Raw genomic sequence first — 57,671 nt, forward strand, 5'->3', positions numbered from 1 at the left:
ATCAGTGGTCATTTTGGCTTTGGGCTTTATAAAGCTGGTTCCATTAATAAAATGTTCATTAAGAGTGATTTTCCGCGGCCTTTACACTACATTACGTTGCTTCGTGAACCTGTGGATCGCATTATTTCACTTTATTATGATATACAGCGTAGGTTTCCCGACCACCCTGCTGTTAGAAACAAGGACCTAAAAGAATTTGTAGAGACAAAAAATGCATTTTATGAACCCAATCTACAAACATTGTTTATAACCGGTGGTATTCTAGACTTCAAACTTGCAACAGAACGTATCACCAATGACTTTAAAGTGGTTGGAATCACGGAATTATTTAATGAATCAGTTTTTCTAATGAAAAAAGAGTTAGGATGGGATAAAATCACCAGCCTTCATCAAATTTCGGAACGATCCATGACGTATTTCCACACCACCAAACTCAACAATAATCCTAAACGTCAAAAACGAGATCAAATTTCCAGAGATTTAATCGAATTTATTGAAAGAAGCAATTCGCTAGATATTCAACTGTATCAGTTTGCCAAGGAATATTTGATTCAGAGGATTAATTCCTTAGATTTAAAAACCAAAGAAGAGATGGATTCGTTTTTGGGGAACAGTTAACTCAAGTCGGCGGCCAATATAGTTGATGGTCAAATCCGAACCGCTACTGTCCGTTTGTTGTGAATAAGCACTTTGTTTTCGCAGAAACAGGTGCTTATTTGTACATAGGAACGGATTGCCGATATTTTGATACCGCTTAAACTTTTAGCAAATTATAGCGAAGGGGTTACGGGTGATCTACTACCATGATTTTCAAATAAATTTGTTACGCAGCCTTGGGAAGAAGAATTTGTTCCCAAACTTAGACTATTGTCCGAATTGCCGGGCGAAAAACGGTTTACTGCGCCATGGTTTCTATGAGCGAAATGCGATTGAAGACGACATGATCGTGCGAATCCCGATTTGCCGCTTGTTGTGTCCCGACTGCGGGAAGACGATTTTTTTATTCTGCCGATGTTTCTTCCGCCAATTGCGAGGGTTTATGAGAAACGGGCGTACGGTAAGCAACGGAAATAGAACTGTTCTTTTGGGAAGCGGGCGAACGAGCGCGGGCGAACGAGCACTTTTGCCAAGGGAGCCAAAAGAAAAGGCCATAAAGATGCTGCAGATGATCCAAGCTTTTGGGAAAGCAACCTACATCAAAGGGTGGTGGCATCATCGCGTTAATAGCTTTATGGCAGCACCATTTTACCATGGTAGCGAAAACCGAATAACGTTTCCACATCCTTATTTCCTCGTCCCCGTCCCATTCGATAGGTTATGATTATTCATAACGGTTAGCCGGCTTAGCCTACTGATCACAAGGAGGCGATATAACCGATGGATGAAGGAATCAGAGAGAAAATTGCGTTGTTTCGTTACGGTATGATTGCACCGCTGTTAAACGGCAGGTGGATCGAAAGGCTTATTTGGCGGAGGTGTCGTCCAAAAAGCATGACGTACCTGTTTATGGGGAGAAAACCTAAGCGATTTGCAGAACCGGAGCTGCTGGCAAAAGCGTTCCTCCACTGCGAGGATCGGAAGTGGACAAGGCCGGTTGTTTCAGCTTCCATGGCAAGAAATACGAAGTGGTCCTCTTCATTGGGCGAACGGTTCAAGTCGTGTACGACCCGGCGGACATTACGGAAGTAACGATTGAGTATGAAGGGTATGCCCGTGGAAAGCCCGTGAATTGGTGATTGGGGAACGTATCTGCCGGCTGTGGCCCAGATGATTCGGTAATGATGCCTATATTATAGGAAATCAAGAAGTATACAAGATGTTGAATCCCGTTTTGATACACATTTCGAGAGTATGAAAATCCGCTCCGATCAGCTGGAGGTTACATCAGACCCTAAGAAGCCTTCCTTTTTCGAAAATATATACGATCCGGGAAACGGCTGACACTTATGACGAAAGGGGCTGTCTATAATAGAATGATATGCTCCCCTTACGGTAGACAGGTTAAATAATAAAACCTGCTATCGTAAGGGGAGCTTTTTCATGGCTAAAAGCAATCAATATAGTGCACTAGAGAAATTCGCTATCTTACAGGAGCTTGAAACGGGTCGTAGTCGACTTATAGATGTTGCACAGAAATATGGCATTAGCAAAACGACACTGGTCAAATGGAGACATCAATATCAATTGGATGGCTCAGAGGGTTTAGAGCCCCGAAAATTCCATAAAAGCTATCCAGAAGAGCTTAAATTACAAGCTGTCATGGATTACCTCTCAGGGAATGGCTCACAGTACGAAATTATCGATAAATATAAGATCGCCAGCCGAACACAACTCCAAAACGGATTACCAATTATAATGGTCATAGCAGCTTAAAGTCTCGTGAATCTGGAGGAACAAGGGCTATGACAAAAGGACGGTCTACAGATTGGAAAGAACGGATTGATATTGTCTTATATTGCTTATCCCAAAATCGTAATTATCAAGCTACATCGGAGAAGTATCAAGTTTCATACCAACAAGTTTACCAGTGGTTAAGAAGTATAAAGCTGGCGGTCAAGATGCTCTATAAGATGGTCGAGGGGAGTATGAAATTGAGCGGCTTAGAGCGGAGAATGCTTTCCTAAAAAAGTTACAGGAACTCGAAAGGAGAGGATATTAAGCCGGGTTAGGCATGAAAGGCGCTATCTTGCGATTCAGTCCGTACACCAGGAACAGCATTGTTGTATTCGCCTGCTTTGCCACATTGCCGGCGTGTCACATTCTGGCTACTATAAGTGGTTGAATCGCAAAGAGAGCGTTCACGAGCAGGGAAATCTGCAACTTACACAGGCTATGATTGTGTTATACGAGCAAGTGGACGGAATTTATGGCTATCGTCAGCTAACCCTGAATCTAAGAAAGCGCTTACCGGCGGCTTTGCTCATGCCTAAACGTTGGAACAATTTTTGCACAAAATCGCGGAACACGGATTCCAGAAAAGCGGGATCCATCTCGCGCCATTTCCGGGAGAGTTGGGATGTGCTGATGGTCGTCAAATTGATCGTTTCTTGTAGTTTCCCGTTCTGCTTCACATTTAAGCTAATGTCGGTGTACGACTGAATCTGCATCAATTGAGCGAAAACGAAAAGTTTAGCTGTGGTTACACTATCCAGTTTCTTCACGTACTTGTCCAGATCCAACTGTTCAATCTGTTCTAGCATCAATTTCGGATTTAACGGAATCAGGTATTCCGTTAACGTGGATTTTATGGTATTCTTGTCCATGCGATCTTGTTATTAGTGATTTGGACAGGACTACCTGTTCCCCTAATAATAAGGTTTTTTTATGGACAAAACCGACTTAAATATCACATCTTTAGCACAATTTACATCATGGTTTTCATGCAAAACTGCTTGACAAATTGAAATTATGTTTATCAAAGCTACTGATTATTTCTAAATAAAGTTACAATTTTTTTTTGCTTACCCAATGCATAATTAAAAGCAAAAATATTCTTAACATCATTTAGAACAATATTGAGATTTAACAGCGCATATTAACGGAACGGGTTCAAAACAATATATAGTTGCTGATGGTTCAATTTTCGCCAAGGGAATAGACATCAAACCAATATTTGCACCTGCATCAAGAACTTTGCTTCCTGGCGTTATAATAGAATTTAGATAATTCAACTCTTGAGACTTCGAATACTATTCCTTGTCTTAAAGTATGACTAGTTACTATATCTTCTTAATGTGTGTAAAACAGAAAAAATAATTCATTAAATACTATATTTGCTAAAAAAAGGATTCAATTAACTACATCTCATTACTATATGAGGATTATCTACCTTCCGTGCAAAACTGAAAACATAAAGTTCCATCTTCGATAAGACAAATTCGATCCCCTTCAATTCTATTCATCCCATCAATTACTGCCGTCACATCGGGCACAAACATATTTCCGTAGTCGTGCCAACAAATAATGCCTCCCCCTTTTCTTATCACTTGTCGTGCTAAATGTGTATCAAACAAAACACCCTCAGAAGAATGATCGCCGTCAATGAATATTAAATCAGCTACAGGGAGAGCTTCTGGGGATATATCCCTTGAACCATTTGGTCTTAAAATCAGCTCTACTCTTGTGTCATTCTTAATGCATTCTCCTGCTATTTGAGGTACTTCCGATTGTTGAATAGCTAATGGAGTTTGAGAACCGGGCGTTAAATCTATTCCTATATATCTTTCAATCCATGGACTATTGTCTAGAATAATTTTTGCCGTCTCTCCTCTTTGAATGCCGATTTCGATTACTGTTTTAGGGTGAAACTTCCGAGAGAATGCAACTAATGGCTCTACATCTTGCTGAGTGAAAAAAGGCCGTTCTCCAACGAATACACCGCTGCCGAAAATTTTAAAAAAAGTTTCTCTGTCGATTCTGCTCATAATAAATCCCCCCTTCGATGAGCATTCATATTAAACTATGCGGCACAGAGAGCAAATGAAACTATAATTTAGTCCAATTTTTTGGGCAATGTTGGGAAACACAACCTCTAAAGTCATGCATAAATTATTTTGTATGAGTATTGCTTCTTAAAGAGAACAGATAGAAAGAAGGGAATGGGATCATGCGTATTTTATATGTGTCGGTACATGAGGTATTAGAGTATGATGAGTTGAAAATGTTTACTGAATTAGGATACGAATGTTTTTCTCATGGTGCATATTGCCGTCCGCATTTAGGAAGTCGACTCCGCCCGCCTATTCCTGAAATGCCTTATGACCCGCATTTCGCGAGTTTGGTTGACCAATCCCCCAAAGATGATCTGCATCCAGATTTGATCAAAGATAAAGACATAATAATCATTATGCATACGCCCTCAATCGTTATTAATAACTGGGAGAAGATAAAGCATAAACGGGTAATTTGGCGGTCCATCGGTCAATCAGTCGCTGGGGTTGAACAAGTCCTCCAGCCTTACCGTAATCAAGGTTTGGAAATCGTGCGTTATTCGCCTAGAGAAAGAATGATCCCCGGTTACATTGGAGAAGATGCGGTGATCCGGTTTTACAAAGATCCAACAGAATATAATGGATGGATTGGAAACAAGAGTCAAATCATGGCTTTAAATCAGTCAATGAGAGAACGAGCGATCGATTGCAATTACGATGTTTTTCAAAAAACATGCAGCGGATATCCATTTAAACTGTTTGGCCGAGGGAACGAGGGGGTGCCCGAAAGCTCAGGGGAATTAACCTATGAACAATTAAAGCAAGAGTTGAGAGAAAATCGCGTCTTTTTTTATACCGGCACTCAGGTCACGAGTTATACACTTGGATTTATTGAGGCATTTATGACCGGTATTCCCATTGTTTCCATAGGGGAAAAGCTAGGCAATCATGAGTTTTATAAACAGCAGACATTTGAAATTCAGGAGATTATTGAAAACGGCAAGGAAGGATTCGTTTCCGACGATATTCTAGAGTTAAAAATATATTTGCATAATTTATTGTTAGACCATGGACTTGCCAAAACAATCAGTGAAAATGCAAGAAATAAAGCGATTCAATTATTCGGAAAAGATAACATAAAACAACAATGGAACAACTATCTAAGTAAGGGGAGATAGAAATCATGGTTTTACCTTCAGGTATATTGTGGGCAGGACCTGTACGCGATATCGGGGGGTATGGCAATGCATCGCGAAATTATATCAGAGCATTGCAACTTACCGGACTTCCTTTAAACGTTATTGATATTGGAGATGCAGATCAAGAACTTGGAGAAGATGATTTTCGCTTGATTTCCAATGCCCTAAATTCTAATGTTCCGTTGGGCGATACCCCGGTTTTACTCATTCATGGACAGCCCGAATATTTTGACAGAATAAAGAAGGGCAATTTTATAAAAAAAATTGGAGTAACAGTATTTGAAACAGACCGGATTCCTCAACATTGGGCAAATTTATGCAATACGATGGATGAGATATGGGTGTTTACCCATTTCAACTATGAGACATTTACCAAATATGGTGTCCAGCCTTCAAAAGTAAAAATTCTGAATCATACCATCGATTATGCGCAGTATGATAAAACTTTCCCTCCATATCCTTTTCCTCCGGAAGTAAAGTCCTTTAAATTTTTATACACCTTGGCATTTGATTACCGGAAAGGATTGGATTTACTCATACCTAGCTTTTGTGAAGAGTTTTCAATTACGGAAGATGTCAGTCTCATATTGAAGATTTATGTCCCTAACTGGACAAAAGAAGATAATGTTCTCGATGTGATCTCATCATATATTCCGGACAAAATTAACAACCCCCACATCCATTTCATTATGGGAAAAATCCCCCGCGAAAGTCTTTTATCGTTATATTCGAGCTGCACCTGTTATGTTTCTACAGAAAGGGCGTTGGGCTGGGGAATGCCGCAGATGGAAATGATGGCCATGGGCAAACCGGTTATTTCCGTAAATTGGGGCGGTTCTACTGAATTTATGAATGAAAGCAATTCCTTTCTAATGGAACCGGAAAAGAAATTGGAACCGGTTCATGATGAGCTGCAAAAGACCAGACCCGAACTCTATTTAGGGCATAAATGGGCAAAAGTAACCAAACAAACTGTAAAGAAAACCATGCGTGAAGCATTTGAAAATCACAAAAAGAGAGAAGAAATTGCTTTAAAGGCAAAACTGGATATAAAAAACGGATTCTCGTTAGAAAGTATCGCCAAACAATTCAAAGAATTGTTACACTTTACAATAGAAACTATTGTTATTATGATAAGCAATCTTCTTCACTTACCCAATAACCTTGATTTCTCCATTCAAGTCTATAGGAACCTTCTAGGGCGGGAACCTGATGAACAGGGTCTGCAATCCATTTTATTAGCTCTTAAGCGAGGAATAAGCCGGTTATATATCATTACACAAATTCTTAATTCAGAGGAATATCGTTTGATCTTATCCGAGAGCCACTCGGATCTAACCCCCGAAATGATTTTACTTGAAATAAAAGGATATATTGACCTTGCTCCGAATAGCTGGACACCGAGAAACCCTCTATAATAAAAAGTGGATGGATTTACGATTGGTAAACTGGACCCTTAGTCAAGGGCACTTTTAAAAAAGAGTGCTAGGCCACACTTAAGAGATGATTCCTGTACTGAACAGGAGTCATCTTTTTTAGTCCCCACTGATATTTGTGATTGTGTTTATAAACCCTTTCGAATTCCGCTGCTCCTTGGTAGTCGTCATGAATCATCGCATGCTTGATGCCACCGGCAGCATATTTGCCGTATTAACAAATTTTGGTGTACAGAGCGTTCCATGCTTTCCAAAAAACGAATACAGTAAAAATGGGTTTCCTTCTACGCAAGGAGGTAAGATCAAAGTGTGCCTTTCACTTTTGGCTATTGGCACGATATTTTTAGATTGTAAAGGTTTTGCCAAGCAAAACTATTAATGTGCTACAAATAATCCCGGAAACCTCCGGTTTGTGCATGGCAGCATAGGCAGGAATGTAGCGGAATTGATTCAACAGCGATGGAAAAAGACATTGCACCAAGACTCCGGAGATCAAGGGTGTACATCCAACATCTCATAAAGACTAATAGTCGGGGAATGGGCATATAGATGGCCATCCTGGATAAGGAGCTTGCCGGTTCCATTTCCCAAATGCCGGATCTTGCTCTCCTTAGGAGTTCATCGAACGGTATGGGAAAGAATGTTCAAGTCCAGCACTCATTTTGTCCTTTAACTTGATTTGAATGTCCCCATTGCCAGATTTTACTCAAAAGAGCATCGATCAAAAAATACATGCCCTGATTCAATTCGTTGACAAGCGGGAATGAGATCGATGGTGATCACGATGGGGGGAAATGGTTCAATTTATTACGACACCAGCACGAAAGAATCGGGCTATCAACCTTTCTTTCCAGCTAAGCTGTCAATTCCAGCGGCACAGGGGGATGCATTCTTTTCGGGTAAGGTCATGGGGCTAGCAAAGGGATTATCTATTAAAGAAGCGGTCATTAGGGGTACGAAAGTAGCGGGCTGGACCATAGAATCTACGAAAACCACCTAACTTGAACTGCATCAGAAGATAAAACATGACGACTTTTTCAAGCGAATAATTTCAAACAAAGAAGGCTCTTCCGAATAGGGAGCCTTCTTTCCCTGCTATTATCTTTTTTGATCGCTAATATATTACGACTGCTAACGCCAATAATTTAATAAATCTTCGAACGGAATTTCCGTTCTCAAGGTTCCTCGAACGTATCCTCCCCTATGAGACCGCTACCGATTTGAACCTCTATCAGTGTAAGCTCTTTTAAAGCCATTATACTGTGTTTCGTATTTTCCGGAATCTGCAGACAATCACCCGATTGAACCCGATGAAGTCTACCCTCCAAAATGGCCATCCCTGTACCTGACTGAATACACCATATTTCCTTTCTGCTCCGGTGGTAATGGGTCCGAATATGCTCACCAGCATGTATGACTATCTTCTTAATTAAGGTATCGTTTTCTTTCTCCCGTCTGGAGAAATCCAATATCCGATACCAGCCCCAACGAAGTTCCTCATACATCGGAATATCCTTGAAGAGCTCTGCCATATCTTTTATGCGGGGGCTTGCCGCTTTGTCAGACACCAGGATCCCGTCGGAGCTGACCGCCACGATGATGTTGGAAAGACCTAACAGTATGACGGGTATATCCAATTCATTTACGACATGGCTATTCGTGGAATCCGTGCTGACAATGCCCTTACCGGTCACTGGATTATTCATCTCTTCAGTCAGCGTATTCCAGGTGCCAAGATCCTTCCATTCCCTCTCGTAAACAATGACTTTCATTTGCTTGGCTTTTTCCAGGACTTCATAATCAAAGCTGGTTTTGGAGAGCGTATCATATTCTTTGGCGAGTTCAGGGTACGTGACAGGAAATCCTTTTTCACGCAGCAGGCCTAATAGGAATTGAAGCTTAAATGCGAAAATGCCGCAGTTCCAAAGCGCTCCGGATTCGATCAGATGCTCTGCCACCATTTGGTTAGGTTTTTCGATGAAGCTTTTTATAGGAATGGCCGTGTCAGAGGAATCACTTGAACGGCTGGCTGGTACGATGTACCCGTATTTTTCCGAAGGATACGTCGGTCTGGAGCCGATTAGAGCTACTTGGACATCCGAATGCTGCAGAACGTCTTCCAGCTCCTTTACTTTATCGTAAAATGCGTTCTCTACAAACGGATCCACCGGCAGGACACAGACTGCCTCATCCTCAGGTACATTCGCTTCGGAAAACAAGTATGCGGATACGAGGGCGACAGCCGGGAACGTATCCCTTCTCTCCGGTTCGATGATAAGCGGGATAGAATCCCCCAACTGGCTTCGGATGAGCTCCTCCTGGGATCCGTTCGTGGCAATGTACGTGGAGCCCGCCAATCCCGCCTCCTGCAATTGCCGCCAAACCCTTTGAACCATCGACTCAAGCTCGCCTTTTTCGTCTTTTAACACTTTTAGGAACTGTTTGGTTCTGGAACCATTGGAGAATGGCCACAGACGCTGTCCTGAGCCTCCGGACAGTAATACGATTTTCATCCAGATCTTCCCTTTCCGGCCTCTTGAATGTCATACATGACCATCTCTTTCACCAAAGCCTTCAGATCATATTTCGGCTCCCATTCAAGCACCCTTTTCGCTTTCGCGGGATCCCCCAATAATAAATCCACCTCTGAGGGACGATAATACCCCGGATCGACACGAACGACCTCTTGACCGATCGGAAGCTGGTAATCCGGATGATGGCAAGCTATGATGGAGCCTCGTTCTTCCGTCTTTTCCCCTGTAAATTCCAGCTCGATGCCGACCTCGGCAAAAGCCATACTTACGAACTCCCTTACTTTCGTCGTCACTCCGGTGGCGATCACATAATCATCCGGTTTTTCTTGCTGCAGGATTAACCACATAGCTTCTACATAATCTTTGGCATGCCCCCAATCTCTTTGAGCGTCAAGATTGCCTAAATACAACTTATCCTGCAGACCTAGCGCGATTCGCGCTATGGCTTTCGTGATTTTTCTCGAAACGAAAGTTTCACCCCGAAGCGGGCTTTCGTGATTGAAGAGTATGCCGTTTGAAGCGAACATTCCGTAGGCTTCCCTATAATTTACAGTGATCCAATACGCATAAAGTTTGGCAACGGCATAAGGACTGCGGGGGTAAAACGGAGTTTTCTCGCTCTGCGGAACTTCTTGAACCAAACCGTACAGCTCGGACGTCGACGCTTGATAAATCTTCGTCTTCTTTGTTAATCCTAGAATTCTTAAGGTTTCCAATATTCGCAGCGTTCCAATTCCGTCCGCGTTAGCCGTATATTCAGGCGTATCGAAGCTAACATGTACGTGACTCATTGCGGCCAGATTGTAGATTTCATCCGGTTGAATCTTCCCGATGATGCGGACAAGGCTCATCGAATCCGTGAGGTCACCGTAATGCAGGAAAAGCTTCTGGTCATGCAGGCTTGACTCCTCCACCAGATGATCGATTCGATTCGTATTGTGAAGAGAGGATCTTCGTTGCAAACCATGAACCGTATAACCTTTATTTAATAGCAATTCGGTCAGGTAGGCGCCGTCTTGTCCCGTAACCCCTGTAATAAGTGCCACTCTCATGCATGCTGACTCCTTTCAAGAAATTTCAACCATGTAACATAGTACGTTCGTGAGAGTCATCGGCATGGACGAATACTAGTGGATCATTCCCCATTTTTATAGATAGCAGAGACGAGCTTTTCAAAATGGTTTTTAAACTCTTTCGCGCCAGTAGTTCAATAGATCGGACAATGTTTGATCGAAAGGTATTTCCGGCCTCCAACCGGTTTGCGCATGAAGCTTGGAATAATCCCCCAGCCATATTTCCACATCGGAGGGACGTAAGCGAGCCGGATCTTCCTTAATTTCAATCTCTACTGTGCTTAAGGCAAGCAATTTGTCGAGCATTTCCTTTATTGACCATGACGTTCCTGAAGCGATATTATAGCATTCCCCCGGCTCTCCTTTCTCCAAAACAAGCCAGTATGCGCGAACAACATCTCGCACATCCGTGAAGTCCCTCTGGGCCTGAAGGTTTCCGACAGAAACAACCGGAGGTTGTTTACCTTTTTCAATCTGAGCAATTTGTTTGGCAAAGTTGGAGGTAACAAAGTGTTCCCCTCTTCTCGGTCCGGAATGATTGAAAGCCCGCGTGCGAATAACATTTAATCCGTAACTTTGGTGATATTGATATCCCAAATAATCCTGAGCCACTTTACTGACTGCATAAGGACTTAATGGACGTAATGGATTCGTTTCTTTAATTGGAATCTCATGCGGCTCCAGACGGCCGTATACCTCACTGGAGCATGCAATTTGAATCTTGCAATCGATACCGCACCGTCTTACGGCTTCAAAAATATTCAGTTGACAGTTGATGTTATTTTGAATCGTATCAATAGGCGAGTTCCATGAAGTGGGAACAAAACTTTGAGCGGCTAGATGAAAAATAAGGTCCGGCTTTACACGCTCAATTAAAGTCCTTACGGAAAAAGAATCTCTTAGTTCACAGTCATACAAATGAATGTCCTTTAATAAATGACGAATATGATCCATACGGCTCCTTTGACGAACCGTGCCGATGACCTCGACGTTTTTGGCAAGCAGAAACTCCGTCATATGACTTCCGGCAAATCCGGTGATCCCTGTGAGTAAAGCTTTCATTTCTTTCCTCCTCGTTTTCATGAATGCCGTCGGAATTGCCGGCAGGTCTCTTGATCGTTATTCATTCACGCAGCAATAGTCTAATCATTTCATCGTATGCATTTACGGAGCTACGGGTTGTTCATCAACCCATAGTTTCCTAAAACAAAAAAATACGGGCTATCCCGAGGCCACTGAAGAAGTCCCATTTTATCTATGAATCCCTAAAGCCAAGTTCCCGGCGAAGAATACAAGCGATGTGCTGAAAGACGAAATCGCCTACTGCCAGAAACTCATCAAGGTGCTTGAAGTAGAAGGTGGTGTTTGTACACTGCCCAAGTTAAAGAATCGCTTAATCTGCTCAAGAAACTGTCGCAGATGACCTTGAACAGCTTAGGATCTCGGAAGATCAGGATGCAAGGATCGAATAAAACAACATTGGATATAGCAGGAGCCCACAAGAAAAAGTAAAGGAACGTTACAAGATTGAAGCGAAGAATAGCGAGCAGAAACACAGGCACGGGTACGATGTAGCGTCAACCTTGGGTCTTGTTGGCATGGAGATACAAGAGGCGATGGCGATCTTCACGGTAAATTTAAAGAGGATACTGAAACTGATGAAGTAAGAACATATTGAAGCAAGCTTGTTATAAAGACGAAAAGACGACCACATTTCCACAAATATGGAAAGTGGTCGTCATTTGATTTGTTCCTTTAGCTCCGTTAAAAAAAGCTAATTTCTTCAGTGGCCTCGTTATCACTCAGGTCTTTTTCAGACCTTATGGGACAGCCCCTAGTTAGTTAACTTTACGACTGAACTTGCAAACGGTTCTTAAGTCGGTAATATATTCGTCATACAACTCGACAATGTATTGCAAGGCTGCAGGACTAATAGTGCCACCGGTCGTATAGTTAACTACTTCGAAGGATGCTACGAAGAAGTACGTTGGAAGAGCAAAATATAATGTTTCAGGCGATGCGGGAGCGTTATCGTTCCATACATACGCAGGATTGGGAGCACCCACAGAAGGATAAAACAGCAGTTCGGGCCAAGAAGACCCGACTCTCCCAATATCAAGTACTACTCCCCTTGTTGCGGAAGGGGTTCCAGTGATCGCCCCTGCTGTTGCATCTCCTCTACTCGAAGTAGAGAACCAAGTGTCGGTCGGATCACTTACCACAGTTGCTATTTTGGTAATCGGCATAGAAACTTGTACCTCTGTCAATAGAGTAGACACATAGAATCGAGAAAATTACACAGCAGGACGGTACACACGTTCGTATTGATTGGGCGTGAAATATCCGATGGAAGAATGGATCCTCTTTCTATTATAGAAGCATGTGATATATTCAAAAATGCACTTTCGAGCTTGCTCACGCGTCTTGAATTTATCCAAGTAGATGAGCTCCTTTTTCAGGACACTATGGAACGATTCGATGCAAGCATTATCGTAGCAATTCCCTTTTCGGCTCATACTACCTTTCATGCCATACTTTTTTAGCCTTGCTTGATAGTCATGAGAAGCATATTGGCTGCCTCGGTCAGAATGGTGTAAAACTTCACCGCGTGGTCGTTGCTGATTGTAAGCTGGTCTAGTGCTTGTTTGACCAGTTCTTATTTGTCATCAAGCCCACGATCTTACGGCTGTATAGGTCCATGACGTTTGCTAAATAGAGCCATCCTTTATCAGTGGCAACATAGGTGATAACTGTCACCCAGGCTTGATTTGGTTTCTCCACGTTAAACTGCCGATTTAACACATTCTCATGAACCGTGAGATTGTGCTTAGAGTTGATCGTAGCTTTATATTTCTTCACTGTACCAATGCATTCATAATGCTGCCACCGTCTTTTCTGATACCGTCGTGCCTTGTTTGCGTAATACCTTAGCGATTTGAGGGCTTCCGAACAATCGACGCGAGTCCAAGAAAATACGTCGTACGCGGTGAACCAGCTTCTTACTCCATTTCTCTCGTTTACTTGCCTTACGTTTAGTCCAATTGTAGTATCCGCTTCTGGAAACATGGAATGTAGCACACATCTTCGCGATACCGCACACGAAGCGATGATCGTTCGTCATGTCGATCATCTCGAATTTAGATATTATTATTATTCTTTCTCATTCTCGGTTCTCCATGTCTACTTTTCTGTCTAACAGCAACTTCACTCTCCTAATCTATTGTTATGAATCACTTTTTTTTGATTCAATTCATAATATTAAATTTACATGGGCGATTGCACATAGACTCTAGTATTTTTAAAGAATAGCAATTCAATAGTGATTTTAGTAGAGTCGCAACCCGAAAAGGGATTGAGCAGAATTGCCGCCCTGCTCAATCCCTTTTCATCCTATTCCTTTATAGCACAGATTGTTTGATAACCTATTTAATAAACGCATCCCGTTTGTTGTCTTTCACCGTTATGATTGCCAAGCCATTGTTAGAATGGGCGCGGTGTAATGAAAGAGGGAATGGGGTTTCTTTCAAAAAGTCCTCAATCGCCGTCAATACTCCGTTCCTATGACCATTTTCGTGAATGGCATGATGCGCAGTCGGGTTGAATCCCCCATGAGTCACTAAATGACTAACTCCATAAACGATACCTTTTTGAGCATAAAGCTTTCTAAACTATGTTGGTATAAGGGAAGGATTATGATACAAGTCACGCCGACCATAAGGCCACTCGGTATCGTGCAAAAATACAAGTGGAAATGCATCTGTTCTCTGCGCGAATTTCTCCACCTCTTTCAATTCATGATAAACGCTGTACCAATTATGGTCGCCGTCGATCAACACTGCATCTGGCTTCTACGTAATCTTTGGCGTGCCCCCAGTCTCTTTGAGCGTCAAGATTACCTAAATACACCTTATCCTGCAGTCCGAGAGCGATTCGCGCTACGGCTTTCGTGATTTTTCTCGAAACGAACGTTCCCCCCCCGTAACGGGCTTTCGTGATTGAAAAGAATGCCGTTCGAAGCGAATAATCCATAAGCTTCCCGATAGTTGACCGTAATCCAATATGCATAAAGCTTGGCAACGGCGTAGGGGCTGCGCGGGTAAAACGGGGTTTTCTCCGTCTGCGGAATTTCCTGCAAAATACCGTACAGCTCGGAAGTCGACGCTTGGTAAATCTTCGTCTTCTGAGTCAGTCCAAGAATTCGTACGGCCTCCAATATCCGAAGCGTTCCGATTCCGCCTGCGTTAGCCGTATATTCCGGCGTATCGAAGCTGACATGTACATGACTCATCGCGGCCAGATTATAGATTTCATCCGGTTGAATCTTCCCGATGAGGCGGACCAGGTTCATCGAATCCGTGAGGTCGCCGTAATGCAGGAAAAGCTTCCGATCCTGCAGGTCGGGATCCTCCACTAGATGATCGATCCGATTCGTATTGTGCAGAGAGGATCTTCGTTGCAAACCATGAACCGCATAACCTTTAAAAGCAATTCGGACAGGTAAGAGCCGTCTTATCCTGTGTTCAAAAGAGTCATTGGCATGGACGAATAGTAACCGGAATCTCCCCATTTTATGAGAAAACAAGGATTGGTCCACAAAAAAACGACAGCTGAATTCGTCGAATCAGCTTCTCTGTTAAATAAGAAGGATCGACCGGGAGAGCTTCCGCTTGCCCGATCGATCCTTACTTTTTTTTGTGAGGGGACAAAACTTACAAGTTATGGTGTTATTGAAAAATCGGAGTAAATATCTGCGATAAAGGCGAGTCCGGCTGGATTGTTGCCGGCATCAGGTTGGATATAGTTGGCGACAGTAAAAGAAAAGATTAATCTTACACTTGTAGGAACAGAAATAAGTCCAAGAGAGACAGGAATGGTGTAATAACGGACTCTTTGCCAGCTGAAAGGCGGGGGCTCCATTGTAAAAACATTCATAGGTCCGTCAAGCAAATCCACATCCAGTCCGGTAGGTTGAGGCACCAAAAATACACCCACATCATTCACAACTTGAATTCTGGATAAATGGGCATTATCGGCAAAAACGGCTAATGAAATGAGAAAATTGTTAATGATGCCGACGGATAACGGAATGACAACTGATTGAGCAGCGAAACCGCGGCTTTCGCCGGAAAGAGGAGAAGCTTGACTCCAGATGATTTGTGGGTCTGGTGTACCGGCGAAAGCGGTATTATTATCATTCGTATACTTGACGATCTCAGGCCAAGGCCCGCTATTCCCGACATTGACGACATTCGGCGGAGTGCCTGCCAACAAGTTGCTCACTGCCGTTGCTCTGTCGATAGCGGTTACCGTAGTCGTTGTACTGCTTACGACTCGTTGAATTGAAACAATAGGCATGTTCTAATTCACTCCTTTTATTTGATTTGTTGTCCTCTCACACTATACTATATTCTGGTAATTATAGAATTGAATAGTTATTCGAGCCGCTTACTTTGTGGAATTTCTTGGAAACTGATAGGTTCTTTGAAACTATTAAGAAAAGAAAAAAGAAGCTCCCGAACAATCGAGAGTTCCTGACACCTGTTTCTATAAAATCCCTTCAATGTTTTCCTCAAATTTCGAGTTCATACAGGGATGATGGATGTGGGAAGCCATTGTAGAGTAGCATAGTCGTAGTAATATGCTCCATTTTTGTAATGAGATAGATGCGGTTCATAAAAATGCGGGATATATTTTTTATTAGCGTGGGTAGTAAAATGAACAGAGTTCAACTTCATGAACTGGCCGTTGTCACTTCTTTTGCACTTTAATACGCCATTAATCAGGTATATTTTTTTCTTGTTATCAAGAGTTTCGAATCCGGGGGAGGAGAAATAGGGCAAGTAAAAATATATGCTTCTGTCAAATAAAGAATCTCCGAAAACCCCTTGAGTTGCATCGGTTCTATTCAAATATTTTTCATAATACAGCTTTTGAGTAACCATATCAGATATAGCCAACATTCCATGAAAATGTCCCGTTTCTTTGGTGTAGTATTTAAGATATTCAAACAAAGAGTCCTCTTTGAAATGAATTAGAGTAACCATGCAAAGTTCTTCCAATTCTTGCAATGTGATAAAAGTCGTCCAGGTCCATTCTCCAGAAAATCTTTTATATTCTGTAAGGTTCAGGTCAACATATAACATGACGTCAGTATCAAGCACCCAACATTCGGTAATATGATGTGCCCTCATGTAATCCCTTAAGATAAACCACCGCTGGAAGCAAAAACGATTATAGAAATATTCGTTAGGGGTCATGTGTTTATAAACCCTTTCGAATTCCGCTGCTCCTTGGTAGTAGTTATGAATCATCGCATGCTTGATGCCATCGGTAGCATATTTGCTGTTATTATGGTTTCCAATCAATATGACGTCAGATGCGGGACTCGCCATCTTGGCCTGCTTTAATACATGTTCTAAATAATAATCATCGCTCCAATGGAAAAATAAGATAGGGATGGGCACTACCGATTCCTCCAGTCATTTACCAATTCAAATCGGGGAATAACCCACTCCATTATAGCCCTGATTGTTGGATAACATGTTTAATAAACGCATCACGTTTCTCGTCTGTCAGTGATATGATCGCCAAGCCGTTGTTAGAATGGGCGCGGTGTAATGAAAGCGGGAATGTTGATTCCCTCAAAAAGTCCTCAATAGCCGTCATTACTCCGTTCCTAGGGCCGTTTTCGTGAATGGCATGAAACGAAGTTGAGTTGAATCCGTGATCCACCAACTGACTAACTCCTTGAACGATCCCTTTTTGAGCATAAGGCTGTCTAAAATGTATTGGGATAATGGAAGGATTATGGTACAAATCACGCCGACCATATGGCCACTCCGTATCGTGCAAAAATATAAGTGGAAATGCGCCTGTTCTTTGCGCGAATTTCTCCACCTCTTTCAATTCATGGTAAACGGTATACCAGTTATGGTCACCGTCAATCAAAATCGCATCATACCATTGGAGCCTGGGCAATACGTCCAAACTATATTCCCGGAGCAAAATCATGTGTTGCCGCAGCGTTTCTCCCCATTGCGACTCATGGAATGCAGGGAATGGATCTATGACGATAACAACCGCATTATTTTGGTGTGCATAATGTAACAATTTAACTGTATTTTCTCCATAGAGCGCTCCGATCTCTACCAAAGTTTTCGGTTGCTCTTGCTGTAGAATCGGACCTACAATTTTTTCCCAAAATCTTTGCATTTGATTTCCTCCCCGATCATAACTCTAATCTACCAGAGACATGTAACTCTTTATCTCTTTATAAGGATGTGGGAATCCATTGACAGGACGTATAATCGAAATAATATGAGCCATAATTGTAAGGGGACAGATTCGGACCGTAAAAATGCGGAATATATTTTTTATTGACAGATTGAGTGAAATGTATCGTAATCGCTTTGATGAATTGGCCATTGTCGCTTCTTCTGCACATTAAATTACCGTTAATCAGGTATATTTTTTTCTTGTTATCCAGTGTTTCGACCCCGGGGTGGGCTGAGAATAATTCGTTATCAAAGAAAGAATCCTCGAATACCCCGTACATTCGGTCTCTTAACAAATAGTTATCGTAATAAAGCGTTTGGGTGACCATATCGGATATGGCGTAGCCTTCATGTGTTCTGGAGTATGCGTCTTTTTGTTTAGTAAAGTATTTGAGGTATTCAAACAAATTGTCTTCTTGGAAGTGAATATGTGTGACCGTGCAGAGTTCTTCCAATTCTTTCAATGTTATATAGGTCGTCCAGGTCCATTCTCCGGAAAAACATTTATATTTAGGATTACTAAGATCGGTATATAACATGATATCTGTATCAAGTACCCAACATTCTGTAAAATGATGTGTCTTCATAAAATCCCTTAAAACAAACCAACGCTGAAAACAAAAACGGTTATAAACATATTCGTTAGGGGTTAAATGTTTATAGACTCGCTCGAATTCGGCCGCTCCATGATAGTAGTTATGCATCTGCACATGATGGATGCCATCGCCGCAATATTTATTGTTAATATCAGTTCCAATTAAAATGACATCGGATGCCGGACTCGAGATTTTGGCTTGCCGCAACGTATAAGCTAAGTAATCGTTATCGGTCCAATGTAAAAACATGATAGGGATTGACAAGATTTGATCCTCCATTCTTAGACTAGTAATCGGATCCAGTTAGCGATCCCGTTAGAGGTTTATCTGTGAATGCGTATAATGTCGTGCTCCAGGTGGAATTGCAACGATGCGTCATAGCTTCTTACAAGAGCTCTCAGCTCATCCAGTGTCGGATAATCATTCTGGCCGGTAAACATGCGCGCATCATCGATCAGAATGACATGCTCCTTAACGGGATGCTGGAAAATGTGGTGCAGCTCCTGCCGGATCGGAGTCTCCAATGCTCCCCTCGCTGTCTTCACATACCCTCCCGACCAGTGTCCGTCAAGCCAAAACAAACAGGGGTGCTTGATGTTGGCCAATATGCCCGGAAGCACCTCACCGCTATCGCCAAATACAATGGAAATGTGAGGCTCCGTAGAAAACTTCTTCCTGACGAGTTCATACAGAGAAGGTTCCAATTCCACAGAAATAATGCTTTGAAATGAATCCTTAACCGCGCTAATCATATCCCCCAGGAAAGTTCCTGTCTCAATGAGTGTTGGTAGAGAGTATTGCTTACCGTATGATCTTACCGTGAATTGTTTTACAACATCCGGAGGAGGGACCGGTTTCCCCTGCATCTCCCACTTGATCCATTCCAGTTCACTCATTTCTTTCCCCCCTCTTCTTTCATCTCTTTCACACGATTATTTATTTTTCTCCTTTAAATACCACTCAATCGTTCTTTTAATGCCCGTCTCCAGATCGGTGCTTGCTTCAAAGCCAAATCTTTCTTTGGCTCTGGACGTGTCCAATTTTCGCCGAGGTTGGCCGTCGGGTTTGCTTTGGTCCCATACGATTTCGCCTTCGTAACCCGTCAGCTTCTTGATCATTTCAGCCAAATCTCTGATCGTATATTCCTGGCCTGACCCAATGTTCACCGGCTCGGAACTATCATACTGTTCCGTCGCTTTGACGATCGCCTCTGCGGCGTCTTCGGCATAAATAAACTCCCTTGTTACATTGCCGCTTCCCCAAAGTGTGATATTCGGACTGCCCTGCTCCTTCGCTTCAAGACACTTTCGTATGATGGCCGGAATGACGTGAGACGTCTCCAGATCGAAATTGTCCCATGGACCATACAAGTTGACAGGAAGCAAAAAGATTGAATTAAAGTCATATTGCTCACGATAAGCCTGGGATTGAACGAGCATCATCTTTTTGGCTAAACCGTAAGGGGCATTGGTTTCCTCCGGATAGCCCTCCCAAATATCGCTCTCTTTGAAAGGTACAGGGGTGAATTTTGGGTAAGAGCAAATGGTGCCGATCGCTACAAATTTCTCTACCCCGAAGCATCTGGAATGCTCCATCAGCTGAGCTCCCATGATCAAGTTGTCATAAAAAAATTTTCCCGGATTTTTCTGGTTAGCTCCGATTCCTCCTACGACGGCAGCCAAATGGATGATAATATCGGGACGAAAAGTCTCCAGCACCCGTAAGATATCTTGTTCCTTTCTAAGATCGAAAGCTGCGCTTCTCGGTACAAATAATTGACTTACACCTGTTGATTGAAGCCTGTTCACCACATGGCGGCCCAAAAATCCCGAGCCGCCCGTTACAACAATCCGCTTATTTGATAATTCCATATTCCCGTTTGTCAGTCCTTTCAATCGATGGATTCACCGCCTAACTCCGTATTGCCGGAACCAATTTCCGACCTCCATCGGATTCGTCATTAAAATCTGGTATAATTTTTGCTCGGCGGCGGAATAAGCAACTACGTCATGAATGACACTGCTTAAAACGCGCCTGTCGGCATTTATTTTTGCTTTCCTCGGGACCAGCCTGGTTGACGATACGAGCTCGATAATGTTGTTACTTCTGTGCGTTTTAAAGGGGAGATCAATGACGAATGGGCCCTTCTTGAAAGATAGCCTCTTTACTTTTCTCCCATTGATGTATACCGTGATACGAAGTCGTTTAGATAGTTTTTTCATTAGATTCGGTATCATATGGCTTCCCTGAATCCGAACTCTCATGTTTGGATTTCCCTCGGAAGAAACCACATTGATTCGAAATCGGGGAGGTACCCAATGATCATAATACCTGTTCATTTCCGTAATTGTAGGCAGAGGACCTAAAATGTTATGGGCCTTAATTTGTTCGAACAACCATTTCATTGATTGCGGTCCATTCACCCGCAGGAATTCTCTTACCCAGCTTCCAGACACGGCGCCGTAATGCTTTAAGCTCGTAAGGACGATTTCGGGCAGCCCAATATCGCCCCAATGAGCGATGGTTTTGCATTCATCATGCAGGCGAGAAGTCGCAAGCACGTCATCAATATAGCCAAGTGGATGGTTTTTGGAGACTCGGATCCACAGATCATAGTCCATGCAAAATTTCAGGCTTTCGTCGACACCGTTCATGCTCCGAAAGACGTCCGCCCTGATAAACGCGGCAGGCTGGCATATGAAGCACGTCTCAAATAATCGCTCTTTTTTATACGGTTCAACAGCATATGGCCGAAGTACAACGTTATTTTCATCCGTATAATATGCTTTGCCGTAAACCATGCCAAACTGAGGATTGGCACGAAACATTTCTACCGCTTTACGGATCGCTCCGGGTAAATACGTGTCATCCGAATTAAGCCAGCCGATAATCTGTCCGTTAGCCATATGAAGTCCTTTATTCAACGCATGGGACTGGCCGTTATCGGGCTCCGAAATATAACGAAAACGATCTCCCAAATGCCCATAGCTCTGTAAAATCTCCAATGTGCCGTCTGACGATCCGCCATCAACCACGATATATTCTATATTGGGATAATCCTGTGACAGGACGCTTTCGATGGTTTGCCTGATATATCTAGCCTGATTAAATGAAGGAGTGATTACGCTGACTAATGGAAACTCTTCAGGACCCATTGTGATATCCTCCCGGAATAGATTTAGATCTGTGCTAGAATAGAAGCAGATCTTAACTTACTATATGTTTTGAATGGAGACGTAGATATAAACATATTCATCAACTTGAAGAAATTGGACATTCATCCTTGGGCAATTCGGACCGGTTGATTCGTGATGTCCTGGATCAACATAGCTGTTGCAAAGTCCGGACTTAAGTATTGCGTGGCATACTGAATCTGTCTGTTTCTAATCTCTGACCATCTGGAGCCGTTCTGATACAAATCAATAATTTCCGCCGCATATTGCTCAGGTGAGTCCGTGATAATGACAATTTCTCCAGCATTCATAATGCCTTCCGCACCTATGGAAGTAGTAATAACCGGGACTCCATGGGCAGTCGCTTCGATGATCTTTCCCTTGACCCCCGCTCCGAATCGAATGGGAGCGACAACAATTCTGGAGGAACTGTAATAACTGAGCAGCTCGTCATCGGATATAAATCCGGTCACGTTAAGATCTTCGCTTTTCAAATTCAGAATTCCCTGCGGTGGGTTTGATCCGATAATATGGAACTTCACATCGGGCAGGGATTTCTTAACAATCGGGAATATACTGTGTACAAACCATAGCACTCCGTCCAAATTCGGCAGATGGGAAAAACCACCGACAAAGGTAATATCTCTTCTGTCATCAAAGCCCATATTACCTCCCAATGGGAATGGTTGGTCGTAAAAATATGTCGGAATCACGACCACCCGTTTGTCCGGCATTTCAGCAGCAAGAATCGATCTCTCATATTCACTGACCGTATAGATGACATCACTTTTTGCGAAAATCTTAAATTCCTGAGCTTTGATTTGCTCCGCAAAGGCAAGAGTTTCCGGGTTCCGGTCAATTTCGTATTTTCTAAGCTCTCTAAGGTAATGGAAATCGACGCCGTTATAAATGACCTTTGCTTTCGTAAATTTACGCACCGCCTCCATGTAACGTCCCGCAATATACGGTCTAAGCAAATAGACATAGTCGATATTTCTGCCATTTTTCCTGAGCCAGGAAAGAACCTGATCATGATTATATTTCTTGCTCAGCACCACGATTCCGAGCTGTTCCAAGTCAGAAGTATACGGTTGGGGACTACTATAATTCGCGCCTATAAATTTAACTCGCAGCCCCATTCTTACAAATAGTTTCAAATACTGGTATATATTTCTCGATCCGGTATCCTGATCGTAAAGAGGTACGGAGTGATCTATTACCAGAATTGTGCGGTTCCTTATCCTTAGGAGTACCCTGCTCTTTTTGTGTTTATTTCTCCGGCCACGGGTCAAGCGTTTGCGTGCCAAAGAATTTCTTTTTAGTCTCAATTTCCTTTTTTTTCGTGAACGTATCAGATTGAATTTCTTAGGGCGAGATTTCCTTTTCCTTTTAGTTAACGTTTTTATTCTTGAGACCTTTCTTTTGGACACCAAAGACCTGGTAAGGTTCATCCGAACTTTATCTTTCTTTTGATTCAATAGACGCCCCCCTCTAATACTGATTTATAATTTTGCGAATTAGGATAGGTGAACTGATAACTTAATCTTATGCATTCGCGGAGTAGAGGTTTGTTCATTAACCTATAATTCGGAGAATAGGCATGATTATTCGCTTTAAGGCTTGTATCATAGAGTGACATGCCGTTACTCATCTGTATCTGAATCCGTATCATATATTAAATTTATTCGAAGGGGCTGACACATGCTTAATAATGAAATGTACAGAAGGCTTATGGAACCTGAGGTATTTCATCAAACTCGTATGGCTATCTTACGAAACTATGGTATTACTGTTTTTATAGACGGTGGAGCAAATAAGGGACAATTTGCACAAAATATAAGACTTTCCGGATACAATGGAAGAATCATCTCGTTTGAGCCTGCCTCTGCCGAATTTGTCCAATTGGCTCAGTTGGCTGCTCCGGATCCGCTTTGGGATTGCCATAAGATTGCTCTTGGAGCCGCGGAGGGGTACGTCAATATCAACCTTGCCGGGAATTCCTACAGCAGTTCACTCCTCCCTATGCTTGACCAACATTTAATTAGTGCGCCAGATTCGAAATATATAGGAGTGGAAACGGTAAGAATTGGATGTCTGGATAACGATTGCTCCGAACTTCTGCCAGAAACTGACCGGGTTTATCTGAAATTGGATCTTCAGGGGTATGAAATGGAAGCACTTAAGGGAGCGAACAACATTCTGAAAATGACATCGGCGATTGAAATGGAACTGGCTCTTGTACCACTGTACTCCGGTCAAACTCTTTTCACTGAAATGATTAATTTTTTGGCGCAATTCGGGTTTCAATTGCATTATTGTGAAATCAATTTCACCGATTCCGTGACAGGAAAAATACTTGAGTTAAACGGGATCTTTTTACAATAATTTGACAGAATGCAGTTAATGCAGTTAATGAAGCACAAAACCAAAGGCATATCTTCGATCTGTTCATGAACGCAAATATGCCTCTGATATATAAAGCTTAGCAGCACCTGACACCTTCCAATGTGATAGCCGCTTTACCAGCCTGATCGGTAGCTTTCCGCTCACCCTTTGCTCCATGGGGATTGTCCAGAATTCGCTAATTACCAGTAAGCCCGTATCCTTTTTGTTTTACCCCGTTTTACCCCACACAGGATGGGGATACCGGGAATGGATTAAATTAATTAATCTTGCCGTTTTGTTACATCGCCAGAATGGGACAACCCATTACTGTTACTTTGTCATGCGCATTATTCACAACTGAATAACAGGATGCGTTCGGATGCGGGAGACCGCATTGTTGGCGGACGCTTCTTTACAACTCAGGCCTGCCATTAGAACAATGGGGTCGACAAGCTTTTCTCAGGAGATCTCTTCCCCTCCTTGCGGACCGAGAGGTCCTGCTTTATAAACCTGTTACCTGTGACCCATCACTCATGTTCTACTTGGGGAATAGCACCCCCCATTGTCGGGCGCTTAAGGATGTGTGCTGATGAGGCTGAAGTCGGTGGTTTCCACGGGCACCCATGTCTGAGATTCGCTTGATTATTCTGCAACAGGAGGTGATTCTATGTCATCAATGCTGATTGGTACAGACGTAAGCTTACGCTCCCACCATGTACAGTTCATGGATGGAGTAAGAAGATCGCTGGCTTCCTTTGCGGTCTCTAACGATCAAACCGGGCGGATACCCTGATTCATAAGATGTAGGATACAGTGAGCAATTAGAGGTTAGACCATCTTCACATCGACTTTTCTATTGGGACCCTGCTTCATCGAGATGAAAGACTTGAACCTCGCACTAATGATCGCCTGCTAGCGGTGGATATGGATAGTGACATAAAGCACTTTGACATCCATACGGTCAGCAGCGGGTGCGAATTCCGGATCAGCTCGTTTAAGCGATCAGCTGTACGCTTCCATCCTGAAGTCCTTGGGCGAACCCAATGTTGAACCCTTCGTTATACCCCTGATTAAATCCGGCATTGTACGCCCTGTTTCTGACGGATACTCTCCGGTGTCTGCGGCCTTTTCTCCGGGCCAACTTCCGTTTTTTTACGCGGACAATCGATTTTTTTCGACCGGCGCGTTTTTTAGGACGAGCCATAATTTTACCTCCTTTGATCATTCAATTATCCAAAGACGACCTGCAACATTTGCGCCAGACGCTTCGGATACGTATGCTCCCGCAGCGTACGGTGCAATGCCCGAAGTGCAATTGCCTGCCGTTCGTCTTCGTGATGAAGATAGTACTCGATCTTTTCGATCATCTCCTGCGGCGAAGAATATGTCACGATCTCCTCTCCTGGCGTATAGAAGCGACCGAGATCCTCCCGAATATCGGTCAATTGCATCGTGCCGCACGCTGCAATTTCAAACACGCGGGGATTCGGCGACAGCGCGGGAATTTGTCTGCTGTTACTGTTTAACGTGATGTCATCATGTGCCCGGTGGAGATTGAGGGCAATAAGCGAAGCGTTGTACATCACGTTCGACTCTTCGGGCACCAGCCAGCGGTTCAGATCGATATTATTAGCTAATATTCGGTATTTTTTTAACCTTTTCCACCAAAAACCGCTAATATAGGTGTTTTTGCCCGCCAAATACGGGGCAACCTGGTCAAACAATTTCACCCGGTTCCAAAAAGCATTACCGAGAAAGCATACATCCCGCCGCCGGGAGAAATCGACGTGTAATGGGCGAAATATCCTGACATCAGCCGCAAAAGGCAGGTAATGCACTTGAGTACAACCGAGTTGGCGATAAAATTCCAGACAGCTTAATTCCAACGTGAAGATGTAATCGTAGTGGGGAACAATGGCAGCCGTAATGTCTGTATAGTACGGATCATCGGTCAACCAGATAGCTGTGCGGATTCCGGCTTCACGAATACGATCAATTTGGGCTACATCCATTGTGTGGCCTTCCAAGACGAGTACCAGATCCGGTTGCGCTGCAATAGCGAATTCGGCAAGATCGGGCTGCATGGGTACTCCAGGTTTCCAATTAAAGATTTCCACTTCTCGAACAATAGCACGTAATCCATCGATGATCGCATTGTCGATCGCTGTGTATGGAAGGACATAGCCTTTGGCGACATAGAGCACTTTGATATTCCAGTTTCGGTCAGGGAGCGGTGATATATTCCGGATGATAGCCTCACAGCGTCCAAGATAATACCCGAAACGCCGTCCCAACGAAAATCCATATTGCTTCGCCTGCCGTCTTACCCTATTCAAATCCGTTTTCGATCGGGTACCCAGCCGTTTAAGTCTTCTCATCAGCAGTCCTCCGTTCTTGATTGTGGCGGTAGGTATTCCCAAATATTCGCCATCGGTGACGTAACTTTGATTCCATCATTAGTTGGGTCATTCAACATATTTTACTAGAACACCACAATCCAGGCTCCCACCATTTCAGTAGTTCAATATATATGGAGAACAAGTGAGCCGGAACGTCATCTGTACCTGTGTGTCCGTCCAAAAAAATAATAGACCAGCAAATTAGGCCTTCGTGCATGCTGTTAGCGGTATGCGTCATATGGGTAGTTCATTTATTGTACGTAATAAAGTTGCGATTCTTTGGTGATAATCATGGTTCCGGACCGTATGGTCGAGACCACTTAGGGCGATTTGATTGCGCTCCTCCTCATTATGGAGATAATACTCAATCTTTGACACAAGCTCCTCAGGCGATGAATAGACGATTAGGTCCCGACCGGGTACGTACAGCCCCGTCAGATCCTCCCTGGCGTCCGTTAGCTGAAAGGTCCCGCTTGCGCATATTTCGAAGGTTCGCGGATTCGTCGTCCAGGCGGGAATGCGCGCGCTATTTTTGTTAAAAGTCTCATCATGCGGCGAGCGATGGAGATTGATGACGATTTTGGCGCCATTATAGTAGTTAGCCGTTTCCTCAGGCGTAAGCCACTTCGTTTGAATGGAGGACTTCAGACGAGAATAGCTCTTGAGCCTCTTCCACCAAATGCCGAAAATCCGGACGTTCTTCGTGGCTAAATAATCGGCGATTTGATCAAAAAATTCGACCCGGTGCCAATACGCGCTGCCCATAAAGCAAATATCGCTCATGTAGGACACTCTTACCGGCTTCGGGTGGAACCCCTTGAAATGAGCGGCCAGCGGCAGATGAAACACGTAGCGGCAGCCGTGCTGACGGTAAAATTCTATACAGCTTAGCTCATTGGTGAAGACGATATCGTAATGCCTAGCCGTGTTCCTTGTCATATCGGTGTAATAGGGATCGTCCGAATACCAGATGGCCGTCCGAATACCCATCGCTTTCAACCTGTTGACGGTCTCGGGCTCCACGCGCATGCCCAGCAACACCAACGCCAGATCCGGCTTGAAATCCCTCGCCGTCTTCACAATATCGTCTAATGCCGAAACGGCCCCGACTCTTGCAACCTGCATCTGCAGCGCCTCCAACACGGCCTTATCAATAGGTGCAAAGGGAACTCCTAAACCGGATGTAATACATAAAACGGACATCCCGTGTCGAATGTGCGACTCTTTCGTTATCGCACGGATGACGGTTTCGCAGCGTCCGAGCCTGCGGCCATTCTGAAACCCAAGAGTATACCCGTTATGGCTTCCGGCGGCCCGGGCACTGGCCATGATGTTGGCATATTTCCGTCTGGTTCGCATACTCTCCCCTCCAGTACTTGCAAGTTTCATGTTACCCGAATATTATGCTAAGTAATTCTTTAACCCTATGAACATACGTGTGCGATTGAAAAGTCTTATATAATCCGTTTAACGCAACGGTACTTCTCCTGTCTTCGTGCGACATATAGTAGATGATCTTATCGACTAGCTCCTCTGGGCTGCCGAACGTATCAATTTCGGATCCACGTTCGTAAAAACGGGGGAGCTCCTCGCGTACATCCGTGAGCTGCAGCGTTCCGCAAGCTGCGACTTCAAAAGTCCGCGGATTAGGCGATAATGCCTTGAGCCTCCGGGAATTCAGCTTCTCATCTTCAGAGCGGTGCAGGTTAATGACCAAACGGGAGCCCGAATAATGACGAATATTATGGTCGTACATGACCCCCCGCAGGTCTATGGATGATTTCAGCTTCTTCCAATCTTTCAGACGATCCCAACCACGGCCAGCTATAAACAGGCCCACCTTCCGTTTGACTAATGCGGGGGTCACCTTGTTAAAGAATTCGATCCGGTTCGCGAAAGCGGTGCCGATAAAGGTTACGTCAGCGCGATAGCCGGGCTCGACTAACTGCGGGCGCACCGTCTCGGGACAGGCGGCAGCCGGTAAGTAATAGGCGCGGCTGCAGCCGAGCTGCCGGTAGAAGTCGACGGTCCCTGCCTCATACGTAAAGATATAATCGTACAACGAAACAAAACCCGCCGTGATGTCGGTAAAATACGGATCGTCCATAAGCCAGACTGCGGTTCTATACCCTCTCTCCCGGATGTGCTGGATCTGTGACATACGGGCAGCCGAGATCCCGTTCAGGACGAGTACCAGATCCGGCCTCACCGACTCGGCAAGAGATATGGCATCTTCGTAATGCCGTACGATCACCACTTCGTCCGCAAGTATACTCAAAGCACGTTGAATCCCCAAATCAATCGTCGTAAATCCGAGGCTTCCCTCTTCCACATACAGGATTCGGACATGTCTTCGTTCTTCATGCAAGGAATGGAACGTGTTCAATACGCTTTGGCACCGTGCCAAATGATATCCGTAATCATAACCCGAAGCATAGCCGTCCCGGCCTCCGTGCACGCGCCCTCTGAGGACTGCATGAGAAATCCGTTTCACGTTCGTTCGATGAACCACAAGCATTCCTCCTTCTGACGATTACGGGACGACAGCAGGATTGGGCGCGGCCGAGAGCTGATCCGATGAAGCCGGCGGCTGATACGGTTCCTGAAGCCCTTGCGCGTATCCGGCCTGAAAGCCCTCTTCATATTTCATGTTGAATGCCATGTTGTACGCTCTGTTGTACGTTCTAGGATACAGCCGTTTGCGCGAATATTTGCGATGCCGTTTCCTTCCTCGCCTCAGGGTGGCATTACGACGGAACCGAGCGGGTTTGGCCTTGCCGGCAAACTTCCGCTTCCGGACCGGGCGACGCCCGAGTCTACTAACTCTCTTTCTTCTGCGAAGAACCGGTCGCAATCGTTTCATGAGTATATCCCTCCTCCAGCTGTAAAGCCGATCTTCGGGTCTTCGTAAGCAATGCGGTATTCATCCGGATTGCGCGGATCGTAAGCTGTGTTGGTGAAATACACGATATAAGCGGCCGTGTTTCCCAATACGCGGTAACCGTGCGCAACGCCCCGGGGAATGAACAGCAGGTATGGATTCTCTTCCCCCATTTAGTGGGTTTCCGTTATTTCATATGTGCTTGAATGGAGTCTCATATCGTGAAGCACAACTTGAGCGTTGCCGAAAGGAAAATACCAGATGTCATCCTGATGTTTGTGATAATGAAACGCTTAATGACGCTTAACAACATCTATCAAGGTAATTACCTCCGATAAACTCATCTTATGAAAGGGTATTGTACTAAGGTGACGGCACTTGTACGCATAATTAAAACATCTATCCAAGCGTCTCCGAACGTAAAAAAAGAACATCCTCATCATCACTTCGCAATGAAAACGTTCTCACCGTTGCCTCAAATATTTTCAAATAAGATTCTTCCGCCCTAGGGGTTACATAAATTGCTCAGGCTCTACTTGCCATTTCTCAATAGATTTCTGCCGATTGCGTCGAAGCAGCTGCTTGACAGAAGCTCTCGGAACCTTCTTGAAGCTCAAACTTTCGTGATGATAGACAAAATTAGTCCGGCCGCACAGTAGCTCACTGCTATTCATTCTCTCTCAATACGCGCGCTGCGGCTTCGACCAGCGATGCCGGCGTGCCGGCGTCCGTCCACCAGCCCTGCAGAACGTCATATTTCAGCGTTCCTTCCGCCGCGTATAAATTGTTAACGTCGGTAATCTCCAATTCGCCGCGCTTGGACGGTTCGAGGCTGCTTACCTTGTCAAATACGGAGCCGTCATACAAATAGATGCCCGTAACGCAATAGTCAGACTTAGGGTCGACAGGCTTCTCCTCGATTCGCTTGATTACCGTTCCGTCCAGCTCCGGCACGCCGTAACGGTGCGGATCGTTTACTTGTTTGAGCAATACCATGGCCCCCGCCGTCTGCCGCTCGAAAGCGGCTATATAGCCTGACAGCGAAGCTTCATAGATGTTATCCCCTAGGAGAAGGATGAATTTTTCTTGCGATTGTATAAAGCCTTCGGCCATTCCGAGCGCCTTGGCGCTGCCTCCCGCTTGGTCTTGAACCCGGTATGTGATCCGAACGTTCCACTCCGCTCCGCTTCCGAAATACTCGATGAACAACCCGCTCGAAAGCTTTGGGATGATGAGCAAAATATCCCTTACCCCTGCTTCGGACAGTTTCTGCACGGCGAAGTGCAGCATCGGAACGTTTCCGACAGGCAGCAGGTGCTTGTTAATCAGCTTCGTCATCGGGTGCAGCCGCGTGCCTGTACCCCCAGCAAGGATTACTCCTTTCACCGGAACGATCCCTCCTTGAAAATATTTGTTTTAACTATTGGTTAATGTATGCGTGGAATCGCAGGAGGACCGTACAGATCACCTAAATCTGGACAAAATAGACGCAGACCTAAACCCGATTGGCGGGTTTTTCCTATCAGTTTAACTAGGAGATCTTCATCAAAAAATGAATCTCCGCCCTTTACCCAAGCATGTCTTAAATCATGTGAATATAATGTACTAGAAAAGTCCCGTGTTGATTAAATGAACATCCAAGAGAAGGAGATGAACATCCTTTGCATTCCCCGGTATGTGTTATTGGTACGATATTTATAGATTGCAAGGGTTTCGCCGCCCAAAGCTATCATCCATATACTAGGAATTTAGGAAATATTCAATTTGTCCACGGCGGTGTTGGAAGAAATGTCGCAGAGAACTTAGCCAACCTTCATTTGCCTACGACATTCGTTACTTCCGTCGATGACACTGCGATAGGTAGAGAGGTTGTAGAAAGGCTTCAAAAATTAAAAGTAAATAATGAGTATCAAATCCGGTCGAAGCAGTGTGGAATGGGAATGTGGCTTGCCGTCTTAGATGAAAAGGGGGAATTAGCCGGTTCCATCTCCCAAATACCTGATTTTACTCTCCTGCAGCGTTTCATAACCAGTAAAGGAAAGACCGTCATCGGACAATCCTCCCATATTGCGCTTGAATTGGATTTGACGATTGAAATTGCTAATCATGTCATTAAGATGGCAAAAAAAGAAAAAAAGCCGATCTATGGTATCCCCGGCAACTTAGATGTAATTTTAAAGCATACCGAGATTCTAGGTGATTTAGATTGTTTTATATGCAATAATTTTGAAGCGGATCTATTTTTAAAGCTAGACTTTACGAATCTCACTGTAGATCAAAAAATTGACTCTCTTATTCAGTTTGTTGAACGTTCTGGGCTCGGCTCTATGGTGGTTACATTGGGGGATCAAGGATCCGTCTATTACGATTCCTATACTAAAGATTCTGGTTATCAACCTGTCTTTCCGGTAAAGCTTGTTGATACGAGCGGAGCTGGCGATGCCTTCTTTTCAGGGACCGTAATGGGGCTCATAAAAGGGCTGCCATTAAAAAAAGCTGTCATTTGCGGAACGAAGGTAGCGGGCTGGACCATTGAATCTCCGGAAAACACCTGCCTGGACTTGCCAGTGAAGATAAAACAAGATGAGTTTTTTAGAAAACTGCTATAGAAGAAGGCTCTTTCCATCGGAAAGAGCCTTCTGGTTTTAAAGCATTAATTACCGTTAATCTGATTCTTTAATATAGCTGCTTTATCCGTTTTCTCCCAAGGAACATCCAGATCATTACGGCCAAAATGCCCGTATGCTGCGGTTGACCGGTAAATCGGCCGCCTGAGATCCAACATCTTGATGATTCCTGCCGGGCGAAGATCAAAGTTATTCCGTATCAATTGAACCAGGAGCTCTTCATCAACTATTCCTGTCCCGTACGTATCCACACTGATTGAAACCGGATTAGCGACACCGATGGCATACGCTAATTGAACTTCACATTTATCAGCAAGCCCTGCTGCTACGATATTTTTTGCTACATACCGGGCAGCATAAGCAGCAGAACGGTCCACTTTCGTCGGGTCCTTCCCGGAAAAAGCGCCGCCACCGTGGCGGGCATAACCACCGTACGTATCGACTATGATTTTACGCCCAGTTAAACCTGCATCTCCATGTGGACCGCCAATAACAAAACGTCCGGTAGGATTAATATAATACTTTGTATTTTCATCGATTAAATCATTCGGAATCATCGGTTTTATCAAATGTTCAAGCAAATCCTTTTTAATTTGTTCAAGAGAAACTTCCGGATGGTGCTGAGTCGAAATGACAACCGTTTCAATACGAATAGGGGAACCGCCTTCATATTCCACCGTCACCTGTGTTTTCCCATCCGGCCGTAAATAAGGGAGGATTGCGTTTTTCCGCAGCTCCGCCAATCGACGTGCCAGACGGTGAGACATTGATATCGGTAAAGGCATTAATTCAGGCGTTTCATTGCAAGCAAAACCAAACATTAACCCCTGGTCACCCGCACCGATAGATTCCAATTCATCCTCTTCCATATTTCCTTCTCTAGCCTCTAACGCTTTGCTGACTCCAATAGAAATATCCGGAGATTGTTCATTGATTGCCGCCAAAACGGCACAGGTATTGCCATCGAATCCATATTCCGCATTATCATAGCCAATTTCTTTGATCGTACGGCGTACAATTTCAGGTATGTCTACATAAGCCGAGGTAGTAATTTCTCCTGTGACCAATACAAGTCCTGTAGAAACGGCTGTTTCGCAAGCGACTCTAGCCTGAGGATCCTGTGCAAATATGGCATCTAGAACGGCATCGGAAATTTGGTCGCACATCTTATCCGGATGGCCTTCGGTTACGGATTCGGAAGTAAATAAGCGTTTCCTCTTGTTCATCTCTCTCCCCCTAGTTCAGTCGGTCCAACTGGACAAATAATTTTCTTGCTCTTTTGTAAGCTGGTCTATATGAATCCCTAATGATTCTAAGCGCAGATAAGCTACATTGCGGTCAATTTCAATAGGTACAGAATGTACTTCAGCCTTTAGCAACCTGCCATTCTGGACAATATGTTTCAGGGAGAGAGCCTGCAGGGCAAAGGTAAGATCCATCACCTCTACAGGATGACCATCTCCGGCAGCAAGGTTCACCAACCGGCCTTCCGCTATCAAATATAACTTGCGTCCGTCTTTCATCTCGTACTCATCAATATTTTTGCGAACTTCGCGAATCTTCACAGCCCTTGCCGTCAAATCCGATTTATTGATTTCAATATCAAAATGCCCTGCGTTACACATCAACGCACCATTCTTCATCACATCAAAGTGCTCGTTTGCAATGACATCGCGATTCCCTGTTACAGTAACAAAGAAATCCCCCTGTTTGGCCGCTTCCGGCATGGTCATGACTTCAAAGCCGTCCATATAAGCCTCAATGGCTTTAATCGGATCAATCTCGGTAATGATGACTTTAGCGCCTAATCCTTTCGCCCGCATCGCCACTCCTTTTCCGCACCAACCATACCCGATGACAACAACCGTCTTGCCGGCGACGACCAGATTTGTAGTCCGATTGATCCCATCCCATACCGATTGCCCGGTTCCATATCGATTATCAAAAAGATATTTACAATAAGCGTCATTTACCGCCATCATAGGAAACCGGAGAAGGCCGCTTTTCTCCAAAGCCTTTAAACGAACAATTCCTGTTGTCGTTTCTTCACAGCCACCGATGATTTCCTTTAGCTGACCAGAACGCTCACCATGCAAGAGGCTGACCAAATCCCCGCCATCGTCAATGATCGCATTAGGACCAAAATCCAAAGCCCTATTCATGTGCAAATGATATTCTTCATCTGTTGCATTATGCCATGCATAAGCGGTAATCCCGCTTTCAACAAGCGCCGCCACCACATCATCCTGGGTTGATAGAGGATTGCTGCCGCAAACGGCTACTTCCCCTCCGCCAGCCTGTATAACTTGGGCAAGGTATCCGGTTTTAGCTTCCAGATGCAGGCAGATGGAAACTTTAAGACCTTTAAAGGGCAACTCGCTCCTAAATTGTTCCTCAATGTTATTGAGTAACGGCATATGAGATTTAACCCAGTCCAGTTTCACTTTACCCAGGGGCGCTAAAGTAAGATCCCGGATCATTGAATTGTTGTTAGCCATTGTTGCCTCCTATAAATTCTTTTTAAAAAACTCATCTTGTTTTATCTTCATCGGCAAGTCGAGACAGGTGTTTTTCAATGGTCCAGCCTGCTACCTTCGTTCCGCAAATGACAGCTTCTTTTAAAGGGAGCCATTTATCCTTTTTCCCCAATATAAACCACCATGGAGCCGAGCCCCGAACGTTCAACAAATTGAATAAGAGAGTCAAGTTTTTGATCCACAGTGAGATTCATAATATTTATCTTTAAAAATAGATCCGCTTCAAGATTATTGCATATAAAACAATCTAAATCGTTGCAGGAGAGTAAGATACGGTATTTGGGAGATGGAACAGGCTAAATCTCACATTTCATCTAACACGGCAAACCACATTCCAATTCCAGCTGCTTCGATCAGATTTGATAATCATTATTTATGATCGTGCTTTCTTTAATACCAAGATTATTGTGGCGCTGAATTACGAACTCTACGAGTTTAAGTGCGCACTTTTCCATCGAATTGTGTTCGGTATCAATCGTCAATTCAGCCTGTAAGGGAGGCTCGTAGATAGAATCAATCCCAGTGAAATCTAGTATTTCACCAGCTCTTGCTTTTTTGTAAAGTCCTTTTGGGTCGCGTCGTTCACAGGTTTCTAGCGAGCATTTCACATAAATCTCTGAATACTCCTCCGAATGAAATCGTTGCCTGATCATACCTCTAACCGCCACTGAAGGGGAGATCATTGTAACCAAGACTACAAATCCAGCATTTAAGAACATGGCTGCAATTTCAGCAGCGCGCCGCATATTTTCTTTTCGATCATGATCTGTATAGCCGAGGTCCCGATTTAGCCCTTGCCTCAGTTGATCACCATCAATCACAATGGATCTGATCCCTCGTTGGAACAACTCCCTTTCAGCTACTTGAGATAAAGTTGTCTTGCCTGAACCAGACAATCCTGTAAACCAAATAACACCGCCTTTATGGCCATTCAAACTCTCCCAATCACTCCTTTTCATGTTTAGAACTTCTCCTTTCCATGTGAACAGATTTAATGGAATGCAAGAACGCATGTTCTATTACGCGTCTGTTAAATCATCTTTACTCAAACATGAATCTGGTTCCCACAAATTTTAACGTCTAAAGGCTTTTGACAACAACGACTATAGATACTATGGGGACTTGTTTATTTACAGCCATCATTTTTAACAATTCTTTATCCTTGCTAATAAAGCCCATCCATTTACCCTTAGTGTTCTCCAAGACCTGGAATTAGGAATCCATATTCCGCATTATCATAACCAATTTCTTTCCTCTTGTTATTTCTCTCCCCCTCCTATAGATTAAGGTTTGAGTCCATTTTCCAAGTACGTTTGACGAAAGCCCTCTTCAAAAGCTTCTGCATACCCTATCCTGTAACCGCGTTGATACGCCATACGAAATCCCCGATGATACCCACTGCTTCGTGTTGCAGGTTTCCGTACACCGGATTTGTTTCTGGTCTTACGACGTTTCGGCAGTTTCCGGGGCATTGTGGTCCGTAACATGTCATATCCTCCTTTCCCCAAGGATATAATCGTTCACAGTTCCAGGGAATGAATCATCGGAGGCGAAACGATCGGAAGAAATTCCCCGAAGCCAGCTTTTTCCTCCCAAGATATTGGAACTTGAATCCGTTCTACCATGTGCCATGATTCCATAGTTTTCCAATTTGCCAAACGACGTAATCCTCGATTATGCACCTGGTACACCTGACCGTCCGGTGTTTGTACAAGAGTCCCCATCGAAGGCGACGCTCCAGGTTGATTCAGCAGGTCCAGCCGGTTCCTTACATCAGCACCACTGATGTCAGCTCCCTCCGTCCAACTACGAAGATCGACGACCGAAAGACGTACTCCGTCAAAGCCATCCGCCGTTTCAATTCGATGACGGATTTCATCTTCAATCCAGTAGATGCTGCCATCCGCTCCTTTTACCGTAACGTGCGAGGGGTATAGATTAGCTGTGGTAAGCGAAGTTCCTTGCGCAAGACGGGAGATTTCTTCCTTCAACATCGAATATCCCTCCCATTTCGCGGATAAATACCGCTTGTTTTCCGCGTATATGCCGGCAAAGATCTTCCCTATTGCACGGATGCTTACGCTGCCGTAATGATGCACGAATGTGTCACCGGCGATGACCAATTCCGATCCGAGCAGGCGTGCCCGCATCCCGTAATCAGTGTCCTCACAGTTTCCTATGTTGAAGCCTTCGTCGAAATAGCCGAGCTTGCGAAACATATCCCTTGTGAACAGCAAGCAGAATCCCATTACACGCTCGGCCCGTTTCCACCGCTCAGGAGAACGCCTATTGATCGAGCGGGCAAAAACTTTCATTTGCTGAATCGATCTATACGACGTTTTGATTCGCTGCTCACCGCCGATCCGGTTGCTGACAGGTCCCACCAATCCAAAATCGGGATTACTTCGCAAGCATGCGAGCAGGTTCTCGAGCCAATTCTTCGTAACTACCGTATCGTTATTGAGTAGAAGCAATGTCGTGCCTCGTGCCATCATCAAGCCTTGATTGACGGCTTTAGCAAACCCGAGGTTCTCCGTATTTCGCCTAATTCGTATTCCGTCAAACTTCGCCCGCAGCTTTTCTACTGTTCCATCGGTAGAACCGTTGTCGATGACGATCAATTCATAAGGTATCCGGGTATACTTGCGGATACTGCTTATACACTCCATTAGGTACTTTCGTTGGTTATATGTCGGAATGATGATGCTTGTTCCTTCAAAAGGCATATGAAATGCATTTTTGCCTGCCTGCCTTCCCGCTTCCAAGCTATCTGCAAAGCCTGCCGCATACCCGCGGCGGGAACCATCTCGAAATCCCAAACGGTAATAACGGGAAATTACTCTTGGCATTCCAACAGACCTCCCCCTCCTATAAATCTTAAATCTTGTATTTTTTAATTTATTCAAAAGAGTATTTATTGGTATAGTTCGTCACCTAAAAAAATTAATTTGTTTTCCCTTCAACACAACTCCTCCCCACAAAGAAACAAAAAAAAGACCTCAAGCCGCAATTGGCTCAAGATCTCCGTGTACATGGACAGTCCTGTTTCGTTCTTTATGCAAGAGGCCGATCAATATTTAAAACCTGTCAAACTCGTTTGACATCTCCAGATCGCTTGATGATATACCTTCCTCAACCGCAAACTCAAAATCCTCAATGTCATATATTTGAACCGGCACCTCAGCTTCAATCAGCTTATCCTGAAATTCGAACTGATCAGATAATAAAGGTAAATTCAGCTTCAAGCCGATTAGTAGCAGCTCCGTTTCAATCGGATCGAACAATTCACCGTAATGCGCATTATCAACGGCATGCACCACTGTAAATTGAATCGTATCATTCAGCAGCAGCGGTGAGCTTACCCGCCAAGGCACCTGCATAGCTTTTTCAATTTTTTTACGATTGAGCGAGTCCTCGAAAAAGGCTATTAGTTCATTGATTTTCGATTTTACGTGACCGTCATCATCCGGGTCATCCATGACAGGATCGGCACCGTCTCGCATTTCGTACAATTCTGCTATAGATGAATAAGGCACAACATAATCTATTGGACGACTCGGTACGAGAAGATGTCCATACGTTGCCACCAATACTGCCTCAATTACAAAACGCCGCCGCATGTGATCTCCCCCTCAGGTTTTTCTAATGCTTTGTTCCACATTATTATACAATATTCTAATGCCTGTACAAGAGAGTCAAACGCCAAATTTGCGCAACCTATGCGCCTGGCAGTAAAATGATCGTTAAGTCATTCTTTCGAAGCGAGCCATGCTTCAAATTTATTATCTGGAGGGAACAACGGATGCAAGCAGAAGAAGCTATCATTATTGGAGCCGGTCCTTGCGGATTAGCGGCAGCGATAGAACTCCAGCGGATTGGTCTGAACCCGCTCGTCATAGAGAAACGGAATATTGTCCATTCCATCTCGCAGTATCCGACTTATATGCATTTTTTCAGTACGCCCGAGCTGCTTGAGATCGGCGGCATACCGTTTACAACCGCAAATGACAAGCCATCAAGGCTTGAAGCTCTCAATTATTATCGTACAGCAGCCCAGCGCCATCAGGTCCGTATTCAAGCATATGAAGCTATTACAAGCATTACGCCGGAGAATGGATCTTTTGTGCTGCAAGGTGAAGACCGCTTCGGACAAAGCCGCACTTATAAGAGCCGATATGTCGTTATTGCGACCGGCTATTTCGATCATCCGAACGAACTAGGCATACCTGGTGAGCAAACGGCAAAAGTGAGCCATTTCTTCCGTGAATCCCATCCCTATGTCGGAATGAAGGTGGCTATTATCGGCGGAAGCAATTCGGCTATCGACGCGGCACTAGAGCTGGAGCGAGTCGGCGCTCATGTAACAGTTGTGTACCGTGGTGATCATTATTCCTCCAGCATTAAGCCTTGGGTTAAGCCTGGATTCGAGAGTAAAGTTGCCAAAGGCGCTATCACCATGCTCTTCCGTTCGACCGTAACAACTATCGAAAATAATGAAATAACCGTTAGAGGTCCCGAAGGTGACACCCGAATACCAAACGATTTCGTGCTTGCATTGACCGGCTTCCACCCCGACCGCAATTTCCTGACCTTAACCGGCATTACGATGGAGGAAGAAGGCTATCCTACTTTTCACGAAGACACGATGGAAACGAATGTTGCAGGTATTTATCTGGCTGGTGTCGTTGCATCGCGCCATGAGGCGAACGAAATTTTTATCGAATCCGGTCGTTACCATGGGCGAAAAATAGCAGAGCACATCCGGCAAACAAAAAGACATAGCGGCTAGATTAAGCCGTTATGTCTTCTTTTCACTATCAAACTTTTGCTTGTAAGCGGCCACCTGCTGATCATCCGGGATCCCTTCACCGTAACGAACCTTCTCGTAGATGTCTATAAAATCTATAAATCCGTTTCTTCCTTCAAGCTGCTGTCTCCCGCCCTTCCACTCCGCTAAATCCCGGGCGGTTTCGCGAGGCGTCAAATGGGTTTGATAGGGATAGCCTTGCTTAACGACAGCGCGAACGGTTCGGGCGTATAGGAATCTAATTTTTTCGGCATTCGTGTTGAGGTCATTCCAGTCCGCACCGTTCTTACGTTTCCTGGGAAGCAGCTTTTGCAGCTGATTTCCCATTTGCTTCCCTATACTTGTTAATGTCATTAAGTTTTCAACTTCATCCGTAAAGCCCGCTTCGCCTCTGTTTTTTTCGGCACCCCGCTCCAGAAGCTTCGCAGCTAACACTTTCGCCGCTTGATAAAGCTTCCTAAACACTATAAACAAAATGATGCCGATCACGATAATGACAAGAACGATCCCGATTACTTTCAAGATTTGTTCCAGCAGAACCATCCATTCGGAAGCCGGCTTTTCCTGAGCCGCCGGGAAGATATCAGGCGTCGGATTATTAACGGGCGCTTCTTCAACCGGTTGCTGCTCCTGTGGCCGGTTGAACCAGCTCATCAGCTTACCGGCTAAAGCATGAAAGAAACGCTCAATCGCTTGTTGTATTTGACGAAACAAAGCAAGAATACAAATAATAGTGACGATAATTGCCATCAAAATCCGGTTTTGGCGTTTAAAAGCTATTATAGCCGGCGACTTCCCCGTATCTGCCGTCTCGCTGTTCAAATGCCTTTCATTTGCAAGGAAGAAGAATAGAATAACAGCCGCGATGCCGCAAATTATTAAAACACCGTTATAATCAGCAAGCCTCTTGAACAAGAACAGCTTTAACGGCTGAACGGAAACGTAGCAGAGCACACCGACAAGCAAATATGAATTCGGGAAGGAGGCCGTCCACCCTTTCATTTTAGCCGAAATCCCTCTCGCAGCAGTGATCACCCCTACTAAACCACATATGGCGGTAGGTACGAGCTCGAGCTCCCCTAACCATGCGCCATTGAGAAGGCAGGAATGTAATCCCCCTAACATTGCAGTTAACAGGACCCTCACGAAAAGACGCGTTTGCGGGAACATACCGATTATCGTCGAGCCCGCCCAATAACAGAACGGGAGTGTTGCAATCCACAACCACATCGCTGATGCAGGAAGCAGATAAACAGCGACGATCAGCAGTAGTGGCAAATAGAAAAACAGCTCTACTGCGCCTTGTCCAAGAGCATGCAAGGAAACTGCACGCTTCATAGATGATTTCATGCGCTCACCTCTTCCCTACTCACTCCAGATGCTTTATCCGTGAGCAGCCAGACCGCAACCGCATTGCCGTTATATCGCAGCCTTTCCGCTTGCAGCTCCAGCGTATCGTTCCAATACGCGCTAATTATAAGGACATCCCGCTCGCTGAAGCCATTCTGTGCCTCTTGCTCCAGCAAGTGGTGGAACAGCTCGGAGCGTTCAATCTCGAGCTTAGCCATTAATTCAAACAGCGCCATCAAATGCTCATGTCCGCCACGCGGCTCCATTTTCACGCTATCCTTAGTTCCTGCTACAGGCATATTAGCAGCGAATCCAACGTCCATTCCTTGCTGAATAACCGCTTCGGCAGCACCAGCCGCCCATTCAATACCGTGTTCAATAAGCGCTTCATCGGTCACGCTGCGCCACATGCCTTCTGCATCATCCACATTCAGATAGATCATCAGCCGGCGGTCCGCCGTAAAATCATGCTGGTGCACCTGAAGGCGTCCCGTTTTCGCAGTTGCTTTCCAATTGATCTGCTTGTACGTATCGCCAGCTTGATAATCCCTCACGCCGGCAATAACAAATGGATCGTTTATAATCCAGCGGCGAACCGACTGATCGCCTTGCCAGCTGTGATAAGGAAGCTCGTGGATAGGCACCTGCGCTGGCTTTGGATACACGATTAGCTGTCCATTAAGCGCAATTTGTTGAGTGGCATTAGACAACCCAAGCAGGTCCCCGCCGGTTAACGTAACCGTTTGCAGCTGGTACCAGCCGCGTTTTGCGCATGTGATACGATGCTTTCGGGTTATTTTCGTATACGGAGGTAAGCTGAAGAAGCTCTTATGGTTTTGATATAGCTGTCCGCTGCTCACCGAGAGGTTGTCCAACCGCCCGAAATGCAAATGAGTCGACAGCTGCGATTCTACGCGAAGCCATGGCACTGGCAGCCACTTAGCGTTAGACATCTGCTCAATCAGCTCAACCTGATCGCCGCGAAAGCAAGCTTTTGTTTGAAAATGCCGCTGGTATCTGATTTTATGAAGCACGAAGCGCTGGTATAGGCGGCTCTGCACAAATAGAATGCCGACTGCAGCTACAATGAACCAAAACAAGATCATGGTGACGCCGCCTAACGGACCGATAAGCCGGCTTCCGCCGGCACGGCCGTTTGACGAATAATGTCTTCGATAACGGTATCCGCATAACCTGATGACCGCTGCATACCACGAATCGCAAGCCGGTGTGACAGGACAGGCTTTGCCATCGCCTTCACATCATCCGGCGTCACAAAATCGCGTCCACGAAGTATGGCATGTACCTGCGATGCGCGCAGCAGCGCTTGGCTGCCGCGCGGACTAACGCCAATAGACACCTCATCCCGCTTTCTCGTCTGCTCCACGATTTGCAGTAAATATTGAAGCACATCGTCTGTAACCGTTACACCGGTGTAGGCTTGCTGAGCCTTCTGAATTACGTCGATGTCGGCAACGGGCTCGAGTGCTTCGAGCGGATCATTGTCTTTAAATCGTTTTAACAGCTGTAAGCCTTCTTCCGTTGACGGATAACCCATCTTAATTTTAAACAAGAAACGATCAAGCTGCGCTTCCGGCAGCGGGAAGGTCCCCTGATGCTCCACCGGATTTTGCGTTGCAATGACCATGAACGGACGGCCAAGCCATTTCGTCTCGCCATCTATACTAATTTGCCGCTCCTCCATGCACTCGAGCAAGCTCGATTGCGTACGCGGCGTTGCCCGGTTAATTTCATCGGCGAGCAGCAAATTTGTAAATAAAGGACCTGCACGAAACTCAAATTCACTTAGCTTCTGATTATAAAAGTGAATGCCGCTTAGGTCGGACGGCAGTAAATCCGGTGTAAACTGAATGCGCTTGAATTGAAGCGTAAGCGACCTCGCGAGCGATTTCGCCAGCAAGGTTTTTCCTGTACCGGGGACATCCTCCAGCAGCACATGTCCGGAAGTGATTAGACCGATTAACAATAAATCGACAACTTCCTCTTTTCCGACGATAACGTGTCCGATATTCCGTTTTACTTGTTCGGCTAATTGCTTAACGGATTCAAATGACATAAGTGCAGCTCCTTTGTTTAACTCATATAGTTGCTGCGGTCACGCTGCAGCTTTTGCAGCTCGCGCCAGCGGATAATGCGGATTCCTTCCTCCTGCAGCGTCTTCTGGATGTCCGCATCCCTGAACAGTTCCAGCTCCATTCCCCGCTTTTCCGGCTGACCGTGAAAGGCTGTCAGCTCTTCTGTTACGAGAGACGGGTGTATGATAAGCTCCGTTACGCCAGGATGCAAGCCTTTCAATAACAGCTGCATGTTCGTTTTAAGAGATTCAAAAGTTTCGCCATCCTGCAGCTGAAATGGGAGTCCCACCAAATAATCAAGGATAACTACACCCTTCGCATCGGCCAGCTGTGCGACCTGCTTTGCTTGTTCAGCAAGCTCAGGCGGGGCAATTTGCCCGTTTTCCTGAAGCAAATAACGCGGCAAACGAAAAGGAAGTCCGTAGGAAGCGCATACATCTAATACAGCAGGCAAGAAGTTGCGTCCGGTCGCCAAGCCGTACAAGCTGCCCATGTGATTATCCGCATGGGTCGGCTTCATTCCCATTGCCAGTGCCATTTCAATTTGAGCAATCAATTCGTCTCTAACCTGATCAGCATCCGCTTGCTGTTCGAACGTTTTTGAATCCTTCGGGAAATAGCCTTCATTCGTGACGAGAGAAGCGGTGCTGCCCTTACGATTTACTGGGCCCCAGCGATAGAAATCCCATTCACTCGTAAAGGTCAAATGGATACCAACGTCAATTTGCGGATGCCTCGCGCTCCAAAGCGCTGCTTCTCTCGCCCAGCCGCAAGGCATCATCAAAGTCGCCGAACTAACTATGTTATCGAGAAGAAGCTGTTGGATGCCGCTATTAACGGAATGACATAATCCGAAATCGTCTGCATTTATAAGAAGAAGCCGTTCCTTTTCACCATAGCCTAGCGCCTTTGCCAAACTCATACCTTCACATCCTCCCAATGTTCGTTAAGCCATTTACAACCGAATGCCGACTGGTCGATAATACCGCAAAGCACATCCTCGCCGTCCAAGCCGTCTCTGAAGCGCGAAGCAAAATGAAGCGCAACGTCAAGCAGCCTTAGTTTCATTAATGACGGCAGCTTTTCAAGCTCCTGCTCGGTTAATTGAAACGATTGCCGGTAACCTTCGAGCAGCAGTTTCACATTTGCAATACATAAAGGATCATCAGACTTAATCAGATCAACGGCAATGACAGCCAGTTCCATTGCTCTCACATCGACCGTGCTGAACTCGAAATCAAGCACTCCGATAATCTTTTCACCCTGTGAGACCGTATTGTTAAAAACAAGATCGCCATGAATCCACTGCTGAGGCAAGCGGGCTATTGCATCATACTCTCCCTTCAGGTTTTGCCGCTCCTCCTGCAGCTCTATTAAGCTGCTTCGTCTTGCCGCAAGTGAAGGAGAACGCTCCGCCATTCCTAAGAATGTAGTTCCATCCATGGACATATACGTACCCTCAAGCGAGAAGTAAGGACTATACAAAGGCTTCTGAATCGGCTCTATTTCGCTTAAAGCAATGGTCAGCAATGCTGCTGTCTTGCCTAAGGCTGATATATGTGCCGCATTTGCAGCGCTTAGTCTGTCACCGTCAATATAATGGAATAAGGCGGATAAAGTGCCGTCATTCGCTATACATACTGTATCTCCTTGTTTATTGCGAACAGGGACGGGCACTTGAAACGGGAGCTCCTGCTTTTGCAGTTCCGCCAGCACCTCATGCTCCAGCCTCACAATATTAGCATCCTTATGATTATTATAAATACGAAGCACATACCGTTTCATACCTGAGGAAATCATACGAGTCGTATTATTCATGCCGCTTTCCCGATGCTCTACTTCGCAAGGCGCTTGAAATGCATATTGTTCCAAAAACGCTGTAAAATCTATGGTGTCATTCAATCCTATAAGCCCCCTTGCCCTTCCTGAAGCAGCTTCTTCAAGCGTCCGCCCAGCTGATCCTGCCAGCTCTTGGCAAGCTCCTGCACGGCAAGAAGCTCCCGTATGCCTTGAATGTCATCCTTATCGGTATACATGATGCGATTGGCTTCCATAATTGTCTTTCGTGCGGGATGCCTTTGTGTAACAGCGAACTCTAACCCCGCTCTCACGACGCCTTCCCGAAGCACCCGAAAATAAAACCCGGTATACCCCTGCTTCTGGACAAGTTCCGGCAATTCCGGCAGCTGATGCCGAAGACCGAGCTTATAGCAAGGCTGACGCGGCTGGCTTACTTGTAATCTAATTTCACCCGCTTCGACAATATCACCAATGCATAAGTCATTCTCCGACCAATCCGACAGTGTGAAATTTTCTCCGAATGCACCATATTCAAACGGTCTGTGAAACAACTCCCGCCAATGGGAATAGCGCTGTTCGAAATAGACGCAAACCGCTTTATCGGCACCTCCGTGATGAACGGTATCCCCTTGCCCGTCACCCTGCAGCCCGGTAAAGCTAAGCGAATGAGCATGCTGCGAGGATTTCTTAAAGATGCCTGAAAAAACTTCTTTAGAACCATGGGCGACGGCAACAGGTTCACCTACGTTCAATGAAACAAGTCGCGCCGCCCCTATGTTATGTGCCATTTGGATTTCTCCTTCTATTTTTATCCCTTATGTAAATATTATAATCTTGATAGGGAGAAGTTGGCAAAGAGATATAACTCCATTAAAGTTTAATGTAGTTAATTTAAATGGCCGTCCGATGTTTCAAGGCCCATAATTAGACACCAAGTTCCACGACTTGTCGAAAATATTTCTTTTGTGTAAGTTATTGCGTTTCCCCGGGAAATTTTTTCGGAATAGTTAGAATATTTCCTCATATTGAACGGGCTTCATTTCCCGCAGTGACGCTGCCCATTCCACCTCCGAGCCGAAAAAAAGCTTCACACCTTACGGTGCGAAGCTAATGCCTTATCTTCTATTTCGGCAGTACAGGACGCTGTTGGAGCACTTTTAGCACATCCTCTTTCAATTCATCAATATCAAACGGCTTAGTCAAAAACTTAGTTACACCGAGACGTACTGCCTCTTCCATCTTTGCCGGCTCTGCGTAAGCGGAAATGAGAATAACCGGCACCGCTTGCGATTTTTCCCGAATAGCCCGAAGCACCTCGATCCCGTCCATTTCGGGTAACTTCAAATCAAGAAGCACGCAATCAAAATCGTTATTCTTAAGATGCTCCAGAGCTGCATATCCATGCTCGGCCAGATATACGTCAGCGCCTTCCGCGCGAAACAATTCCGAGAGCAGCATCCGTATGGAAGGCTGGTCGTCCACTATTAATATTCCGGCGCTTATTCCGGTTTTTCTCGTCACTGTATTAGTGACTTGTTTGGTTTCTTGTTTCGTACGGGTGGATATTGAATTAAACGTTATTGGATTCGAAGATACAGAATGCGCCAACACGGTTGATGCTTTCAAGCGCTGTTGTTCTTTGTCAGATTTACGTTGATGGTACACGACGAACGACACGGCGGCAAGCAAAGCTACTGCAACGAGGATTAGATAATAAGTCATAGTGTCGTCTCCTTAAAGATTACGGCAGTAACGCCACATCGTGAAAATAAGCTTAGGAATAGTTCTAGTCGTTAACGATCATCGGTCCGAGCGGACCTTCATCATTAATAATATCTTGAAGCTCGTATACGGAAATCGGAAAATAGAGAAAACCGAACACATACGCTGCAAGTTCATAAAGCTGAAAATAAATGACGAGCGCCCGATCCGCTACATAATAGTCTTGATCGGGCCGGATCGCCTTAAACGGCTCGAGAGTATCAATCGCCCTCGCTTGAATTTGTGCGCTCACGATGGCGCTTATCCTTTTCACATAATCGCTTCCCGGCTTAAACAATTGCGCCAAGGTATAGGTTTGGCCCGTCGATTGTTTAAACGTAAGGGATTCCTGCAAGGTTAAACCATGAGCTCCGCCGGTATATGCATAATTAAACAACGATAAGCTAAGATAGTCCTTCTCGTTCGTCTTTAGCTCGTAATAACCTAACATCTGCGCTCTCGGATCGTCTAAGGAGCCCTGATTATTTACGAGCTTCTGAACCGTTTGGCGGATCGTCTCATTTATTTTCTTATCAGCGGCGTCGCTTTGTCCACCGCTCACGTGAGGCACCGCCAGTTCAGCTTTCGGAAATGCGGCCTTAGCAGTTTGAACAATTACAGGCGACTGAAATGACATGTTGAAGACACCTTCCTATTCGGTAAGATGCTTCATTGTATGCAGTGTGCGGCTCATCTCATACCAGACGATTCCACCGTGCGTCGATGCTGATACACCGAGCAGTTTGAATTGCTCCACTTCGTAGAAAGGAATGAGATGCCTCTCACACATTAAAATAATTGTTTCAATACCGTTAGCCTCACACGTCATTATTAGCTTGCGCAGCAATTGGGCTCCGACACCTTGCCGGCGATGCTTCTGATCAACCGCAACGGTAAGAACACAGAAATTGCTTCCGTCCTTACTGTCCGGCTGATCTCCCTTCATATCATCGCCGCATGCTTTCTGAGATGTCAGTACACCGTTCGTTATTCCAATCAGCTCTGAGCCCAGCCATGCAGACCAGAAAAATGGCCGATAATTCCTATAGCGAAAATAAAAGCCGCTAAGCGTTGCCGCAGCTTCCGGGGCATAGCATTTCTGCTCCAGCAGGATGGCCGACTCCAGCTCGGACTCTGTAATCAAGCGCAGCTCTATTCCGCTCACAGAAGCGACTTCTCCCGCTCCGTTAATCGCCTTCCCCTTACATCCAGCACTAACTTGCCATTATTCAGCCCAAGTATCCGATCTGCGAACCGTTCAGCCCAATCGCCTTGATGCATCACTGCGATTACGATAACGCCTTGATCGCGGCAGAGCGCTTTCAAATCGGTTAGCACTTGATCTGCCGTATGCGGATCAAGCCCGGATACCGGTTCGTCAGCCGCTATCACTTTTGCGCCATGCACGAGTGCTCTTGCAATCGCCATTCTCTGCCGCTCGCCGCCGCTTAGTGTGCTGGCCTTCTGATGCGCTTTATCTAGAAGACCCCGTTTTTCAATCATATCCATGGCGCCCATATAATCATCGCTCCGTACCATGCCTGTCCATCTGCGCCAAGCCGGAGTTTGGGTTACGGAACCGATAATGACGTTTTTTAAGCTGGTCTTGTTCGGGAACAGAAATGGCTTTTCTTCCACATAAGCAACCTCGCGTTTTACTTTCAGCTTTCCTGGCAGACCCTCCTTAAAAACGTCCTTTCCTTCGAATTGGTAGGTGCCTGAGCTCCATTTTTCCTGAAGAGCAATGCAGCGAAGCAGCATCGACTTCCCGCTTCCGCTGTCTCCTTTTATTGCGATAAAGTCACCGGGGTAGGCCTCAAAGCTAATATCGTCGAGCACCTTTGGTCCTCCGGGAATTCGTTTAGTAAGACCCTTTATTCTAATCATTTTCCGCGCTCCTTCTGTTAGCAGCAATCGCATCTATGAATCTAGTTTACGGTAAACAAAAAACAGTTTCCACACGAACAAATGTTTGGTATAATAAAAATAAGAACAAGTGTTCCATTGATCGACGAATTCAAAATTTTGAAGGAGGCCTGATCACCATGAAAAACATCTGCGAAAATTTCCGTTATGTAGAGAAAGTACGTCCTTATCGAGACTTAACCTTTAAGTTTTACGCCGATGGACGGCTTGTCATTATCGACAATGTTGCAGAGGAGGTGATCACCCCGAAGGATTTGAAGGGAGACAGCAAGGACTTTTACGTTCGTAGGAGAATCGCATTTATAAAAAACCAATTAGCCGCGTCGCAGCTTAAATATGCTTGACTTAACGTAACAGGAGGGGCAAAGAATCTGCCTCTCCTTTCCGTTAGCCTTTGATCTCAGCACTAAGGCAGTTGTTTATTAATCTTGTTTAAACTCGATGGGCGTCTGGCGAATTTGTCCATTTTCAGCGAAATCGACTTATCGCGGACACTGGAATGGTTTTGTTGGTTTTCCGTTTTATTGCTTTTGTTAAATGGCATACGAATATCACCTCCACTATCATTATGCGGATTTAATTGGATAAGTATGTAAAATACTCTTCATCTCCCGTTCGTTTAATTGACGGAGCACCTCCATTTGCGGTAGATTGATCATACAGTTTCAAGTTGCGCAAAGGAGACAGTTTAGATGAAGCAGCAGATCATGTTTGACTTAGACGATACACTAATCCACTGCAATAAATATTTTTACATGGTTATTGATCAGTTCATCGATGCCATGTCGACTTGGTTTGCCGGTTACAGTCTCGTTACGGTTCAAGCAATTCGGGATAAACAAATGGAGATCGATATTGCTGGCGTTGCTGTGTTCGGCTTTAAAAGCGAGCATTTCCCCCAATCATTCGTCGATACCTATATCCATTTCTCCCATTTAACCGGTCGCAAGCGTTCCGTTAATGAAGAAAACCTGTTATGGAAGCTTGGTTTGAGCGTTTACGAGCACGAAACTGAACCTTACCCGAATATGGAGCAAACGCTATTCACGCTTGCCGATGCTGGTCATGAGCTGCATTTATATACGGGCGGAGAACTGCTTATTCAACGTCGCAAGATCGAAAGTCTGCAATTAGAGCGTTATTTTGACTCCCGCATCTATATCCGGCGCTTGAAGAACAGCGACGCCTTGGAAAATATTTTAACAACCGGCGTTTTCGATCGCAGCAGCACGTGGATGATCGGTAATTCCATTCGTACCGATGTCGTACCTGCCTTAACGGCTGGTATCCACGCCATTCATATGCGCGCAGAGACCGAGTGGGAATATAATGTCGTTACTATTGAAGTAGAGCCGAAAGGCGCATTTCTTACATTAGATCACCTCAAGGATGTGCCGGATGCGATACATCGTTACGTGAATCAATAAGCTGCCCTTGACGATACAAATAGACCCGAGTCTGCCTCATTGGATATGAAGCATACTTGGGTCTATTTGTTTTATAACGAGCTAGCCATTACTGTTCAACGGCTAGCTCTCCTGTATCGATATTTTTAACGATTAGTCGGCCTTCTACTGGTGTCCCGTCTTCAAGCGCAAGCTTCAGCTTACTCGTCTTACCCTTTTCGATCAATGCCCTCACCTGAGCATCCGTTAAATTTCGTCCAAAGCATTGCTTCCAAATGACGAATTTACAGCCTTCCTTGTAATGGGAGCAGCCATATCCTTTGCGCCCCATGAAAATTGAACCCCCGCAGCCTGCTCGCGGACATGCAGCAATGATCGTCGGCCCGTCTGAAGCAGAACCATCAGCAGCTGCGGTCATTTTCTCAGCAGTCGTTGTAGACTTTGCTCTGGCCGCTCGACTGCGTGCAGCTGATCCGGCTTTTCCTTCCGTCCCTCTCCCTCGAGCGGGAGCTTCGCTCTCAAACGACGTTTTCGCGGCACGGGACTGAACTCGTACCTTGTCAACGATCATTGTAGCGAACTTCTTTACATTTTCCATAAATTGTCCGTCGGAGGCGGTTCCTCTTGAAATTTCATTCAAGCGCCGCTCCCAGAGACCTGTCATTTCGGGTGAAGTCAGCAGGTCAATACCTGCACCGCGTATCAATTCGATTGCGGTCCGGCCTTTTTGCGTAATTTGTATCTTCTTCCCCTGCATTTCTACATAACCAACATTTTTCAGCCGCTCGATCGTAGCGGCGCGTGTAGCTGGAGTGCCCAGGCCTGAATCCTTCATCGCATCGCGCAAGTCCTCGTCTTCGATCTGCTTGCCCGCGCTTTCCATCGCTTTAAGCAGCGTTCCTTCCGTGTAATGCTTTGGAGGCTGCGTATCCTTTTCTTTCACAATCGCATCTGCGCATATAACGCCTTCGTTTGCATTTATAGAGAATGGCTCACTGACTTCAATTTCTTCTTCCTCGGCGTCTTCCTTGTCTTTGCCCTTGGTTGTCTTCGCCTTTTCCTTCTTCTGATCGGCATAAATAACCTTCCAGCCTAAGCTGAGCAGCTCTTTAACCGTCGTTTTAAACATTTCGTTCTCCACTTCGGTCATAACCGTATGTACCTTGTACTCGGCAGCAGGATAAAACTGCGAAAGAAAACGTCTAACGATCAAATCATACAGCTTCTGTTCGTCCGGGCTTAGCCCGTTTGCTTTACGATTAGTAGGCAAAATGGCGTGATGGTCCTCAACCCTAGAAGGGTTACAAATAAACTTATTCCCTTTATGAACAAGACTCCGGTTTGCGCCTTTGACCAGGTCATCGTATACGGTACCCTGCAGTGCGGATAAGGTTTTATGCATCTCCGGAATGTTCTGCTCCGTCACATAGTTAGAGTTCGTTCTCGGATAGGAGATAACCTTATGCTTCTCGTAAAGCGCCTGTGCGGTATCCAATGTTTTTTTGGCAGAAAAAGCGTACTTGCCATTAGCTTCCCGCTGCAGCAGCGTCAAATCGTATAGCTTGAACGGATATTCCTTTGTTTCCTTTACTTCATAGGAGGCAATCCGTCCTGGCTTCCCCTTCACTTTGGCAGCCAGCGCATCTACTTTAGCTTGGTCGGTCATACGTTCGCCTTGCCACATTCCCCGGTACGTCATATCGTTTTGCGAGAAATGTCCTTCCAGTTCAAAAAACTTTAGAGAGGAGAAGGCTTCAATTTGCTTCTGCCGGTCATAAATGAGCGCAAGGACAGGCGTCTGCACTCTGCCGACCGACAGCAGTACATTATGCTTCGTTGTGAAAGCTCGCGATCCATTCATACCAATGAGCCAGTCAGCCTCACTGCGAGCTGTGGCCGCTCTTGTCAGGTTCTCATAATCGGCGCCTTCCTTCAGCTCCGCAAACCCTTTTCTAATCGTTTCAGGAGTAAGGTCGGAAATCCACAAACGCTTTACCGGTTGGCTTAGCTTGAGATGACGCTGGATGAGCGAGAAGATGTATTGCCCTTCCCTCCCGGCATCGCACGAATTGACGAGCAGATTGCTCCGTTTAGCTAAATCGCCTATCACTTTAAGTTGATCGATCGTTTTTTTATTAGGAACGAGCTTGAATTGCGTTGGAATAATCGGAAGATCATTTATATTCCACTTTTTATATCGGTCATCGTATGCATCCGGTTCCGCAAGTCCGATTAAATGTCCGATTGCCCACGTAATAATATACTGTTCGCCTTCTATGTAGGAACGGTGATTTTTTGCTTTAGGATCTATTGCGGCAGCTATGTTCCGTCCCATATCGGGTTTTTCCGCAATGATTAATGTCTTCAAAAGATTATCGCTCCTTCATTAGGCCTGTAAAACCCAACTGGACGCTCGTCCTTATCGGGTTCATTTATGAAATCTATTAAATAAATATAAGCTCATTCAGTCTCTATTGGTTTCGCTCTGCTTATCCATATAGTTCTTCATAGTTGCAAAAATAGAACGCACGCCGTCTGACCACTTCGGATCCTCCGCATATTCTCGATTAATCCACACATACGGGTCAACGTCAGACGGTCTGTCTTTACTTAAACGAACAATTGTTCTAGCAGCGATTTCAGCGGATTCATGAATATTCGTATTAAAATCCTGCCAGCTGTGAAAAACATTGAACGGGTTATTTGCGATTTGCTTATATTGTTTATTCGACTTGGGCACAAAGCCTTGCTCTTGGCCGGTAATGGAAAATAATAGGATTGGATGAATATCAAATGATTTCGCAGCTGCAAGAATAGCGTCAAAATAAGGCTGTTCCGCTAGAATAGAAGATTTTGTCTCCAAAAAGTCAATAAGCCGCGCCTGGTCGATTTCTTGATAACGAAGCTCAATTGGAAGACCGTCTAACTGAGCCTCGATTGGCTGAGCATGCTTTAAAACTACTGGCGGTTGGAGCACATAAGGTGAAGGCTTGCCTAATGACCAGCCGTATAATAGTGATGCAGTTATTAAACAGATGCATAATGCGCCGTACATATAGGCTCTTGGCTTTATTTTACGCTGTGAGGGCTGGGATTGCGGCAAAGGAAGGTTTATGACTTCAGCAGGAAACGAACCGGCTGGCTCTTCGAGTGCGGTAAAACCCTCTTCGTTCAACAAACTCTTCAGCTGCGCCCAGAGGCTGCCTTTGTCTTCATTAGCAGCTATTTCAGACATTTCCTCATCTGATGGAAGCTTGTCCAGCAGACGCTCAAGTACTGGCTTCTCACAGCTTATACGTAGCTGCCTCTCTACCCAGGAATGGAACGGATCGTAAATGGTCGAAGCAGTCCGGTCTAACGATAAGCACACCCTAAAAATATCATCGGCTCGAACCGGCCGTTGATGCTCCAGCACCGCAGTCCGTATTAGAGCTGTTGTTACTGAACGCTTCAAGCCGTACTCGAAATCCGGCAATTGCCTGTGAATAATTCGACTCACTGCATCCGCCACGATTTCCACACGACTCTCATGCGGCATGGCGGCGTATTTGAGCTGTACATAGCTTCGGATGTTCCGAACGTCTGTCGGCGACAGAACGAATGCTTCATCGGCTGGCATGACGAATCGCCCCTTTACGTCATCTCAAAACCGATTTTACCACAACTTTCCTTAGGATGGTGAGCTTACTTTCTGAATATCAGCTTGAATGCGGGGCTGCATAATAAATGCTGCAATTTGTTCCTTCTCGCTTACTGTAAACTGATATTCGCAATCGCAGCCTTCATCATGCGGCACCATTTGTACGATTGTACCGTCTATCGTGCAAATAACGAGCGCTGTTAAATCAATCAAATCCTCTGGCGCTTCACTCTCCGGGGCAAGCTCGAAACGAAGCGTAATGTCCACCCACTGCTCGTCTCTGCGTTCGATTACAGGTTGAAAGGAACGAAACTTTAACTCAGTTATCCGGTCTAGCCCATACTTGATCATTTGCTGCTTCCTCCCATCAAAAGTTGAATACCTTCCGTCAGCAAGAAAAGCGCCCAAGGGCGCTTTTCTTCAAGCTTATTCGGCTATATTTCAATAACGCATTCGATGTCCATTAAGGAAGCATCGAAGAGCCCATCAAATATTTATCTACCTCACGCGCAGCTTCGCGGCCTTCATTAATTGCCCATACCACTAAGCTTTGTCCACGGCGCATATCGCCCGCAGCAAATACTTTGTCTACGTTTGTCGTATATTTGCCGTATGCGGCTTTTACATTCGTGCGGCGATCTTGCGCAAGACCAAGCTGCTCGATCAGCGTGTTCTCAGGACCTTCAAAGCCTACCGCAATAAAGACAAGATCTGCAGGCCAAACCTTTTCCGTTCCAGGAATTTCGCTGTATATTTTACGGCCAGTCTCATCAACTGTACGCTCTATTTGAACGGTGTGAAGCTCTTTTAAATTTCCGTTGCCGTCGCCGACAAATTTCTTCGTCAGTACGGAGAAAGCTCGAGGATCTTCGCCAAATAACGCTTTCGCTTCCTCTTGCGCATAATCGAGCGTGTACACGTTCGGGAACTGCGGCCAAGGATTATTCACGTTGTCACGCTCAAGCGGAGCCTTAGCATGAGTACCGAATTGTGTAACCGACTTGCAGCCATGACGCAAAGCAGTCGCTACGCAGTCCGTACCTGTATCGCCGCCGCCAATGACGATAACGTCTTTGTCTTTAGCCGAAATGTAGTTTCCGTCTTCCAGATTGGAATCCAGATAGCTCTTGATCGTGCCGTTCAAGTAGTCCATCGCCATGTGAACGCCATTCAAATCACGGCCTTCAATTTCAACGTCGCGAGCTCTTGTCGAACCGCCGCAAAGCACGACTGCGTCGAAGTTCTCTACAAGCTCGTTTGCAGTAATGTCTTTGCCAATTTCCGTGTTAATTACAAATTCAACGCCCTCAGCAGCCAGCAAATCAACGCGGCGCTGAACGACATGCTTCTCAAGCTTCATTGTAGGAATACCGTAAGTCAGCAAACCGCCAATGCGGTCAGCACGCTCGTAAACCGTTACCGTATGCCCTGCTTTGTTCAATTGCGCAGCGGTAGCCATACCGGCTGGACCAGAGCCAACAACAGCTACCCGTTTGCCTGTACGTACTTTCGGTGGCTGCGGAACAACCCAGCCCTCCTCAAATCCGCGGTCAATGATAGCTTGTTCGATCGTTTTGATCGTAACCGCATCGCCGATTAAACCAACGGTACAAGAACCCTCGCACGGCGCAGGACAAACGCGGCCCGTAAACTCAGGGAAGTTGTTCGTTTTATGCAGACGGTCGAGCGCTTCGCGCCACAACCCGCGATAGATCAGGTTATTCCATTCCGGAATTAAATTGTTGACCGGACAGCCTGATACCGAACCGCCAAGCTCCATGCCTGTATGACAATAAGGCGTTCCGCAGTCCATGCAGCGAGCGCCTTGCGTTTTAAGCTGCTCTTCCGAAAAATGCTTATGAAATTCTTGCCAATCCTTAATACGCTCCAGCGGGTCGCGATCGGCCGGCAGTTCGCGCTGATATTCCATAAAACCAGTAGGTGTAGACATGATCGCTCTTTCCTCCATCCATATTTCCCGTTACCATTGGTACGATTCTCTTTAAAACTATATCGGGAATCCATTAAATATTCAATAACAAACTTTTCTCAAAATCTAAAAATCTGTACAATGCACTCGTTAACTATTTTACAACATCCTAGCATTCATGCACTAAAGTCGTTAATGGATTATCCGTACAATCATTTGCACTTTATAACATATCGTTCGTCAAATATTCATTTCTTTGGCCGTACGTCAATTCGAACGCCGTTTAAACGTTTGAAATGTAAAAGCATACGGATTCCTTTCATCGCTTTGTCTTTTCTCGCTGTCCACGAGCTCCCATTCCGCTTCCGGAACTACCGGGAAGAAAGCATCGCCGCCTTCTATCTCTGCATCAACAGCCGTTAATAGCAATGTATCCGCATATGGCATAAATTGAGCATAAATATCTGCCCCGCCCATTACCATGAGCTCATCCTCTTTACACAGCTCAAGTGCTTCCTGCAGGGAATGTACGACCTCGCAGCCTTCGGGATGAAAAAGCTCCTGACGCGTTAAAACGACATTTCTCCGGTCCTTGAGCGGCTTTCTAAGCGATTCAAACGTTTTGCGGCCCATTAATACCGTTTTGCCTGTCGTCATTTTCGTAAAATAGGCCATCTCCGCCGGCAGGCGCCACGGCATTTTGTTGCCGATACCAATCGTTCTGTTGCGGTCCATCGCGGCGATCATTGTAATAGATATATAAATCCGCACCTCTCAATAGATATGCTGCTTCTGTTATACCGCGACTGGAGCTTTAATAGTAGGATGCGGCTCATAGTGATCAATAGCCAGATCAGCAACGTCAAAGTCGAATATCGACTTTTTGTCCGGATTAATCTTCAATTGCGGTAATGGCTTCGGCTCTCGGCTAAGCTGGATCTTAATTTGATCCATATGATTTGTATAAATATGCGCATCGCCAAGCGTATGGATAAATTCTCCTGCCTCTAGTCCGCACTCATGAGCGACCATATGCGTTAACAGCGCATAACTCGCGATATTAAACGGGATACCCAGGAAAATATCAGCGCTCCGTTGGTACAGTTGGCAGGAGAGCTTACCGTTTGTCACATAAAACTGGAACATCGTATGGCAGGGCGGCAACGCCATGCCAGGTACGTCTTCCGGATTCCAAGCCGAGACGATTAACCTTCTTGAATCGGGATTTCGCTTGATCGTATCAATGACATCCTTCAGCTGATCAATCGATTCGCCTTGCGACGTTTTCCACTGACGCCATTGCTTACCGTATACATCGCCGAGCTCGCCATATTCAGCTGCGAATAGCTCATCATTTAGAATCCGTTGTTTAAAGAGCTCCATTTGCTCCTCGTAAGCAGATTGAAAAGCAGCGTCCGATTGAGAGCGCAAACCGAAGTTCGTCATGTCAGGGCCCGTATAGGCTGCACTTTCCACCCATCTTTTAAATGCCCATTCATTCCATATATTATTATTGTGCTGAAGAAGATAACGAATGTTCGTATCGCCTTGAATAAACCAGATCAGCTCGCTGGCAATCAGCCGAAAGGGAACCCGTTTCGTCGTAATCAACGGAAATCCTTCGTTTAAATCAAAGCGCATCTGATAACCAAAAGTAGAGATCGTGCCTGTACCGGTACGGTCCTCTTTTTTCGTGCCATTCTCCAAAACATATTTTAACAATTGCAAATAGGATTGCTCGCTGTTGCTCATTCCGGCATTGCCCCCTATCGAGAAACAAAAATCGACAAATAACACCTATTATATCATTAACTTTAAATTCTGTCCTGCTTTCGTTTCTTTCTTAGCTTATGCCGGTCAGGTGCCGTTGCGTGAAGCTGTTTTTCTTCTTCGGTCTCAGGCATGACGGACGGTACCGGAGCAGGCTTGCCATACTGATCAAGTGCTACGAATGTAAAAAATGCGGTTACCGTCGTTTTGCGGTCGCCACTATATAAATTTTCCGAATGGACAGAAACGTAAATTTCCATAGAGCTTCGATTCGTCCACGTGACAAACGCTTCAACCTCAATGACTTCCCCAACCCGGATCGGCGCCAAAAAATCTAAGTTATCCGTCGATGCCGTTACGACCTGCATACGGGCATGCCTCATCGCTGCTATCGCGGCTACTTTATCCATATATTCCATTAGCTTCCCGCCAAACATCGTATCGTGATGGTTCGTGTCAAGCGGAAAAATAAGCTGTGTCATCAAGGTCTTGGATTGGCTTGTAGGTTTAGCCATCTGTTCCATGTCGATATACGCTCCCTCTGTACCTTCATCATATATAAGCTCACGATGCGCAAAGAGGCCCCGTCGGCTGGATAAGCCGCGTGACCTCTTCTAACATAAACCGGATCGTTTAGAACC

At 45.2% G+C, this 57,671-nt stretch carries 58 protein-coding genes and 5 pseudogenes (1 of these 63 only partly in view); 16 read left to right on the forward strand and 47 right to left on the reverse strand.

Features of this window, described 5'->3' with window-relative positions; all coding sequences use genetic code 11:
- Window positions 1-618 carry the 3' portion of a sulfotransferase family 2 domain-containing protein gene (locus DFP97_RS02455; protein ID WP_181873329.1) on the forward strand. It extends 162 nt beyond the left edge of the window, so only the last 618 of its 780 coding nucleotides appear in the window; its start codon lies off the left edge, out of view; the stop codon is at window positions 616-618.
- A gap of 382 nt (window positions 619-1,000) precedes the next feature.
- Here the strand turns inward: DFP97_RS02455 and DFP97_RS30390 are convergent, their stop codons facing one another.
- Window positions 1,001-1,282 (reverse strand): hypothetical protein, encoded by a 282-nt coding sequence (locus DFP97_RS30390; RefSeq protein ID WP_147275012.1) that lies wholly within the window; start codon window positions 1,280-1,282, stop codon window positions 1,001-1,003.
- Window positions 1,283-1,377: 95 nt separating this feature from the next.
- Here DFP97_RS30390 and DFP97_RS32195 point away from each other — a divergent pair.
- From DFP97_RS32195 to DFP97_RS02480, 4 genes and pseudogenes are all read left to right on the forward strand, one after another.
- Window positions 1,378-1,517 (forward strand): annotated as a pseudogene (locus DFP97_RS32195) (IS481 family transposase); the annotation flags it as partial.
- Window positions 1,513-1,747: pseudogene (locus DFP97_RS32200) on the forward strand (Mu transposase C-terminal domain-containing protein); the annotation flags it as partial. The pseudogenes DFP97_RS32195 and DFP97_RS32200, both read left to right, overlap by 5 nt.
- A 293-nt stretch (window positions 1,748-2,040) precedes the next feature.
- Window positions 2,041-2,373 (forward strand): helix-turn-helix domain-containing protein, encoded by a 333-nt coding sequence (locus DFP97_RS02475; protein WP_114378396.1) that lies wholly within the window; start codon window positions 2,041-2,043, stop codon window positions 2,371-2,373.
- Window positions 2,374-2,402: 29 nt separating this feature from the next.
- Window positions 2,403-2,624 (forward strand): helix-turn-helix domain-containing protein, encoded by a 222-nt coding sequence (locus DFP97_RS02480; RefSeq protein ID WP_114378397.1) that lies wholly within the window; start codon window positions 2,403-2,405, stop codon window positions 2,622-2,624.
- A gap of 252 nt (window positions 2,625-2,876) precedes the next feature.
- Here the strand turns inward: DFP97_RS02480 and DFP97_RS02485 are convergent, their stop codons facing one another.
- On the reverse strand, window positions 2,877-3,263 hold the full coding sequence (locus tag DFP97_RS02485; RefSeq protein ID WP_114378398.1) for a hypothetical protein: 387 nt from the start codon (window positions 3,261-3,263) through the stop codon (window positions 2,877-2,879).
- 558 nt (window positions 3,264-3,821) lie between these two features.
- Window positions 3,822-4,424, reverse strand: a complete 603-nt coding sequence (locus DFP97_RS02490; RefSeq protein ID WP_114378399.1) for a class I SAM-dependent methyltransferase — start codon at window positions 4,422-4,424, stop codon at window positions 3,822-3,824.
- A gap of 182 nt (window positions 4,425-4,606) precedes the next feature.
- On the opposite strand from DFP97_RS02490, the gene DFP97_RS02495 reads away from it, so the two are divergent.
- The 4 genes from DFP97_RS02495 (at window position 4,607) to DFP97_RS02505 (ending at window position 8,065) form a co-directional block, all read left to right on the forward strand.
- Window positions 4,607-5,608 (forward strand): glycosyltransferase family protein, encoded by a 1,002-nt coding sequence (locus DFP97_RS02495; protein ID WP_114378400.1) that lies wholly within the window; start codon window positions 4,607-4,609, stop codon window positions 5,606-5,608.
- A 5-nt stretch (window positions 5,609-5,613) separates the two neighbouring features.
- Window positions 5,614-7,047, forward strand: a complete 1,434-nt coding sequence (locus DFP97_RS02500) for a glycosyltransferase (protein WP_114378401.1) — start codon at window positions 5,614-5,616, stop codon at window positions 7,045-7,047.
- A gap of 187 nt (window positions 7,048-7,234) precedes the next feature.
- Window positions 7,235-7,444 (forward strand): hypothetical protein, encoded by a 210-nt coding sequence (locus DFP97_RS30585; RefSeq protein WP_181873361.1) that lies wholly within the window; start codon window positions 7,235-7,237, stop codon window positions 7,442-7,444.
- A 393-nt stretch (window positions 7,445-7,837) separates the two neighbouring features.
- Window positions 7,838-8,065: a PfkB family carbohydrate kinase gene (locus DFP97_RS02505; RefSeq protein WP_181873330.1), complete on the forward strand. Its 228-nt coding sequence runs from the start codon at window positions 7,838-7,840 to the stop codon at window positions 8,063-8,065.
- Window positions 8,066-8,240: 175 nt separating this feature from the next.
- Here DFP97_RS02505 and DFP97_RS02510 read toward each other — a convergent pair whose 3' ends face one another.
- The 3 genes from DFP97_RS02510 to DFP97_RS02520 form a co-directional block, all read right to left on the reverse strand.
- Window positions 8,241-9,578, reverse strand: coding sequence for a sugar phosphate nucleotidyltransferase (locus tag DFP97_RS02510; protein WP_114378403.1), 1,338 nt, complete (start codon window positions 9,576-9,578; stop codon window positions 8,241-8,243).
- A complete protein-coding gene (gene gmd / locus DFP97_RS02515) occupies window positions 9,575-10,651 on the reverse strand; it encodes a GDP-mannose 4,6-dehydratase (RefSeq protein WP_114378404.1) in 1,077 nt (358 codons plus the stop codon). The genes DFP97_RS02510 and gmd overlap by 4 nt, the downstream gene beginning before the upstream one ends.
- Before the next feature lie 132 nt (window positions 10,652-10,783).
- Window positions 10,784-11,734, reverse strand: a complete 951-nt coding sequence (locus tag DFP97_RS02520) for a GDP-mannose 4,6-dehydratase (RefSeq protein WP_114378405.1) — start codon at window positions 11,732-11,734, stop codon at window positions 10,784-10,786.
- Between the two features lie 437 nt (window positions 11,735-12,171).
- On the opposite strand from DFP97_RS02520, the pseudogene DFP97_RS02525 reads away from it, so the two are divergent.
- Window positions 12,172-12,339 (forward strand): annotated as a pseudogene (locus DFP97_RS02525) (IS5/IS1182 family transposase); the annotation flags it as partial.
- Between the two features lie 171 nt (window positions 12,340-12,510).
- Here the strand turns inward: DFP97_RS02525 and DFP97_RS02530 are convergent.
- From DFP97_RS02530 to DFP97_RS02595, 12 genes and pseudogenes are all read right to left on the reverse strand, one after another.
- Window positions 12,511-12,918, reverse strand: a complete 408-nt coding sequence (locus tag DFP97_RS02530; protein ID WP_114378406.1) for a hypothetical protein — start codon at window positions 12,916-12,918, stop codon at window positions 12,511-12,513.
- A 48-nt stretch (window positions 12,919-12,966) separates the two neighbouring features.
- Window positions 12,967-13,332 carry an integrase core domain-containing protein gene (locus tag DFP97_RS32205; protein WP_114378407.1) on the reverse strand — a complete coding sequence of 122 codons (366 nt, stop codon included), beginning with the start codon at window positions 13,330-13,332 and terminating at the stop codon, window positions 12,967-12,969.
- Window positions 13,333-13,544: 212 nt separating this feature from the next.
- Window positions 13,545-13,793 (reverse strand): IS3 family transposase, encoded by a 249-nt coding sequence (locus DFP97_RS02545; protein ID WP_181873332.1) that lies wholly within the window; start codon window positions 13,791-13,793, stop codon window positions 13,545-13,547.
- 725 nt (window positions 13,794-14,518) lie between these two features.
- Window positions 14,519-15,169: pseudogene (locus DFP97_RS02555) on the reverse strand (GDP-mannose 4,6-dehydratase); the annotation flags it as partial.
- A gap of 219 nt (window positions 15,170-15,388) precedes the next feature.
- Window positions 15,389-16,027 (reverse strand): hypothetical protein, encoded by a 639-nt coding sequence (locus DFP97_RS02560; RefSeq protein WP_114378411.1) that lies wholly within the window; start codon window positions 16,025-16,027, stop codon window positions 15,389-15,391.
- Window positions 16,028-16,254: 227 nt separating this feature from the next.
- Window positions 16,255-17,136 (reverse strand): hypothetical protein, encoded by an 882-nt coding sequence (locus DFP97_RS31355; RefSeq protein ID WP_114378412.1) that lies wholly within the window; start codon window positions 17,134-17,136, stop codon window positions 16,255-16,257.
- 52 nt (window positions 17,137-17,188) lie between these two features.
- Complete coding sequence (locus tag DFP97_RS02570; RefSeq protein ID WP_114378413.1) at window positions 17,189-17,884, reverse strand: class I SAM-dependent methyltransferase; 696 nt, start codon at window positions 17,882-17,884, stop codon at window positions 17,189-17,191.
- Between the two features lie 58 nt (window positions 17,885-17,942).
- The gene (locus DFP97_RS02575; RefSeq protein WP_114378414.1) at window positions 17,943-18,806 is read right to left on the reverse strand and encodes a hypothetical protein; all 864 of its coding nucleotides are present in this window, start codon (window positions 18,804-18,806) and stop codon (window positions 17,943-17,945) included.
- Window positions 18,807-18,865: 59 nt separating this feature from the next.
- Window positions 18,866-19,438 carry a hypothetical protein gene (locus tag DFP97_RS02580; RefSeq protein ID WP_114378415.1) on the reverse strand — a complete coding sequence of 191 codons (573 nt, stop codon included), beginning with the start codon at window positions 19,436-19,438 and terminating at the stop codon, window positions 18,866-18,868.
- Between the two features lie 36 nt (window positions 19,439-19,474).
- Complete coding sequence (locus tag DFP97_RS02585; RefSeq protein ID WP_245975865.1) at window positions 19,475-20,437, reverse strand: GDP-L-fucose synthase family protein; 963 nt, start codon at window positions 20,435-20,437, stop codon at window positions 19,475-19,477.
- A gap of 9 nt (window positions 20,438-20,446) precedes the next feature.
- Window positions 20,447-21,697: a glycosyltransferase family 2 protein gene (locus DFP97_RS02590; RefSeq protein ID WP_114378416.1), complete on the reverse strand. Its 1,251-nt coding sequence runs from the start codon at window positions 21,695-21,697 to the stop codon at window positions 20,447-20,449.
- Window positions 21,698-21,819: 122 nt separating this feature from the next.
- Window positions 21,820-22,872, reverse strand: a complete 1,053-nt coding sequence (locus DFP97_RS02595) for a glycosyltransferase (RefSeq protein WP_181873334.1) — start codon at window positions 22,870-22,872, stop codon at window positions 21,820-21,822.
- Between the two features lie 544 nt (window positions 22,873-23,416).
- Here DFP97_RS02595 and DFP97_RS02600 point away from each other — a divergent pair.
- Together DFP97_RS02600 and DFP97_RS31115 are read left to right on the forward strand one after the other, a co-directional pair.
- Window positions 23,417-24,100: an FkbM family methyltransferase gene (locus DFP97_RS02600; protein ID WP_114378418.1), complete on the forward strand. Its 684-nt coding sequence runs from the start codon at window positions 23,417-23,419 to the stop codon at window positions 24,098-24,100.
- Between the two features lie 667 nt (window positions 24,101-24,767).
- Complete coding sequence (locus DFP97_RS31115) at window positions 24,768-24,893, forward strand: IS110 family transposase (RefSeq protein ID WP_147275013.1); 126 nt, start codon at window positions 24,768-24,770, stop codon at window positions 24,891-24,893.
- A 201-nt stretch (window positions 24,894-25,094) separates the two neighbouring features.
- Here the strand turns inward: DFP97_RS31115 and DFP97_RS02605 are convergent, their stop codons facing one another.
- The 7 genes and pseudogenes from DFP97_RS02605 to DFP97_RS02635 all read right to left on the reverse strand — a co-directional run bounded on the left by DFP97_RS02605 (window position 25,095) and on the right by DFP97_RS02635 (window position 30,766).
- Window positions 25,095-25,304, reverse strand: a complete 210-nt coding sequence (locus DFP97_RS02605) for a hypothetical protein (protein ID WP_114378419.1) — start codon at window positions 25,302-25,304, stop codon at window positions 25,095-25,097.
- Between the two features lie 25 nt (window positions 25,305-25,329).
- Entirely contained in the window at window positions 25,330-26,478 is a 1,149-nt protein-coding gene (locus DFP97_RS02610) for a CgeB family protein (RefSeq protein ID WP_114378420.1), read from the reverse strand.
- A 255-nt stretch (window positions 26,479-26,733) separates the two neighbouring features.
- A complete protein-coding gene (locus tag DFP97_RS02615; RefSeq protein ID WP_181873335.1) occupies window positions 26,734-27,858 on the reverse strand; it encodes a CgeB family protein in 1,125 nt (374 codons plus the stop codon).
- 31 nt (window positions 27,859-27,889) lie between these two features.
- On the reverse strand, window positions 27,890-29,011 hold the full coding sequence (locus tag DFP97_RS02620; protein WP_181873336.1) for a CgeB family protein: 1,122 nt from the start codon (window positions 29,009-29,011) through the stop codon (window positions 27,890-27,892).
- Window positions 29,012-29,032: 21 nt separating this feature from the next.
- Window positions 29,033-29,362 (reverse strand): hypothetical protein, encoded by a 330-nt coding sequence (locus DFP97_RS02625; RefSeq protein ID WP_114378423.1) that lies wholly within the window; start codon window positions 29,360-29,362, stop codon window positions 29,033-29,035.
- A pseudogene (locus DFP97_RS02630) lies at window positions 29,359-29,673 on the reverse strand (dTDP-4-dehydrorhamnose 3,5-epimerase family protein); the annotation flags it as partial. The pseudogene DFP97_RS02630 and the gene DFP97_RS02625, both read right to left, overlap by 4 nt.
- A 373-nt stretch (window positions 29,674-30,046) precedes the next feature.
- A complete protein-coding gene (locus DFP97_RS02635; protein ID WP_114378424.1) occupies window positions 30,047-30,766 on the reverse strand; it encodes a sugar phosphate nucleotidyltransferase in 720 nt (239 codons plus the stop codon).
- Window positions 30,767-31,041: 275 nt separating this feature from the next.
- On the opposite strand from DFP97_RS02635, the gene DFP97_RS02640 reads away from it, so the two are divergent.
- Window positions 31,042-31,989: a PfkB family carbohydrate kinase gene (locus tag DFP97_RS02640; protein WP_114378425.1), complete on the forward strand. Its 948-nt coding sequence runs from the start codon at window positions 31,042-31,044 to the stop codon at window positions 31,987-31,989.
- 44 nt (window positions 31,990-32,033) lie between these two features.
- Here DFP97_RS02640 and metK read toward each other — a convergent pair whose 3' ends face one another.
- The 5 genes from metK to DFP97_RS02670 form a co-directional block, all read right to left on the reverse strand.
- The gene (gene metK, locus DFP97_RS02645; RefSeq protein WP_114378426.1) at window positions 32,034-33,233 is read right to left on the reverse strand and encodes a methionine adenosyltransferase; all 1,200 of its coding nucleotides are present in this window, start codon (window positions 33,231-33,233) and stop codon (window positions 32,034-32,036) included.
- A gap of 15 nt (window positions 33,234-33,248) precedes the next feature.
- On the reverse strand, window positions 33,249-34,505 hold the full coding sequence (locus DFP97_RS02650; protein WP_114378427.1) for an adenosylhomocysteinase: 1,257 nt from the start codon (window positions 34,503-34,505) through the stop codon (window positions 33,249-33,251).
- A 392-nt stretch (window positions 34,506-34,897) separates the two neighbouring features.
- On the reverse strand, window positions 34,898-35,503 hold the full coding sequence (gene cysC / locus DFP97_RS02655; protein WP_245975866.1) for an adenylyl-sulfate kinase: 606 nt from the start codon (window positions 35,501-35,503) through the stop codon (window positions 34,898-34,900).
- Window positions 35,504-36,064: 561 nt separating this feature from the next.
- On the reverse strand, window positions 36,065-37,393 hold the full coding sequence (locus tag DFP97_RS02665) for a glycosyltransferase family 2 protein (protein WP_114378430.1): 1,329 nt from the start codon (window positions 37,391-37,393) through the stop codon (window positions 36,065-36,067).
- Between the two features lie 228 nt (window positions 37,394-37,621).
- Window positions 37,622-38,164, reverse strand: coding sequence for an ADP-heptose synthase (locus DFP97_RS02670; protein ID WP_114378431.1), 543 nt, complete (start codon window positions 38,162-38,164; stop codon window positions 37,622-37,624).
- A gap of 182 nt (window positions 38,165-38,346) precedes the next feature.
- Between DFP97_RS02670 and DFP97_RS02675 the strand changes: the two genes are divergently transcribed.
- Window positions 38,347-39,333, forward strand: coding sequence for a YpdA family putative bacillithiol disulfide reductase (locus tag DFP97_RS02675; protein ID WP_114378432.1), 987 nt, complete (start codon window positions 38,347-38,349; stop codon window positions 39,331-39,333).
- A gap of 9 nt (window positions 39,334-39,342) precedes the next feature.
- Here the strand turns inward: DFP97_RS02675 and DFP97_RS02680 are convergent, their stop codons facing one another.
- The 10 genes from DFP97_RS02680 to DFP97_RS02730 form a co-directional block, all read right to left on the reverse strand.
- Entirely contained in the window at window positions 39,343-40,701 is a 1,359-nt protein-coding gene (locus DFP97_RS02680) for a DUF4129 domain-containing protein (RefSeq protein WP_114378433.1), read from the reverse strand.
- The gene (locus DFP97_RS02685) at window positions 40,698-41,807 is read right to left on the reverse strand and encodes a DUF58 domain-containing protein (protein ID WP_114378434.1); all 1,110 of its coding nucleotides are present in this window, start codon (window positions 41,805-41,807) and stop codon (window positions 40,698-40,700) included. Before DFP97_RS02685 ends, DFP97_RS02680 begins: the two co-directional genes overlap by 4 nt.
- A gap of 11 nt (window positions 41,808-41,818) precedes the next feature.
- Window positions 41,819-42,778: an AAA family ATPase gene (locus tag DFP97_RS02690; protein WP_114378435.1), complete on the reverse strand. Its 960-nt coding sequence runs from the start codon at window positions 42,776-42,778 to the stop codon at window positions 41,819-41,821.
- A 17-nt stretch (window positions 42,779-42,795) separates the two neighbouring features.
- A complete protein-coding gene (locus tag DFP97_RS02695) occupies window positions 42,796-43,719 on the reverse strand; it encodes a polysaccharide deacetylase family protein (protein ID WP_114378436.1) in 924 nt (307 codons plus the stop codon).
- Entirely contained in the window at window positions 43,716-44,699 is a 984-nt protein-coding gene (locus DFP97_RS02700; protein WP_114378437.1) for a phosphotransferase, read from the reverse strand. Before DFP97_RS02700 ends, DFP97_RS02695 begins: the two co-directional genes overlap by 4 nt.
- A gap of 2 nt (window positions 44,700-44,701) precedes the next feature.
- The gene (locus tag DFP97_RS02705; RefSeq protein WP_114378438.1) at window positions 44,702-45,385 is read right to left on the reverse strand and encodes an MOSC domain-containing protein; all 684 of its coding nucleotides are present in this window, start codon (window positions 45,383-45,385) and stop codon (window positions 44,702-44,704) included.
- 334 nt (window positions 45,386-45,719) lie between these two features.
- Window positions 45,720-46,319, reverse strand: a complete 600-nt coding sequence (locus DFP97_RS02715; protein ID WP_114378440.1) for a response regulator — start codon at window positions 46,317-46,319, stop codon at window positions 45,720-45,722.
- 64 nt (window positions 46,320-46,383) lie between these two features.
- Complete coding sequence (locus DFP97_RS02720) at window positions 46,384-46,995, reverse strand: DUF3298 and DUF4163 domain-containing protein (RefSeq protein ID WP_114378441.1); 612 nt, start codon at window positions 46,993-46,995, stop codon at window positions 46,384-46,386.
- Window positions 46,996-47,010: 15 nt separating this feature from the next.
- Window positions 47,011-47,523: a GNAT family N-acetyltransferase gene (locus DFP97_RS02725; RefSeq protein WP_181873337.1), complete on the reverse strand. Its 513-nt coding sequence runs from the start codon at window positions 47,521-47,523 to the stop codon at window positions 47,011-47,013.
- Window positions 47,520-48,245 (reverse strand): phosphonate ABC transporter ATP-binding protein, encoded by a 726-nt coding sequence (locus DFP97_RS02730; RefSeq protein WP_114378443.1) that lies wholly within the window; start codon window positions 48,243-48,245, stop codon window positions 47,520-47,522. The genes DFP97_RS02725 and DFP97_RS02730 overlap by 4 nt, the downstream gene beginning before the upstream one ends.
- Window positions 48,246-48,403: 158 nt before the next feature.
- On the opposite strand from DFP97_RS02730, the gene DFP97_RS02735 reads away from it, so the two are divergent.
- On the forward strand, window positions 48,404-48,628 hold the full coding sequence (locus DFP97_RS02735; protein WP_114378444.1) for a hypothetical protein: 225 nt from the start codon (window positions 48,404-48,406) through the stop codon (window positions 48,626-48,628).
- Window positions 48,629-48,976: 348 nt separating this feature from the next.
- The gene (locus tag DFP97_RS02740) at window positions 48,977-49,711 is read left to right on the forward strand and encodes an HAD family hydrolase (protein ID WP_114378445.1); all 735 of its coding nucleotides are present in this window, start codon (window positions 48,977-48,979) and stop codon (window positions 49,709-49,711) included.
- Between the two features lie 88 nt (window positions 49,712-49,799).
- Here DFP97_RS02740 and DFP97_RS02745 read toward each other — a convergent pair whose 3' ends face one another.
- The 7 genes from DFP97_RS02745 to DFP97_RS02775 all read right to left on the reverse strand — a co-directional run bounded on the left by DFP97_RS02745 (window position 49,800) and on the right by DFP97_RS02775 (window position 57,545).
- On the reverse strand, window positions 49,800-52,058 hold the full coding sequence (locus tag DFP97_RS02745) for a type IA DNA topoisomerase (protein WP_114378446.1): 2,259 nt from the start codon (window positions 52,056-52,058) through the stop codon (window positions 49,800-49,802).
- A gap of 96 nt (window positions 52,059-52,154) precedes the next feature.
- Window positions 52,155-53,309, reverse strand: a complete 1,155-nt coding sequence (locus DFP97_RS02750; RefSeq protein ID WP_114378447.1) for a hypothetical protein — start codon at window positions 53,307-53,309, stop codon at window positions 52,155-52,157.
- Window positions 53,310-53,360: 51 nt separating this feature from the next.
- Window positions 53,361-53,681 (reverse strand): hypothetical protein, encoded by a 321-nt coding sequence (locus DFP97_RS02755; protein ID WP_114378448.1) that lies wholly within the window; start codon window positions 53,679-53,681, stop codon window positions 53,361-53,363.
- A 112-nt stretch (window positions 53,682-53,793) separates the two neighbouring features.
- Window positions 53,794-55,281 (reverse strand): glutamate synthase subunit beta, encoded by a 1,488-nt coding sequence (locus DFP97_RS02760; protein ID WP_114378449.1) that lies wholly within the window; start codon window positions 55,279-55,281, stop codon window positions 53,794-53,796.
- Window positions 55,282-55,527: 246 nt separating this feature from the next.
- Window positions 55,528-56,007, reverse strand: coding sequence for a dihydrofolate reductase (locus DFP97_RS02765; RefSeq protein ID WP_220271124.1), 480 nt, complete (start codon window positions 56,005-56,007; stop codon window positions 55,528-55,530).
- Window positions 56,008-56,055: 48 nt separating this feature from the next.
- A complete protein-coding gene (locus DFP97_RS02770; protein ID WP_114378450.1) occupies window positions 56,056-57,012 on the reverse strand; it encodes a thymidylate synthase in 957 nt (318 codons plus the stop codon).
- A 62-nt stretch (window positions 57,013-57,074) separates the two neighbouring features.
- Window positions 57,075-57,545: an acyl-CoA thioesterase gene (locus tag DFP97_RS02775; protein ID WP_114378838.1), complete on the reverse strand. Its 471-nt coding sequence runs from the start codon at window positions 57,543-57,545 to the stop codon at window positions 57,075-57,077.
- Between the last annotated feature and the right edge of the window lie 126 nt (window positions 57,546-57,671).

Origin of the sequence: Paenibacillus prosopidis (genome assembly GCF_003337375.1) — a bacterium.
In the GTDB taxonomy this organism is placed as follows: domain Bacteria; phylum Bacillota; class Bacilli; order Paenibacillales; family Paenibacillaceae; genus Pristimantibacillus; species Pristimantibacillus prosopidis.

Bases quoted from the DNA above. Each gene is read 5' to 3' on its own strand.
- DFP97_RS30390 (WP_147275012.1), bottom strand. From the start codon at position 1,282: ATGTGGAAACGTTATTCGGTTTTCGCTACCATGGTAAAATGGTGCTGC.
- DFP97_RS02475 (WP_114378396.1), top strand. From the start codon at position 2,041: ATGGCTAAAAGCAATCAATATAGTGCACTAGAGAAATTCGCTATCTTA.
- DFP97_RS02480 (WP_114378397.1), top strand. From the start codon at position 2,403: ATGACAAAAGGACGGTCTACAGATTGGAAAGAACGGATTGATATTGTC.
- DFP97_RS02485 (WP_114378398.1), bottom strand. From the start codon at position 3,263: ATGGACAAGAATACCATAAAATCCACGTTAACGGAATACCTGATTCCG.
- DFP97_RS02490 (WP_114378399.1), bottom strand. From the start codon at position 4,424: ATGAGCAGAATCGACAGAGAAACTTTTTTTAAAATTTTCGGCAGCGGT.
- DFP97_RS02495 (WP_114378400.1), top strand. From the start codon at position 4,607: ATGCGTATTTTATATGTGTCGGTACATGAGGTATTAGAGTATGATGAG.
- DFP97_RS02500 (WP_114378401.1), top strand. From the start codon at position 5,614: ATGGTTTTACCTTCAGGTATATTGTGGGCAGGACCTGTACGCGATATC.
- DFP97_RS30585 (WP_181873361.1), top strand. From the start codon at position 7,235: ATGAATCATCGCATGCTTGATGCCACCGGCAGCATATTTGCCGTATTA.
- DFP97_RS02505 (WP_181873330.1), top strand. From the start codon at position 7,838: ATGGTGATCACGATGGGGGGAAATGGTTCAATTTATTACGACACCAGC.
- DFP97_RS02510 (WP_114378403.1), bottom strand. From the start codon at position 9,578: ATGAAAATCGTATTACTGTCCGGAGGCTCAGGACAGCGTCTGTGGCCA.
- gmd (WP_114378404.1), bottom strand. From the start codon at position 10,651: ATGAGAGTGGCACTTATTACAGGGGTTACGGGACAAGACGGCGCCTAC.
- DFP97_RS02520 (WP_114378405.1), bottom strand. From the start codon at position 11,734: ATGAAAGCTTTACTCACAGGGATCACCGGATTTGCCGGAAGTCATATG.
- DFP97_RS02530 (WP_114378406.1), bottom strand. From the start codon at position 12,918: ATGCCGATTACCAAAATAGCAACTGTGGTAAGTGATCCGACCGACACT.
- DFP97_RS02545 (WP_181873332.1), bottom strand. From the start codon at position 13,793: ATGACGAACGATCATCGCTTCGTGTGCGGTATCGCGAAGATGTGTGCT.
- DFP97_RS02560 (WP_114378411.1), bottom strand. From the start codon at position 16,027: ATGCCTATTGTTTCAATTCAACGAGTCGTAAGCAGTACAACGACTACG.
- DFP97_RS02570 (WP_114378413.1), bottom strand. From the start codon at position 17,884: ATGCAAAGATTTTGGGAAAAAATTGTAGGTCCGATTCTACAGCAAGAG.
- DFP97_RS02580 (WP_114378415.1), bottom strand. From the start codon at position 19,438: ATGAGTGAACTGGAATGGATCAAGTGGGAGATGCAGGGGAAACCGGTC.
- DFP97_RS02590 (WP_114378416.1), bottom strand. From the start codon at position 21,697: ATGGGTCCTGAAGAGTTTCCATTAGTCAGCGTAATCACTCCTTCATTT.
- DFP97_RS02600 (WP_114378418.1), top strand. From the start codon at position 23,417: ATGCTTAATAATGAAATGTACAGAAGGCTTATGGAACCTGAGGTATTT.
- DFP97_RS31115 (WP_147275013.1), top strand. From the start codon at position 24,768: ATGTCATCAATGCTGATTGGTACAGACGTAAGCTTACGCTCCCACCAT.
- DFP97_RS02605 (WP_114378419.1), bottom strand. From the start codon at position 25,304: ATGGCTCGTCCTAAAAAACGCGCCGGTCGAAAAAAATCGATTGTCCGC.
- DFP97_RS02610 (WP_114378420.1), bottom strand. From the start codon at position 26,478: ATGAGAAGACTTAAACGGCTGGGTACCCGATCGAAAACGGATTTGAAT.
- DFP97_RS02615 (WP_181873335.1), bottom strand. From the start codon at position 27,858: ATGCGAACCAGACGGAAATATGCCAACATCATGGCCAGTGCCCGGGCC.
- DFP97_RS02625 (WP_114378423.1), bottom strand. From the start codon at position 29,362: ATGAAACGATTGCGACCGGTTCTTCGCAGAAGAAAGAGAGTTAGTAGA.
- metK (WP_114378426.1), bottom strand. From the start codon at position 33,233: ATGAACAAGAGGAAACGCTTATTTACTTCCGAATCCGTAACCGAAGGC.
- DFP97_RS02650 (WP_114378427.1), bottom strand. From the start codon at position 34,505: ATGGCTAACAACAATTCAATGATCCGGGATCTTACTTTAGCGCCCCTG.
- cysC (WP_245975866.1), bottom strand. From the start codon at position 35,503: ATGAAAAGGAGTGATTGGGAGAGTTTGAATGGCCATAAAGGCGGTGTT.
- DFP97_RS02665 (WP_114378430.1), bottom strand. From the start codon at position 37,393: ATGCCAAGAGTAATTTCCCGTTATTACCGTTTGGGATTTCGAGATGGT.
- DFP97_RS02670 (WP_114378431.1), bottom strand. From the start codon at position 38,164: ATGCGGCGGCGTTTTGTAATTGAGGCAGTATTGGTGGCAACGTATGGA.
- DFP97_RS02675 (WP_114378432.1), top strand. From the start codon at position 38,347: ATGCAAGCAGAAGAAGCTATCATTATTGGAGCCGGTCCTTGCGGATTA.
- DFP97_RS02680 (WP_114378433.1), bottom strand. From the start codon at position 40,701: ATGAAATCATCTATGAAGCGTGCAGTTTCCTTGCATGCTCTTGGACAA.
- DFP97_RS02685 (WP_114378434.1), bottom strand. From the start codon at position 41,807: ATGATCTTGTTTTGGTTCATTGTAGCTGCAGTCGGCATTCTATTTGTG.
- DFP97_RS02690 (WP_114378435.1), bottom strand. From the start codon at position 42,778: ATGTCATTTGAATCCGTTAAGCAATTAGCCGAACAAGTAAAACGGAAT.
- DFP97_RS02695 (WP_114378436.1), bottom strand. From the start codon at position 43,719: ATGAGTTTGGCAAAGGCGCTAGGCTATGGTGAAAAGGAACGGCTTCTT.
- DFP97_RS02705 (WP_114378438.1), bottom strand. From the start codon at position 45,385: ATGGCACATAACATAGGGGCGGCGCGACTTGTTTCATTGAACGTAGGT.
- DFP97_RS02715 (WP_114378440.1), bottom strand. From the start codon at position 46,319: ATGACTTATTATCTAATCCTCGTTGCAGTAGCTTTGCTTGCCGCCGTG.
- DFP97_RS02720 (WP_114378441.1), bottom strand. From the start codon at position 46,995: ATGTCATTTCAGTCGCCTGTAATTGTTCAAACTGCTAAGGCCGCATTT.
- DFP97_RS02730 (WP_114378443.1), bottom strand. From the start codon at position 48,245: ATGATTAGAATAAAGGGTCTTACTAAACGAATTCCCGGAGGACCAAAG.
- DFP97_RS02735 (WP_114378444.1), top strand. From the start codon at position 48,404: ATGAAAAACATCTGCGAAAATTTCCGTTATGTAGAGAAAGTACGTCCT.
- DFP97_RS02740 (WP_114378445.1), top strand. From the start codon at position 48,977: ATGAAGCAGCAGATCATGTTTGACTTAGACGATACACTAATCCACTGC.
- DFP97_RS02750 (WP_114378447.1), bottom strand. From the start codon at position 53,309: ATGCCAGCCGATGAAGCATTCGTTCTGTCGCCGACAGACGTTCGGAAC.
- DFP97_RS02755 (WP_114378448.1), bottom strand. From the start codon at position 53,681: ATGATCAAGTATGGGCTAGACCGGATAACTGAGTTAAAGTTTCGTTCC.
- DFP97_RS02760 (WP_114378449.1), bottom strand. From the start codon at position 55,281: ATGTCTACACCTACTGGTTTTATGGAATATCAGCGCGAACTGCCGGCC.
- DFP97_RS02765 (WP_220271124.1), bottom strand. From the start codon at position 56,007: ATGATCGCCGCGATGGACCGCAACAGAACGATTGGTATCGGCAACAAA.
- DFP97_RS02770 (WP_114378450.1), bottom strand. From the start codon at position 57,012: ATGAGCAACAGCGAGCAATCCTATTTGCAATTGTTAAAATATGTTTTG.
- DFP97_RS02775 (WP_114378838.1), bottom strand. From the start codon at position 57,545: ATGGCTAAACCTACAAGCCAATCCAAGACCTTGATGACACAGCTTATT.